Source organism: Streptomyces sp. NPDC048349 (assembly GCF_040651925.1).
GTDB lineage: Bacteria > Actinomycetota > Actinomycetes > Streptomycetales > Streptomycetaceae > Streptomyces.
In genome coordinates, this window is sequence record NZ_JBEZLA010000021.1 from 57268 (window position 1) to 104166 (window position 46899).

Consider the following 46899-nt stretch of genomic DNA (forward strand, 5'->3'; position numbering starts at 1 on the left):
GGCACCGCCCCGGCCGTCTTCAACGCGGCCAACGAGGAGTGCGTGGAGGCGTTCCTGGCAGGTCGGCTGCCGTTCACGGCAATCATGGATACCGTCTCTGCCGTGGTCGACGAGCACGGGACGCCCGGATCGGGAACTTCCCTGACGGTCGGGGACGTCCTGGAAGCAGAAGCCTGGGCCAGGGCCCGGGCGCGGGAGATGGCGGCGCGGGCCGCCGTGGAGGCGGGCGCATGACACTGCTGATGACGGTGGTCGGGGTCGTGATCTTCGCGGTGGGCCTGCTGGTCTCCATCGCCTGGCACGAGCTCGGACACCTCTCCACGGCCAAGCTGTTCGGCATCCGGGTGCCGCAGTACATGGTGGGCTTCGGCCCGACGATCTGGTCGCGGAGGAAGGGCGAGACCGAGTACGGGATCAAGGCCATTCCGATGGGCGGCTACATCCGCATGATCGGGATGTTCCCGCCCGGCGAGGACGGCAAGGTCACCGCCCGGTCGACGTCACCGTTCCGGTCGATGATCGAGGACGCGCGCTCGGCGGCGTACGAGGAGCTCCAGCCCGGCGACGAGAGCCGGCTCTTCTACACGCGCAAGCCGTGGAAGCGCGTCATCGTGATGTTCGCCGGCCCCTTCATGAACCTCGTCCTGGCCGTGGCGATCTTCCTCACCACCCTGATGACCTTCGGGCTGAACACCCAGACCACGACCGTCGCCACCGTCTCGGACTGCGTCATCCAGCAGAGCGAGAAGCGCGACAAGTGCGCCCCGGGGGACCCGGCCGCCCCCGCCAAGGCGGCGGGCCTCAAGGCGGGCGACAAGATCATCGCCTTCAACGGCCGCCCGGTCCACGACTGGTCGGCCCTGCAGAAGGACATCCGCGCCACCGTCGGCCCCGCCACGATCACCGTCGAGCGGGCCGGCGAGAAGGTCGGCCTCACGGCGAACCTGATCGAGAACAAGGTCGCCAAGACCGACGGCGACGGCACGTACGTCAAGGACCAGTACGTGACGGCCGGCTTCCTCGGCTTCGCCCCCGCCTCGGGCTACGTCCCGCAGTCCTTCGGCCAGTCCGTCGACCGCATGGGCGAGATGATGGCGGCCGGCGTGCAGTCGCTGATCGACCTGCCGTCCAAGGTCCCGGACCTGTGGAACGCGGCCTTCAACGGCGCCGAGCGCGCCCAGGACAGCCCCATGGGCGTGGTCGGGGCGGCACGGGTCAGCGGGGAGATCTTCACCCTCGACATCCCCGCCCAGCACCAGCTGGTGTTCTTCCTCAACCTGCTGGCCGGCTTCAACCTCTCGCTGTTCCTGTTCAACATGCTGCCGCTGCTCCCGCTCGACGGCGGGCACATCGCGGGCGCCCTGTGGGAGTCGGTCCGGCGCACCGTGGCCCGCGTCTTCCGGCGCCCCGACCCCGGCCCCTTCGACGTGGCCAAGCTGATGCCGGTCGCCTACGTGGTGGCCGGGCTCTTCATCTGCTTCACCCTGCTGGTCATGGTCGCGGACGTGGTGAACCCCATCAAGATCACCTGAGCCGTGCGGGCCCCGCCCGGGGCCTACACGACGCACCGGGGAGCCGGGCACGCATCGTGCCCGGCTCCCTACGTTCGGGTGGCGCGCCCCCTCGGATGCGAGGGCCGCACCGTGATTGGCGTAATCTCGAAGCCTGGAGCCCGCCGATCTCGGGACCTTGATCCACACCTTGGGGTTGCACAGCAGATGACTGCCATCTCTCTCGGAATGCCGTCCGTGCCGACGAAGCTTGCCGACCGCCGGGTCAGCCGCAAGATCCAGGTCGGTTCCGTGGCCGTCGGCGGCGACGCGCCCATCTCGGTGCAGTCCATGACCACGACGCGCACCTCCGACATCGGCGCCACGCTCCAGCAGATCGCCGAACTGACGGCCTCCGGCTGCCAGATCGTCCGCGTGGCCTGCCCCACGCAGGACGACGCGGACGCCCTCGCCGTCATCGCGAAGAAGTCGCAGATCCCGGTCATCGCCGACATCCACTTCCAGCCCAAGTACGTGTTCGCCGCCATCGACGCCGGCTGCGCCGCCGTCCGCGTCAACCCGGGCAACATCAAGCAGTTCGACGACAAGGTCAAGGAGATCGCCTACGCCGCCAAGGACGCGGGCACTCCGATCCGGATCGGCGTCAACGCGGGCTCCCTCGACGCCCGGCTGCTGAAGAAGTACGGCAAGGCCACCCCCGAGGCGCTGGTCGAGTCCGCGCTGTGGGAGGCCTCCCTCTTCGAGGAGCACGGCTTCGGCGACATCAAGATCTCGGTCAAGCACAACGACCCGGTCGTCATGGTCAACGCCTACCGCCAGCTCGCCGCCCAGTGCGACTACCCGCTGCACCTCGGCGTCACCGAGGCCGGCCCCGCCTTCCAGGGCACCATCAAGTCCGCCGTCGCCTTCGGTGCGCTGCTCTCCGAGGGCATCGGCGACACCATCCGCGTCTCCCTCTCCGCGCCGCCGGTCGAGGAGGTCAAGGTCGGCAACCAGATCCTGGAGTCGCTGAACCTCAAGCCGCGCCGCCTGGAGATCGTCTCCTGCCCGTCCTGCGGTCGTGCGCAGGTCGACGTCTACAAGCTGGCCGAGGAGGTCACGGCGGGCCTGGAGGGCATGGAGGTCCCGCTGCGCGTCGCGGTCATGGGCTGCGTCGTCAACGGCCCCGGCGAGGCCCGCGAGGCCGACCTCGGCGTGGCCTCCGGCAACGGCAAGGGCCAGATCTTCGTGAAGGGCGAGGTCATCAAGACCGTTCCCGAGTCGAAGATCGTCGAGACGCTCATCGAAGAGGCGATGAAGATCGCCGAGCAGATGGAGAAGGACGGCGTGACCTCGGGCGAGCCGACGGTGGCCATCGGCGTCTGATCCTCACCGGACCTGCCCCGGCCCCGTTCCCGCAGCTCGCGGGCGGGGCCGGGGCTCTTTCGTGACCTGGGAGACCGGGCATCCTCCCGTCGCGGCGGGTACAGTGCGGAGATCAGCAGACTTGTACGGTGAGGCCCCACGTGTTGACGCAGACCACCACCCGGGTCCTTGAGCCCGGTGATCTCGACGCGGCGCTCGACGTCCTCGGACGCGAGCCGGTCGAGAACGCGTTCGTCACCTCCCGGGTCCAGGTCGCCGGGCTCGACCCGTGGCGCCTGGGCGGCGAGATGTGGGGCTGGTACGCCGACGGCGAGCTCCGCTCGCTGTGCTACGCCGGCGCCAACCTGGTCCCCGTCTGCGCGGAACCCGACGCCGTGCGCGCCTTCGCCGACCGCGCCCGCCGCACCGGCCGCCGCTGCTCCTCCATCGTGGGCCCCGCCGAGCCCACCCGGCGGCTGTGGCAGCTCCTGGAGCCCAGCTGGGGCCCCGCCCGCGACGTGCGCTCCCACCAGCCGCTCATGGTCATCGAGAGCCCGTCCACCACCGTCCAGGCCGACCCGCTGGTCCGCCGCGTCCGCAAGGACGAGATGGACCTGATCATGCCCGCCTGCGTGGCCATGTTCACCGAGGAGGTCGGCATCTCGCCGATGGCCGGTGACGGCGGGCTGCTCTACCAGGCCCGGGTCGCCGAACTCGTCGGCAGCGGCCGCTCCTTCGCCCGCATCGAGGACGGAAGGGTCGTCTTCAAGGCGGAGATCGGCGCCGCCACCGCCGGCGCCTGCCAGATCCAGGGCGTGTGGGTGGACCCGGAGTTCCGCGGCCGCGGCTACTCGGAAACCGGGATGGCCGCCGTCGTCGCCTTCGCCCTGCGCGACGTGGCACCCGTGGTCAGCCTCTACGTGAACGACTTCAACACCGCCGCCCGGGCCGCCTACAAGCGCGTGGGCTTCCGCGAGGTCGGCGCGTTCATGAGCGTCCTGTTCTGAACCGGCCGAACCCGTACCGGCCGGTCCTACCGCGAAGTAAGGTCGCCGCATGCTGCCTACCGGACTCCGCATCGGCCCCCTCGACCTCGCCGCACGGGTGGACGAGGCCCTGCGCGTGCAGGCCGTCGCCTTCGGCCTCAGCGAGGAGGAGGTCGGCATCCGGCGCTACATCGTGCAGCGCCACATGACCTGCCGCGGCGCCCGCGCGCTGGGCGCCTTCGCCGAGGACGGCGCGCTCACCGGCTTCGTCTACGGGATGCCCAACGACCGCACGCACTGGTGGTCCACCATCGTCGAGCCCCATCTGCGGGCGGGCGGCCACGAGGACTGGCTCGACGGCTCCTTCGTGATCACCGAACTGCACGTGCACCCCGGATTCCAGGGCCACGGCGTCGGCCGCGCACTGATCACCGCCCTCACCGACGGCGCCGCAGAACCGCGCTCGATCCTCTCCGCCATCGACACCGAGAGCCCCGCGCGGGGCCTCTACCGCGCCCTCGGCTACGTCGACCTCGCCCGCCAGGTGCACTTCCCGAGCGCGAGCCTCCCGTACGCCGTCATGGGCGCGCCCCTGCCGCTGCCCCGGCCCTGAGCCGGGGCCCCGCGAAACGCGTTACCCCCGCCCGCACGGCCGCCGGTAATCTCCCGGCATGTCCACTCACCACGTGCAGCGCATGTCCCGACTCATGGCCAAGACCCTCCGCGAGGATCCCGCCGACGCCGAAACCCTCAGCCACCGGCTGCTGGTCCGCGCCGGCTACGTCCGGCGCACCTCGGCGGGCGTGTGGACGTGGCTGCCACTGGGCAAGCGGGTCCTGGACAACGTCTCGCGCATCGTCCGCGAGGAGATGGACGCGATCGGGGCCCAGGAGGTACTGCTCCCCGCGCTGCTGCCCAAGGAGCCGTACGAGGTCAGCGGACGCTGGTCGGAGTACGGGGACCTGCTGTTCCGGCTCAGGGACCGCAAGGGCGCGGACTACCTGCTCGGTCCCACCCACGAGGAGATCTTCACCCTGGTGGTGAAGGACCAGTGCACCTCGTACAAGGACCTGCCGGTCATGCTGTACCAGATCCAGACCAAGTACCGCGACGAGGCGCGGCCCCGGTCGGGAGTGCTGCGCGGGCGCGAGTTCCAGATGAAGGACTCGTATTCCTTCGACGTGTCCGACGAGGGGCTGGCGGAGTCCTACGCGCTCCACCGCGCCGCCTACCAGCGCATCTTCACCCGGCTCGGCCTGGACCACCGGATCGTGTCGGCGGTGTCGGGGGCGATGGGCGGCTCGGCGTCCGAGGAGTTCCTGGCACCCGCCGAGGCGGGCGAGGACACCTTCGCGGACTGTCCCGCCTGCGACTACGCGGCGAACACCGAGGCGGTGACCTTCGCGCTGACCCCGGTCGCCGGCGACCACGGCCCCGTGGAGGAGCTGGACACCCCCGACACCCCGACGATCGAGTCCCTGGCGGCGCTGCTCGGCGTCCCGGCCTCGGCGACCCTGAAGAACCTCCTGGTCAAGGTGGACGGGGAGATCGTGGCCGTCGGCGTGCCGGGGGACCGCGAGGTGGACCTCGGCAAGCTGGGCGAGCACCTGGCCCCGGCGGTCGTCGAGCTCGTCACCGCCGAGGACTTCGAGGGCCGGCCCGACCTCGTACGGGGCTACGTGGGCCCCCAGGGCCTGGACAAGGTCCGCTACCTGGCCGATCCCCGGGTGGCGCCGGGCACCGCGTGGGTGACGGGGGCCAACAAGGCCGACACCCACGCCCGCAACGTGGTCTGCGGCCGGGACTTCGAGGTGGACCACTACCTGGACGTGGTGGTCGTGGAGCCGGGCGACCCCTGCCCGTCCTGCGGCGCGGGCCTGCGGCTGGACCGCGCGATCGAGATCGGGCACATCTTCCAGCTGGGCCGCAAGTACGCGGACGCCTTCGGCCTGGACGTGCTCGGCAAGGAGGGCAAGCCGGTCCGGGTCACGATGGGCTCGTACGGCATCGGCGTCTCGCGGGCGGTGGCGGCGCTGGCCGAGCAGACGGCGGACGAGCGGGGCCTGTCCTGGCCGGCCGCCGTGGCCCCGGCCGACGTGCACGTGGTGGCGGCGGGCAAGGCCGTGCCGCTGGCCCTGGCCGAGCAGGCGGCGTCCGCCCTCGCGGAGGCGGGGCGCCGGGTCCTGCTCGACGACCGCCCCGGCCTGTCGCCCGGCGTGAAGCTCACCGACGCGGAGCTGATCGGCGTCCCGTGGATCCTGGTCGCGGGCCGACGGTCGGCCGACGGCATCGTCGAACTCCAGCACCGCGCCTCGGGCACCCGCGAGGAACTCCCGCTGGCCGAGGCCCTGTCCCGCCTGACCTGAGACGACACTCCCCAGCTAGAAGCGGGGGTCCTGAGGCTCCGTGGGCGGCGGCGGCGCGCCGTCCAGGAGCAGGCCGTCGTCCGGCGGCGGGGCGGGGGCCTCGCCCGTGGGCGGGGGCGGCGGGCGGTCCAGGAGCAGGTCGTCGTCCGCCGGCAGGGCCGCCGCGCGTCCGCCCGACGGGGCCGGAGCTTCGCCCAGAGCCCGGGCTTCCGGCGGGGGCGGGGCCTCGGCCCGGACTTCGGCCTCCGCTTCGGGAGCGCCCGGGGAACCCACGGGGGTGGGGGCCGCGCGTTCCAGGAAGCGCAGGAGCTCCACCGGGAACGGCAGGACCAGCGTGGAGTTCTTCTCCGCGGCCACGGCGACCACGGTCTGCAGCAGCCGCAGCTGCAGCGCGGCCGGCTGCTCCGACATGACGCCCGCCGCTTCGGCCAGCTTGTGCGAGGCCTGCAGCTCCGCATCCGCGTTGATGACCCGCGCCCGCCGCTCGCGGTCCGCCTCCGCCTGGCGCGCCATCGACCGCTTCATCGTCTCCGGCAGGGACACGTCCTTGATCTCGACCCGGTCGATCTGCACCCCCCATCCCACGGCCGGCGAGTCGATCATCAGCTCCAGGCCCTGGTTGAGCATCTCGCGGTTGGACAGCAGATCGTCCAGGTCCGACTTTCCGATGATCGACCTGAGCGAGGTCTGCGCCATCTGCGAGACGGCGAAGCGGTAGTCCTCCACGGCCACGATGGCGTTCGCCGGGTCGACGACCTTGAAGTACACGACCGCGTCCACGCGCACCGTGACGTTGTCCCGGGTGATGCCCTCCTGGGCCGGCACCGGCAGCGTCACGATCTGCATGTTGACCTTCCGCAGCCGGTCGATCCCGGGGATGATCACAGTGAAACCGGGCGGCCGGATCTCGTCCCGCAGCCGACCGAAGCGGAACACCAGGCCCCGCTCGTACTGCTTCACCACGCGCGCGGCGGCGCCCAGGTACACCGCGAGACCGGTCGCGGCGGCGATCCCCGCTGTCAGCAGTTCTTCGACCATGACGGCCCCCTGCCGGACGGATCCGGACCTACCTATATATCCACGTACCTACGGTATGCCCTACAGCCAGGCGGCGAACTCCAGCAGCAGCTCCGCGTCCCGCCGCCGCCCGGCGGCCAGCGCCCTGGAGCCGGACTCCACCGCCCGGAACACCGTCCAGCCGCGCAGCCGGTCCCGGTCCACCTCGAGGGCGTCGGCCAGCCGGTTCACCCGGCGCCGGGCCCCCGCGGCCCCCGCCGAGGTGGCCACCTGGTCCTCCAGCCGGTCCCGGACCAGCCGGGCCAGGTCGTACGCCCGCTCGCCCACCACCGGCTCCGGGCCCACCGTCAGCCACGGCGCGCGCTCGCCCGCGAGGACCTTGCCCTGCCGGAAGTTCCCGTGCAGCAGCAGCTCCTCCGGCACGGCCGCGACCAGCTCGTCGCGCATCGCCACAGCGGCGTCGGCCAGCGCCCGGACCTCCGCCGGGGCCGCCCGCAGCGCCGCCGACCGCCGCGCCGTCCGCTCCGCCACCGTCTCCCAGACGTGCCCGGCGGGCGGCGCCACCCACAGCCGTCGCAGCGTGCCGGCGGCCTCCAGCAGCGCCTTGGCGTCCGGCAGCGACCGCAGCGAGACCTCCGGGTGCAGCCGCTCCAGCAGCAGCGCCCCGTCCTCCTCGTGGTACCGCGAGTCGAGGACCCGTACGGCCCCGAAACCGCCCCAGTGCGCCAGCGCGGCCAGCTCCCGGTCGGGCCGGGCGTGCGGGGGCGCCAGTTTCAGCGCGGCCGGGGTCCCGTCGGCGTACTGGGCCAGGACGACCAGGCTGCTGCGGCCGCCCGGGGCCTGCACCCGCTGGGCCCGTACCCCGCGCCGGGACAGCGCGGCCTCCGCGAGCTTGGGCAACTGCTCCAGCCACTGCGCGTCCTGCGCCGATTCCGGCAGCTCGCCGAGCGCCCGTACAAGCCGCTGCGGCGGTTCGAAAGCCATGCGTGCGTGGTCCCTTTCCGCTGTGCCGGGCCCGTTTCGCCACTTCAGCGCTTTTCGGCGAGCCCAGGGAAGGCTACGCCGACCCCGCGCCAGCGTGCCGCGCGCACGGCCGCGGCGCTCAGCGCGTCGGCCGCCTCGCGGCGCAGCGGACCCTCCGCCGCCCGCACCAGATCGGAGTACGCGCCCGCCACGCGGTCCTCGATCTCGGCGGCCAGCCGCTCCGCGTCGGCGGGGGTGCGCACCTCGAACGGCAGGGCGTACGCCGCCTCCGCGGGCCGGGGCGCGCCGCCCAGCTCCCGCACGGTCCGGGCCAGGGAGTCCCGCCGCGCCAGGTGGCCGCCGTACGCCTCCCGGGCCTGCGTCGCGCGGGCCCCGGCGGTCCGGGCGCCGATCACCCCGTAGCCGTACGCGGCCGCGTGCTCGGCGGCGAGTGCGGCCTGGGCGGCCTGCAGGGCCCGGCCGGCGGGGGAGGGTTCGGGCTTCACGGCGTGGCTCCGGGGGTCGAGGTCAGCAGGTAGGTGTGGACGGCGCCGCAGGCGGCCACCGAGGCCAGCACCCGGGCCAGCTCACCGGGCGCCCCGGCCAGGTCGATGGTCCGGGCCTGCGACAGGCTGCGCTCGGCGTCCGCGAGGGCGGTCAGGGCGTCGGCGGGCTTCGGCGGCACCGGTTCCGCGCTCGGAGCGGGAGCGGCCGCCGCCCCCGTACCGCCGGACGGGGTGGCGGAACCGGACGGGGACGGAGCGTCCGAAGGGGTGAGGGCCAGGGCAGCGGCGTGGGCGGCGACGGCCGCGCGCAGCGGTGCGAGCCGCGCCGCGAGCGCCGGATGGGCGGCGGCGGTGGCGTCGTAACGTTCCAGCAGTCGCGCACTGTCACGAACGGCCGCTTCCCGCATCCGCCGTTCGAGTGGAATCCCGGCATCCACGGCGGTCGGGCCGGTCTCGGAGCACCCCGTGAGCAGCGCGGCTCCGGCCGCTCCGGCGGCGCCGGCGAGCAGGCTCCTGCGCGAGGGCCTCGATGGCAGAGTCCAGGGCACGGCGACGTCCTCGGGGGTGATGGCGGGGCAGGGTGTGATCACGGTAACCCGGGGCCCCGTCCCCGGGGCGGACGGCAACACCCTCCGCGACCGGATACCCTTTGACCTGACGCACGACGGAAACCACAACAGCACACGCGGCCGAGGAGTCACCCGGATGAGCACCACCCAGAGCGACAGGCTGCGCGGGCTGCTGGAGCCGCTCGTCGCCGCCAAGGGCCTGGACCTCGAGGAGATCGAGCTGTCCAAGGCGGGCAAGCGCCGGATGCTGCGGATCATCGTGGACTCCGATGAGGGCGTGGAGCTGGACGCGTGTGCCGAGCTGAGCCGTGAGGTCTCCGACAAGCTCGACGAATCCGACGTGATGGGCGAGGACGAGTACGTCCTCGAAGTCAGCTCCCCCGGTGCGGACCGCCCGCTCAGCGAGCACCGTCACTACGTACGGGCGACCGGCCGCCTCGTGAAGTTCCAGCTGGCGGAGGGCGGGGAACTCATCGCCCGCATCCTCGACGTCGACGACGAGGGCATGGACCTCGAAGTTCCGGGCGTGAAGGGCCGCAAGGCGACCGCCCGCCGCATTGCTTTCACCGACATCGCCAAGGCGCGTGTCGAGATCGAGTTCAGCCGCAAGGACAAGAAGGAAGAGGAGGCGTAGCCGTGGACATCGACATGAGTGCCCTGCGGGGTCTGGTCCGGGAGAAGGAGATCTCCTTCGACCTGCTCGTCGAGGCGATCGAGTCGGCCCTCCTCATCGCGTACCACCGGACCGAGGGGAGCTTCCGCCGCGCCCGCGTGGTCCTGGACCGCACCAACGGTCACGTGGTCGTGTGGGCGACGGAGGACCCGAGGGACCTCGAGGAGGGCCAGGAGCCCAAGGAGTTCGACGACACCCCGTCGGACTTCGGCCGGATCGCCGCGACGACCGCCAAGCAGGTGATCCTGCAGCGTCTGCGCGACGCCGAGGACGACCTGACCTTCGGCGAGTTCGCCGGCCGCGAGGGCGACGTCATCACCGGCGTCGTCCAGCAGGGCAAGGACCCCAAGAACGTTCTCGTCGACATCGGCAAGCTGGAGGCCATCCTGCCGGTGCAGGAGCAGGTGCCCGGCGAGGAGTACACGCACGGGCTGCGCCTGAAGGCGTACGTCGTGCGGGTGGCGAAGGGTGTCCGCGGTCCGTCCGTGACCCTCTCGCGCACCCACCCCAACCTGGTGAAGAAGCTCTTCGCGCTGGAGGTCCCGGAGATCGCCGACGGCAGCGTCGAGATCTCGGCGATCGCCCGTGAGGCGGGCCACCGCACCAAGATCGCCGTCCGGTCCACCCGCTCGGGCCTCAACCCGAAGGGCGCCTGCATCGGCCCGATGGGCAGCCGTGTGCGCAATGTCATGGCGGAGCTGCACGGCGAGAAGATCGACATCGTCGACTGGTCGGACGACCCGGCGGAGATGGTCGCGAACGCGCTGTCACCCGCCCGGGTGAGCAAGGTCGAGGTCGTCGACTGGGACACCCGCTCCGCGCGGGTGACCGTGCCCGACTACCAGCTGTCGCTGGCCATCGGCAAGGAGGGCCAGAACGCCCGCCTCGCCGCCCGGCTCACCGGCTGGCGCATCGACATCCGTCCCGACACGGAGGCGTCCCCGGGCGCCGACGGCGACGGAGACGGGGAATAAAACCGGTACCGCCCGGGGTTGCCGGGCGGTAGACAGGGACCACGCGACGGCCGTACCACCGGCCGGTGGATCACCACAACACAACAGCCGTTCGATTTTCGCCCGGAACTTGTCGGGGGAGGGTCGGTGCGGGGAGGTAGACTTAGGCGTGTCTGGCCGGACGCAAGCCCGCGCATGCCCCGAACGCACCTGTGTGGGGTGTCGGGAGCGAGCGGCCAAGAGCGATCTGCTGCGCATCGTGGCGATCGAGGACGAGTGCGTCCCCGATCCACGCGGTACGCTGCCCGGCCGGGGTGCGTACGTGCACCCTGCCGTGATCTGCCTCGACCAGGCGGTCCGCCGCCGGGCGTTCCCCCGGGCCCTTCGGTCCGCCGGAGCACTCGACACGACGGAACTGCGCAACGCCCTGGCCGCCGCGGCCGAGGCGACACCGTAAGAAGAAGTAGTACGGCACGGATACCCCGTGCGGTCAGGTACCTCGCGAGTTGGAAGTAGGTCGAGATTGCGATGAGCACTCGATGAGTACGCGATGAGTACGCCCATGAAGTAGCGACGGTCCGGCGTAACCCGGACCTAAAAGGAGCGAAGTGGCTAAGGTCCGGGTATACGAACTCGCCAAGGAGTTCGGGGTGGAGAGCAAGGTCGTCATGGCCAAGCTCCAAGAACTCGGTGAATTCGTCCGTTCGGCGTCCTCGACGATCGAGGCGCCGGTTGTACGCAAGTTGACTGACGCACTGCAGGGGCCCGGCGGCAACGCCGGCAAGACCGCTGCAAAGCCCGGCGCGCCCCGCAAGGCCGCGCCCGCCAAGCCCGCAGCGCCCTCCCCGGCCGCTGCGGCACGTCCTGCCGCCCCGAAGCCCGGCGCACCGGCCCCCAAGCCGGCCGCCGCAGAGGCTCCGGCCGGCGCCCCGGTGACCCCGGCCGCATCCGGCCCGCGTCCCGGCCCGAAGGCTCCGGCCGCCCCGAAGCCCGCTCCGGCGGCTCCCGTGGCGACCGAGTTCTCCGCGCCTGCGGCGGCTCCCGCCGCCCCGGCGCGCACCGAGCGCCCCGCCGCGGCCCCCGGTCCCCGTCCGGCGCAGCAGCGTCCGGCGGCCCAGGGCGGTCAGCCCGGCGCCCGTCCCGGCGCCCCGCGTCCGGCCGGCGCCACTCCCGGTGCCCAGGCCCCGCGTCCCGGCGGCCAGGCCCCGCGTCCGCAGGGCGCCCGTCCGGCGGGTCCCCGTCCGGGCAACAACCCCTTCACCTCCGGTGGCTCGACCGGCATGGCGCGCCCGCAGGCGCCCCGTCCGGCCGGCGCCCCGCGTCCCGGCGCCCCCGGCGCCGGCGGCGGCCAGGGTGCTCCCCGCCCGCAGGGCGGTCCCGGCGGCGCTCCGCGTCCCCAGGGTCCCGGCGGCGCCCGTCCCACCCCGGGCGGCATGCCCCGTCCGCAGGGCGGCGCCCCGCGTCCCGGCGGTGCTCCCGGTGGCAACCGTCCCAACCCGGGCATGATGCCGCAGCGTCCCGCTGCCGGTGGTCCCGGTCCCCGTCCCGGTGGCGGCCCCGGTGGCCGTGGTCCCGGTGCGGGCGGTCCGCGTCCCGGTGGCGCAGGTCGTCCCGCGGGCGGCGGCTTCGCCGGCCGTCCGGCCGGTCCGGGCTCGCGTCCCGGCGGCGGTGGCGGCTTCGGCGGCCCGCGTCCCGGTGGCGGCGGCTTCGGCGGCGGTCCGGCCGGTGCCGGTGGCGGCGGTCGTCCCGGCTTCGGCGGGCGTCCCGGCGGTCCCGGTGCCCGTGGTGGCACGCAGGGTGCCTTCGGCCGTCCCGGCGGTCCGGCCCGTCGCGGCCGCAAGTCGAAGCGTCAGAGGCGCCAGGAGTACGAGGCCATGCAGGCCCCGTCCGTGGGCGGCGTGATGCTGCCCCGCGGCAACGGCGAGACCGTTCGCCTGTCGCGCGGTGCGTCCCTCACCGACTTCGCGGAGAAGATCAACGCCAACCCGGCGTCGCTGGTCGCGGTCATGATGAACCTCGGCGAGATGGTCACTGCCACGCAGTCCGTCTCCGACGAGACCCTCCAGCTCCTCGCCGACGAGATGAACTACACCGTTCAGATCGTCAGCCCGGAGGAGGAGGACCGCGAGCTCCTCGAGACCTTCGACATCGAGTTCGGCGAGGACGAGGGCGGCGAGGAATACCTCATGCCGCGTCCCCCGGTCGTCACCGTCATGGGTCACGTCGACCACGGTAAGACCCGCCTGCTCGACGCCATCCGCAAGACGAACGTCGTCGCGGGCGAGGCCGGTGGCATCACCCAGCACATCGGTGCCTACCAGGTCTCCACCGAGGTGAACGACGAAGAGCGTCGCATCACCTTCATCGACACCCCCGGTCACGAGGCGTTCACCGCCATGCGTGCCCGTGGTGCCAAGTCGACCGACATCGCGATCCTCGTGGTCGCGGCCAACGACGGCGTCATGCCGCAGACGATCGAGGCGCTCAACCACGCCAAGGCCGCCGGCGTCCCGATCGTCGTCGCGGTCAACAAGATCGACGTCGAGGGTGCCGACCCGACCAAGGTGCGCGGTCAGCTCACCGAGTTCGGTCTGGTCGCCGAGGAGTACGGCGGCGACACGATGTTCGTCGACATCTCCGCCAAGCAGGGTCTGAACATCGACTCCCTGCTCGAGGCCGTCGTCCTCACCGCCGACGCCTCGCTCGACCTGCGCGCCAACCCCGAGCAGGACGCTCAGGGTATTGCGATCGAGTCCCACCTCGACCGCGGCCGCGGTGCCGTCGCCACCGTCCTCGTCCAGCGCGGTACCCTCCGCGTCGGCGACACGATGGTCGTGGGCGACGCCTACGGCCGTGTGCGCGCCATGCTCGACGACAAGGGCAACAACGTCGAGGAAGCGGGTCCGTCGACCCCCGTCCTGGTCCTGGGTCTCACCAACGTCCCCGGCGCCGGCGACAACTTCCTCGTCGTCGACGAGGACCGCACGGCCCGCCAGATCGCCGAGAAGCGTGCTGCGCGTGAGCGCAACGCCAACTTCGCCAAGCGTGTCCGCCGGGTGTCCCTGGAAGACCTCGACTCGGTCCTCAAGGCCGGTCTGGTCCAGGAACTCAACCTCATCATCAAGGGCGACGCGTCCGGTGCGGTCGAGGCCCTCGAGTCCTCGCTGCTCCAGCTCGACGTCGGCGAAGAGGTGGACATCCGCGTCCTGCACCGCGGTGTGGGTGCGGTCACCGAGTCCGACATCGACCTGGCGATGGGCTCCGACGCCATCGTCATCGGCTACAACGTCCGTGCGGCCGGCCGTGCCGCGCAGATGGCGGAGCGCGAGGGCGTCGACGTCCGCTACTACTCGGTGATCTACCAGGCCATCGAGGAGATCGAGGCGGCCCTGAAGGGTCTCCTCAAGCCGGAGTACGAAGAGGTCGAGCTCGGTACGGCGGAGGTCCGCGAGATCTTCCGCTCGTCCAAGCTGGGCAACATCGCCGGTGTCCTCATCCGGTCCGGCGAGGTCAAGCGCAACACCAAGGCGCGGCTCCTGCGCGATGGCAAGGTCATCGCCGAGAACCTCACCATCTCCGGTCTGCGCCGCTTCAAGGACGACGTCACCGAGATCCGCGAAGGCTTCGAGGGCGGTATCAACCTCGGAAACTTCAACGACATCAAGATCGACGACGTCATCGCGACGTACGAGATGCGCGAGAAGCCCCGCGCGTAAGCGCGAGGCGGTTCGCAGCGTGTCGTAGGCAGCTGCACACCGGGGCCGGTCGGCGGAATATCCGTCGATCGGCCCCGGCCGTTGCGTGTACGGTTCTGATGACCCGGCCGCGCGACGGACGGGTGATCCTGCCGGGTGACGGCCCGGCAGGCCATCGAACCCGCACCGGCGGGACATCCGGAACTGCATGTACGTGGGGACTCTGTCCTTCGATCTGCTCCTCGGCGACGTCCACTCGCTGAAGGAGAAACGCTCCGTCGTCCGGCCCATCGTCGCCGAGCTCCAACGCAAGTTCTCCGTGAGCGCGGCCGAAGTGGGCGACCAGGACCTGCACCGCAGGGCCCGCATAGGGGTCGCTCTGGTGAGTGGGGACGCGGGGTTCCTCTCGGACGTACTGGACCGCTGCGAGCGGCTGGTCGCGGCGCGTCCGGAAGTGGAGCTGCTGTCGGTACGACGGCGCCTCCACGGTGATGAAGACTGATTGCTTGTAGCAAGAAAAGAAGGAGACGGACCAGTGGCCGACAATGCGCGGGCGAAGAAGCTGGCGGACCTCATCCGGGAGGTGGTGGCGGAGAAGCTGCAGCGCGGTGTCAAGGACCCCCGCCTCGGTACGCACGTGACCATCACGGACACCCGGGTCACCGGCGACCTGCGGGAGGCCACGGTCTTCTACACGGTCTACGGCGACGACGAGGACCGGGCCAGCGCGGCAGCGGGCCTGGAGAGCGCCAAGGGCGTCCTGCGCTCCGCGGTCGGCCGGGCGGCGGGCACCAAGTTCACGCCCACCCTGACCTTCGTCGCGGACGCCCTCCCGGAGAACGCCAAGACCATCGAGGACCTCCTCGACAAGGCGCGCGCCTCCGACGCCCAGGTACGCGAGGTCTCCTCCGGCGCGCAGTACGCCGGGGACGCCGACCCGTACAAGAAGCCGGGCGACGAGGACGACGAGGACGCAGCCGCGGAATGAGCACCGACGCAGGCAAGACTCCCCCGGCTACCGCTGGGAGGGGCCCCCAGGACGGCCTTGTCATCGTCGACAAGCCGTCCGGCTTCACGTCGCACGACGTGGTCGCCAAGATGCGCGGGATCGCCAGGACCCGCCGCGTCGGCCACGCCGGCACGCTCGACCCCATGGCGACGGGCGTGCTGGTCCTGGGCGTCGAGAAGGCCACCAAGCTCCTCGGTCACCTCGCGCTCACGGAGAAGGAGTACCTCGGCACGATCCGCCTGGGCCAGAACACCCTGACGGACGACGCCGAAGGCGAGATCACCTCGTCCACGGACGCCACCGGGGTCACCCGGCAGGCCGTGGACGCGGGCATCGCCCGGCTGACCGGCGAGATCATGCAGGTCCCGTCCAAGGTCAGCGCCATCAAGATCAAGGGCGTGCGCTCCTACAAGCGCGCCCGCGACGGCGAGGACTTCGAGATCCCGGCCCGGCCGGTGACCGTCTCCTCGTTCCAGGTGTACGACATGCGCGAGGCGGAGGCCGAGGACGGCACCAAGGTCGTCGACCTCGTCGTCTCCGTCGTCTGCTCCAGCGGTACGTACATCCGGGCGCTGGCCCGTGACCTGGGCGCCGACCTGGGCGTGGGCGGGCACCTGACCGCGCTGCGGCGCACCCGGGTGGGCCCGTACAAGATCGACCGGGCGCGGACCCTGGACCAGCTCCAGGAGGAGCTGACCGTCATGCCGATCGGCGAGGCGGCGGCCGCGGCCTTCCCCCGCTGGGACCTGGACGCCCGGCGCGCCTCGCTGCTCGCCAACGGGGTGCGGATCGAGATGCCGGACGCCTACGCGCCCGGCCTGACCGTGGCGGTCTTCGGACCGCAGGGAACGCTGCTCGGGCTGGTGGAGAACAAGGGCGGCAAGGCCAAGTCCCTCGCGGTCTTCGCCTGACCCCACGCGGTCTTCGCCCGGCCCCACCGCCGCTCCGTTCGTCGCAGTCGAGTGGGCGGCGCGGCCGTGCGGTCGTCGACGTGGAGCGGTTCTTGACGTGGAGCGGTCGTTGACGTGGAGCGGTGAGCGCTCAAGCACTGGCGCTCACCGCTCCACGACCCCCCTCGGGTAGGTCTCTATCCATCTGGAGCCCCATATTCACCCGTCCGAGCAGGCGCTCGGAGTGAATGGAGGGAGCGAAAGGGGGCGCGTTCGCCTCACGTGCTTTTCGCGCTGATCTTCACCTGCCTACCGTCGTGACCTCGGGGCGTTGCGGGGGAGTGGTGCGGCCATGGCGGAGCTCGTCACGATCTGCGATCTCGCGGGTCGGGCACGCGGCAGCGGATTCGTCGCCGACGACCGCGGGACGGTGGTCACCAGCCACGAGGCGGTCGACGGACTGAGCCGGGTGGTGCTGCACGCCCCCGGCCCGGCCGGGCGCACCTGGCTGGCCGGGGCGGACGACGTGACCGCCCTGCCGGGGCTCGCGCTGGCGCTCGTACGGACCGACGGTCTCGGCGTGCGGCCGCTGCCCGTGGCGGCGCGCGAGACCATCGCCCCGGGCACGTACGTACGGCTGCCCGCGCGGGGATGGCGGCAGGCGAGGGTGCTCGGCGGCGCCGAGGTCACCTACCCGGCGGTGGACGGGCCGCGGACCGTGCCCGCGTGCGCCGCGATCGAGCTGGCGATCGGAACGGACGGGCGCGACGCGCTGAGCCAGGGCGGGGAGGCCTGCGGCGGCCCGGTCCTCGACGCCGAGACCGGAGCCGCGCTCGCCGTCCTGGGCACCGCTCTGCGCACGGAACACCGCTGCGGGGGCTTCGCGGTGGCCCTGCGCGCAGCGGCCGTCGCCGACCCGGCCGGTCCGCTGGCCGCGCTGCTGGAACGCAACGCGGCGACCGTGCCCGCGTACGGGCCCGACCTGAACCTCGCCGGTGTCCTGGAACTGACCGGCACCACCGTGGGAGCGGCCCTCCCGCCGTCCGGCGCCGAGCCCGGCGCCGAGCCCGTGGAGCGGCCGGCGGCGGCCGCCGAACTGGAGGCCTTCACGGCGGGCGACCGCCTCGTCCTCGGCCTGGTCGGCGAACCGGGCAGCGGCCGCACCACCGCGCTCGCGGCCCTGGCCGTACGCCGGGCCGGCGGGGCCCGGCCGGCCCCGACGCTGTGGCTGCGCGGCGCCGACCTGACCGGGCAGGACGCCTCGCTGGCCGACGCGGTGACGCGGGCACTGGCCGGCGCGGCCCGCATCGTCACCGCCGATGGGGCGGCCGCCCCGGCGGCGGTGGCACCGGCGGGGACGGCGACCGCGGCCGCGGATCCGTACCCGTACGCGGACGCCGCCTCCGCGACGGCCGTCGCGGCCCCCGCCCCCGCCGCACCTGTACCCGCATCCGCCGACGCCGACCACGTGGCGCGGGTCGCCGCAGCGGCCGGGCGGGCCCTGCTCGTGGTGCTCGACGCCCCCGAGGAGATGCCGCCGGAGCTCGCGCACCGGCTGGGCGACTGGAGCGAAGCCACCGTCGGCTGGCTGCGCGGGACCGGGGCCCGGCTGGCCGTCGCCGCCCGCCCCGAGCACTGGGAGCGGGCCGGCGCCCTCTGGCCGCCCGAAGTGCTCCACACCCCCGCCCGCCCGGCCCGGCGGATGCCGCCCGCCCTCCGGCTCGGCGACCTCACCGCAGCCGAGGCCGAGACCGCCCGGGCCCGCCTCGGCATCCCCGAGGGCGCCGTCCGCCACGCCGACGCCCGGCATCCCCTGACCCTGCGCCTGCTCGCCGGGATCCGCGCCGCCGAGGTCACGGCCGGCCGCCCCGGCCGCGACGAGGTCTTCGCCGCCCACCTGGACCTGCTGTGCCTGCGCGCCGCGGTCCGCATCGCCGCCGACCAGGCCGGGAGCGCCCGGGTGCACGGCCCCGGAGTGCGGCGGCTCGCCGCGCGCGTGGCCGGCCGGATCCACGAGGCCGCCCGGCGCTGCCTGGGACCGGGGCAGGGAGCCCTGGCCCGGGCCGACTTCGAGGAGCTGTTCCCCTGGCGCACCGGCTGGGCCTGCGCCGTGCTCACCGAGGGGCTGCTGGTGCCCGCCGGACCCGGGTACCGCTTCGCCCACGAGGAACTGGCCGACTGGATCCAGGCCTTCCACCTGGACGTCCCGGCCGCCCTGGCCTCCCTCGTCCACCGGCCCGCCGGGCCCGGCCTCCCCGTGCCGCGGCACCGCATCGGACCCGTCCTGGAAGCCCTGCGCAGACTGCCCGCCGAGCGCCTGCGCGACGAGCTCGAGCGCCTGGTCCACAGGCTCGAGGCGTTCGCCGCGGACGGGACCGGCACGACCCAGCCCGACCGGGCCTGGTGGGCCGCCCGGCTGCTGCGCGACACCCTGCTGCGGGCGCCCGATGCCCACCCCCACCTCCCCGTTCTGCACGCCCTCGCCGAGCACGTGGCCCGCGCGGGCCCCGGGGAGTTCGGGGGCTGGTTCTGGAACCGGCTCCGGCTGCCCGAATCCGACCGCCTCGACCTCCTGCGCCGCCTGCTGCCCGCCGACCCCGCCGAGGCGGCCCGCGGCGACCGCTACCTCGACGCCGCCGCCCGCCGGCTCGCCCGCGACCCCCGCCTCGCGCAGCCCCTGCTCTGCGCCTGGTTCGGCGACGAGCGGCGGCTGAGCGGCCGGCCCGGCGCCACCGTCGCCACCGCGGCCCAGGCGCTCCTGCACACCCACCGCCGCCTCGCCGTGGACGACCTCACCGAGGCGCTGGTGAGCGCGGCGCACCCCCGCGCCGACGAGCTGCTCGCCGTGCTCGCCGAGGAGGAGCCCTCCGCCCTGTGCAGGGCCGTGGACCGCTGGGCCCACGACGAACGGCCCGGGCGGCGGGTCGCGGCCGCCGCGTACGGCCTCGCCACCGCCCCGCACGTGCGCACCCCCGCCGACCGCGAGTTGCTGCGCTGCGCCGCCCAGGCCCTGCTGGCCCGGCCCGCCGACGCCGCTCTGCACGGCAGCGCCCTGGCCACGCTGCTCCGCGACCCCCAGGTGCGCGGACGCTACCTGCCCGACGCGCTCGCCTGCTTCCGGGCTCCCGAGCACGGCCCCCGGCTGCCCGCGGCGGCGCTGGTCGCGGCCCTGCCCGTACTGCCCGACCCCGATGAGGTGTTCGACGCGCTGCGGGACCGGGCCGACGGAGAGGTGGTGCGCGCCCTGGCCGAGCTGACGACGCCCGGGCTGGCGCGGCGCGCGGGGGACCTCGTACGGGAGCACCTGGCGCGCCGTCCCGAGGACGCGCCGCACGCCGCCGCCTTCGTCGACCGGCGCCTGGAGCAGGGACCGGCCGCGGGCCCCGTGCTGCGCCCGCTGGTCCTGGACCTGCTGCGGTCCGCACCGGCCGGGGTACGGGCCGAGCTGGCCGTCGTACTGGCCGCGCCGGGCCCGGAGGCCTCGTACGCGCTCAGGGGCGAGCTGGCCGACGTACTGCTGCGCAAGGAGACCGACCCGCGGGTTCTCGAGGCGTTCCTGGGGGCCGTCGCCGCCGGGGCCGGCGCGCGCCCGCAGGACCGGACGCGGGAGCTGCTGCGGGGCACCGGGCGCCAGTTGCTCGGGACCCCCGGCGGGCCCGCGGTGTTCGAGCGGCGGACGGTGGAGCTGGCGCGGTCCGAGCCGGCGTTCGGGGCGCTCGTGGCGGGCTGGCTGGCTCAGGCGGGGACGGAGGCGGCGGCCCTGCTGGGCCCGAGCGCGCGGCGGACCGTGCAGGCCCTGAGCAGGGCCGCTCCGGACGCGACGTGACGGGGCCCGTGGCGGCGGGGCCGGCCGTCCCCTCCGGCAGCCCCACCCGGACGCCGATGCGGGGCCCCGGGCAGCGGCATGGCAGTCTTAGACCTGTAATCGGCAATCGGTACAAGGCCTACACGGGTTCGGGCGAGGAGCGGTCACAGTGCAGCGCTGGCGTGGCTTGGAGGACATCCCCCAGGACTGGGGACGCAGCGTCGTCACCATCGGCTCCTACGACGGTGTGCACCGCGGTCATCAGCTGATCATCGGACGGGCCGTGGCCACGGCCCGCGAGCTCGGCGTCCCGTCCGTCGTCGTCACCTTCAGCCCGCACCCCAGCGAGGTCGTCCGCCCCGGCAGCCACCCGCCGATCCTGGCCCCCTATGACCGGCGTGCCGAACTGATGGCCGGGCTCGGCGTGGACGCGCTGCTGATCCTGCCGTTCACGGCGGAGTTCTCGAAGCTGTCCCCGGCCGACTTCATCGTGAAGGTGCTCGTCGACAAGCTGCACGCGCGGGCCGTCATCGAGGGGCCCAACTTCCGTTTCGGCCACCGGGCCGCCGGGAACGTGGACTTCCTGCGCGAGCTGGGCGGCACCTACGACTACGAGGTCGAGGTCGTGGACCTGGTGGAGCGCGGCGAGGCGGGCGGCGGCGTGCCGTTCTCCTCGACGCTGGCCCGCAGGCTGGTGGCCGAGGGAGACATGGACGGCGCGGCCGAGATCCTGGGGCGTCCGCACCGGGTCGAGGGCGTGGTGGTGCGCGGTGCGCAGCGCGGGCGCGAGCTCGGCTATCCGACGGCGAACATCGAGACGGCTCCGCACACCGCGATCCCGGCGGACGGGGTCTACGCGGGCTGGCTGACGGCCGACGGCGAGCGGATGCCCGCGGCCATCTCGGTGGGGACGAACGTGCAGTTCGACGCGACCGAGCGGACCGTGGAGGCGTACGCGATCGACCGGATCGGGCTGGACCTGTACGGGAAGCACGCCGCCGTCGATTTCCTCGCGTACGTGCGGGGGATGGCGAAGTTCGAGTCGCTGGACGGGCTGCTCGAGGCGATCGCGGACGACGTGAAGCGGGCGCGGGTGCTCACGGACGCGTACGACGCGGCGCGCTGACGGCGGTAGCGCGCCGGCGACGACGGCGCGACGGGCGAGGGCCCGTACCACCCCGGTTCCGGGGGCGGTACGGGCCCTTCCTGCTCTCGCCTGCTCGTCGGCCGGCCTCAGCCGAGGCGCGGGTCCCTCGGCGGCTGCTGCTGGGGCGGCTGGGGCGGCTGGGGCTGCTGCGGCGGGGCCGGGGGCTGCTGCCAGGGCTGGCCGGGCTGCGGGTAGGGCTGGGCGTACGGCTGCTGCTGGTACGGGGGCTGGCCCTGGGGCTGGCCGTACGGCGGCTGCTGCGGCTGCGGCTGCTGGTGCGGGGCTCCCCAGTGGGCCTGCGGAGCCTGCTGCTGGGCCCGCAGGAAGTCCTCCGCCACCAGGGCGGAGAGGTTGAAGTAGGCCTCGCGGGTCTTGGGCCGCATCATGTCGAGGTCGACCTCGGCGCCGGCGGCGAGGTGCTCGTCGAACGGCACGACGACGACGCCGCGGCAGCGGGTCTCGAAGTGCTGCACGATGTCCTCGATCTTGATCATCTTGGCGGTCTCGCGGACCCCCGAGATGACGGTGAGGGAGCGGGAGACGAGATCGGCGTACCCGTGGGCGGAGAGCCAGTCGAGGGTGGTGCTGGCGCTGCTGGCGCCGTCCACGGACGGAGTCGAGATGATGATGAGCTGATCGGCCAGGTCCAGCACTCCGCGCATGGCGGAGTAGAGCAGCCCGGTGCCCGAGTCGGTGAGGATGATCGGGTACTGGCGGCCCAGCGTCTCGATGACGCGCCGGTAGTCCTCGTCGTTGAAGGTCGTCGAGACGGCCGGGTCCACGTCGTTGGCGATGATCTCCAGGCCGGAGGGCGCCTGGGAGGTGAACCGGCGGATGTCCATGTACGAGTTCAGGTACGGGATCGCCTGGACCAGGTCCCGGATCGTGGCCCCGGTCTCGCGGCGCACGCGGCGGCCGAGGGTGCCGGCATCGGGGTTCGCGTCGATGGCCAGGATCTTGTCCTGGCGCTCGGTGGCGAGGGTCGCGCCGAGGGCGGTGGTGGTCGTGGTCTTGCCGACGCCGCCCTTGAGGCTGATGACGGCGATGCGGTAGCAGGACATGACCGGCGTGCGGATCAGGTCCAGCTTGCGCTGGCGCTCCGCCTCCGCCGCCTTGCCGCCGAAGCGGAACCGGCTGCCCCCGCCGTTGTTGTTGCTCTTCGGCTTCTGCTTGTTGCGCAGCAGGCGGTCGGAGGACAGCTCGACGGCGGCCGTGTAGCCGAGCGGGGCCCCGCCGGCGGCCTGGCCCGAGTACCGGGGGTCGTGCGGCTGCGGGGGCTGCGGCTGGTGGGGGTGGGGCTGCGGCTGGTGCTGCTGCGGTCCCGCGGGCCACTGGGCGCCGGATCGGGGGTCGTGCTGCGGGACCGGGGCCGGGGCCGGCGGGACCGGGGCCGGGGGCGACGGAACCGGGGCCGGGGGTGGGAACGCGTAGTCGTCCGGGGCCGCGAACGCGGGCGGCGGCGACGGCAGTTGGCCGCCGGTTCCCCCGAACGGGTTCTCGCCGCCGACGTGCGGTACGTCCGCAGGGCTGACCGGAGCCGCCTGCTCCACGGCGGGCACGGCGTCGGCCACGTCCGGCGCGGGCGCCTCGGCTCCGGCCGGGGCCGCCGCCTCGACGGGCGCCGGCGCGGGAGCCCCGGCCTGAGGGGGCGTCGGAGCCGGGTACGAGGGTGCCTCGGCCGGGGGCAGGGCCGGAGCCGGGTTGGCCGGAGCCGGGTACGCGGGTGCCTCGATCCGGGCCGGGACCTCTGCCGGTGCCGGCGCCGGGGGAGTGACCGGCGCGGGAGCCTCGGCCTCGGACGGCGCAAGCGCCGGTGCCCGGAACGCCGGGACCTCGACCGGAGTCATGGCCGGCGCCTGGAACGGCGAGGCCGCGTCGACCGGGGCCGCGTCGGCGGGGGCCGCGTCGGCGGGGGCCGCGTCGGCCGGCGGCAGAGCCGGGGCCGGGCCCTGGGCCGGTGCAGGTGCAGGGGCCGGTGCCGGGGGAGCGACCGGGGCCGGGTCGGCCGGCGGCAGAGCCGGGTCCGGGGTCGGGTCCGGGGTCCGGTCCTGGAACGGGAGGGGCGTGGGCAGGCCCGCGCCGTCGGAAGGGGTCCGCGGGGCAGGCGGAGCCATCCGCATCGTCGGGGGCGAGGCCACGTCCGACGGGCGGTGCGGTTCGAAGCCGCTGCCCTCGGGCAGCCCCGGTACCTGCGCGGCCGGAGCCGCACCCTGCGTGTACCAGGCCGGCGGGGTGTAGTCGATGGTGAACTCGCCCGTCAGCTCGGGCTCCGCGTCGGACTGATCGTCCGTCGGGACGTCCCACGTCCCGCCGCGCCTCTCGTTCCGATCGCCGTTCACTGGTCCTCCTGGTCTGTCGAACACTGGTCCGGCGCCCACCTCTGCGCCGCGCCCACGCTCAGCCTAATCGCGGCCCGGTACCGGTGTCCGCCCCCGTCCGTCCCGCCCGCACTCAGTCGATCCGCCGGGCCGCGCCCAACAGGCCCGTCTCCGCTTCCGTCCCCTGGGTCATCACGAACTGCCGGTCCCGCGGCGTGCACCACAGCGTGACCCCGTCGCCCAGCGTCGGCAGCGACTCCACCGCGGGCCGCGGCAGGTTCATCAGCCGGCCGATCTGCGCCGCCTCGTCCGGCGACACCCGCTGCACGCCCACCAGCGACGACTGCTGGAGCAACCGGGGTGCCGTCGGGCTCAGGTACGGCAGCAGCGTCAGCACCGACTGCCAGGGTCCGGCCACCACGCGCCCGCGCGGCGGCCGCATCCCGCAGTCCCGGACCACCAGCACCGGGCTGCCCGCCGAGGCGCCCTGCGGGGGCACCCGGCCCACCTCGTGCAGGGTCACGCACTGCTGCCCGCCGCCCGCCGACCGGGCCAGCCCGGCCCACACCTGTGCGCGCCCGGTCTCCACGGCCACCCGGGCGCCCGTCGCCGCCGTCCGCAGCGCCAGCACCTGTGCCGTCCACAGACCGCCGATCAGCGTCACCTCGTACGGGGTCGGCCGGTTGACGCCGAGCACGGCCGGGCGCCCCTCGGCGTCCACGCCGATGACGACCCCGTCGTCCCCGACCGGCAGGGCGAGGAGGTCGAGGTCGACGGCGGGCACCACGTGCCGCTCCCGGCGCGGGCCGACCAGCCCGAAACCGCCCCTCATCGCGCACCTCCCAGCGGCAGCGAAGCAAGCAGCCCCGGTACCTGTTCCCGGTCGAGCCGGACCAGGCCGGTCTTCACGCCCCGCGCCGTGCGCTCCAACTCACGCCGTGCGGCGACCAGTTCCTCGTCGCTGCGGCCCGTGACCCGGACGTGTCCGGTCAGCGTCACGCCCTGGCGCTCCGCCGGGGCCATCGTCAGGCTGAAGTTCGTCGCGAGGGCCGGCAGCGAGGTCAGCAGCGCCACGAACTGCGGCAGGGGCGCGGCGCCCGCGCCGCCCAGCTGCGGCCAGCGGCCTATCCAGTACGTGGTGTGCCGCCGGTCGTCGCACCGCCAGGTCCGCGGGGTCTCCTCCGTGCGCCGTCCCGTGCTGGCCGACCGCCCGGCCTGGGTGATGGCCATCGGGTTCGCGCACGAGGAGGTCGCCAGGGCCGCCGTGAGCTCCTGCTCGGTCAGCACGGTCGCCGTGAACCCGGCCCCGGCCAGCCGGCTCGCCAGCTGGTCGGCCGCCCGCACCACACACCGCTGGGCGCCCGCCAGGCCGCCGCCGCGGGCGGTGACCGCCTCGGGACACAGCTCCGGGTCGAGCTTGAGGGCGATCCAGGTGAGCCGTACCGCCGGGGTGCCCGTGCGGGCCTGCAGCGGTGCGTAGTTGCGCGTGGCCATCGACTGGGCGGGCAGGTGCGGGGCCGGGGCGGGCTGGGTGTGCTGCACCAGCTGGGCGGACTCCAGCCGGATGCCGTCCACTTCGAGGACGTCCCGTACGACGCCCAGCGGCAGCGGCCGCGCGCCCCGGTCGGGCCGCAGCGCGGTGGCGTCCGTGTCCACCTGGACGACCGCGGTCAGGAAGGTCCCGTCGCCGATCATGCCGACGGGCCGCCGGTCGCGGTCGCTGAACGTGAGGGTGCGCAGCGCCGGATCGGCCTCGACGAGCGGGGCCAGCCCGGGCTCCGTGCCCGCGGGCACGGTCAGGGACGCGGCCCGGCGCCGCCGCGCGCGCAGGGCGAGCGCGCCGCCGATCCACTCGGGCAGGGACCGCTGGTGCCGGCGTACGACCGCGAGCGTCACCAGGACCAGGGCGAGGGCGCCGGCGGGAACCAGCAGCACCGGTTCGACCACCCACGCCACCAGCAGGACGGCCGAGGCCACTTGGAGCAGTACGAGCTGTTGCAATCGGAACGGACCGAAGCGGCCGGGGCTGGACTTCGGATGGGGCGTCACCCCGCCGCGTGCGGGTGCGGCCGCGCCGGTCTGCGGCTGCGTTGCCGTGGCCATCACTCGCGCACTTCCCCTTTCTCGCCCGGCTGCCGCCGGGAGGTACCCGCGGGGCCGGACCCGCGAGTTCTGCGGGCGCGGCGCAACGGCAGCCGCACGGCCCGGAATCTCCCCGATCCACCCCTACGAGCCCTGATGCCCCGATGGCCCGTGAATACTGCGGTGTGGAAGGCGCGGAGCGGCCACCTCACCCTACCCGGCCCCTGCATACCGTCTGCCAAGAGGCATAGTAGGTGCCCGGTCCGACAAACGAGGCTCGGGGACCGTACTCACCGACCGGGCCGTGCGGGGAGAATCAGGCGGTCATGGCATCACGACGTGATGAGCTCAACGCGTACACCTTTGCGAAGCGGCGCACGGTGGCCGCGTTCCTCCAGCCGTCCGCGACGGGCACCGAGGAGGGCGCTCCGCGCCCGCTGCGCGCGGTCGTCCCGGGCGTGGTCGTCGCCGCGGTCGTGCTCGCCGCCTTCGGCGCCTGGGGCATGTTCAAGCCCACCGCCCCCAAGGGCTGGGCGGACCCCGGCACGCAGGTGATCGTCGGCAAGCAGTCGACGACCCGCTACGTCGTCCTGACGACGAAGGTGAACGGCAAGGACCAGACCCGCCTGCACCCGGTGCTGAACCTCGCCTCCGCCCGACTCCTGCTCGATCCCTCGAAGTTCAAGGTGATCCAGGTCGACGACAAGGTCCTGGACGCGGGCAAGCCCCCGCGCGGCCCCATCATCGGCATCCCGTACGCCCCCGACCGGCTCCCCGCCAAGGAGGACGCGGCCAAGGCCAAGCGCTGGGCCGTCTGCCAGCAGCCCGGCGGCAACGGCCGGGGGGTGCAGACCGCCACCTTCGTGCTCGCCGACCGTGAGACGCACCTGACGGACGACGAGCGCAGGCTGACCGACACCCAGACGCTGTACGTGCAGAGCACCGGCGCGGGCAAGGAGCGCTACCTGGTCGACGCGACCGGCACCAAGTACAAGTTCCCCGAGGGCACACCGGCAGCGGGCACGATGACCAACGCCCTGGTCGGTACGGGCGCCACCCCGCAGCCGGTCACCGAGCAGTGGCTGGCCACCCTCAACTCCGGTGACGACCTGTCCTTCCCGCAGCTGCCCGGCAAGGCCGGCGCCAACGCCGACGTCAAGGGCTTGGTCACCGCGGACAACAAGGTCGGCATGGTGCTCCGGGCGCAGACGGGCTCGGGCACCCAGCACTACGTGGTCCTGCCCGGGAAGGTCGCGCCGGTCTCCGAGTTCGTCGCGTGGCTGCTGATCTCCGCGCCCGCGACCGACGGCCTCAACATGCACGGCAAGGCCCGTGAGGTCGACCTCCAGGCCCTCAGCCCGGACCCCGCCCCGTTCGGCGGCGACCTCAAGTGGCCCCGGCGCAAGGCGGAGGTGGTCAACCAGAGCGCACCGGCAGCCGCGCCCCAGGCCGGTGGCCCCGCCGGCCGCGACACCGTCTGCAACGTCCTGCGCGCGGTCGACGGCCAGGGCAACCAGACGCTGAGCACCTGGGCCGGCACCGGCTTCCCCATCGACATCACCGCCAGCGGCACCAGCGCGTACGTCACCCCGGGCTCGGGGCTGCTCTACACGCAGATCCAGGGCAAGCAGACGACGGCCGGCGGCTCCCTCTTCCTGGTCACCGACACGGGCCTGCGCTACGCCGTCCAGGCCAACGGCGACAGCGACGCCGAGCAGTCGAAGATCGGCGCCCCCGACCAGCAGGCGAAGGGCGGCGCGGGAGGAGCACCCGGCGCCCCCGAACCCAGTCAGGCGCAGGTCCGCCTCGGCTACGCGGGCGTGACCCCGGCCATGGTGCCCATCGCCTGGTCGGAGTTCCTCTCCAAGGGGCCGCGGCTGGACACCAACTCCGCACGCCAGCCGCAGGGTTCCTGAGGTAGCCGACGATGAACCAGCTCCCCGGGCGGCGGCGCGCTCCGCTCGCCGCCGCCCTCGCCCTCCTCGGGGTCTGCGCCGCCGCGCCCGCCGCCGGCGCAGCCGCCCCCGCGCCCGAGCCCCCGTACGCCGCGCGCCTCGACGGCGCCGGCGAGTGCACCTTCCCCATGAAAAAGCAGATCGCGGACCGCCCCTGGGCCCTCCAAAGGCTCCTCCTCGACGAGCTGTGGGCGCACACCAAGGGCAAGGACAAGAACGGCAACAGCGTCCGCGTCGCGGTCATCGACACCGGTGTGGACCGGGCCAATCCCCAGCTGAGCGGCGCCCTCGACGTCGGCGCCGGCAAGGACCTGATCGACCCGAAGGGCGGCGACGGCACGAACGACACCGTCGGCCACGGCACCAAGGTCGCCGGACTGATCGCGGCCCGCCCCCAGGAGGGCACCGGGTTCGTCGGCCTGGCCCCGGACGCCACCATCATCCCGATCCGGCAGAACGACGGGCAGGGCAAGGGCAACGCCCTCTCGCTCAGCCAGGCGATCGACCACGCGGTGGCCAAGGGCGCCCAGGTCATCAACATCTCCCAGGACACCGACGTACCGCTGACCGCGGACTCCGAGCTCGGCAAGTCCGTCCAGAAGGCCCTCGACGCCAAGGTCGTCGTGATCGCCTCGGCGGGCAACGACGGCATCAGCGGCGAGAAGCGCAAGACCTACCCGGCGGCCTTCCCCGGCGTCCTCGCGGTGGGCGCCTCGGACCGCAACAACGAGCGTGCCGCGTTCTCCCAGCCCGGCGACTTCATCGGGGTGGCCGCGCCCGGCGTCGACATGGTCTCCACGGTCCCGGGCTTCGGCCAGTGCATCGACAACGGCACCAGCTTCTCGGCCCCGTACGTCGCCGGCGTCGCAGCCCTGCTCCGCGCCAAACACGGGGACTGGTCGGCGCAGCAGATCGTCTGGCAGATCCAGAACACCGCGGAGCGCTCGGTCAAGGGCCGCGACGACTACGTCGGCTGGGGCGTCGTCGACCCGGTGCGCGCGCTCAGCCAGGACCGGGAGGTCCCGAAGGCGCCGGTCCCCGACCCCGGCCCGCCCCCGGCCGCCGCTCCGGAGGCGGCCGCGCTGCAGCTCACCGAGACGGCCCGGGAGCGCGAGGAGCGGTTGGGCACGTACGCTCTCGGCATCGGCGCCGTCGTCATCGCCGTCATCGCGGGCACGGCGACCGTCGTCCGGGATGCCCGCGGCCGCCGACGCCGTTTGCAGTGAACGGGGACGGTCCATCTGGGGAAGCAACCCACTGGTGTTGGGCCGTGAGGCTGAACTGACTAGAGTGACGGCAGGCTTCACGAATGTGATCGGGGGATCGCGTGGAGCGGAGGGGGATGTCCGGGGCGCGCGGTTCAACACCGCGCCGGGACCGTCCGCTCCGCCGCGCAATCCGCCGGTTCTGCCGGCGAATTGAGAAGTGAGGAGCTTCGGATGAGCACGAACACCTTCGGGCTGGCGGACGATCCGGTCGTCAAGGCGGCCAACAGGATCTCCGAGACGGCCAACGCCGTCACCACCCAGGCCCGCGAGCTGGCCGACATCATCGCCACCGTCAGCGCCGGCTGGACCGGTGTCGGCGCCGCCGGATTCGCCAAGGCCCAGTCGGACCTCAACGTCGAGCACGACGAGATCCGCCGCCTGCTCGGCGTGCTGCACAACGCCGTCTCCCAGACCAAGAACCTGAGCAACGCCCAGGACGAGGACGTGCGCGCGGCGTTCCGCGCCGTGGCCCCCGCCGGCGGCGGCACGGGCGGCGCCCGGTCCGGCCTCGAGAACATCTGACCGGCGTCGTTCCCAGTCACCACCAGAGCGAAGGAGAAGATCATGTCGGGAAATGACGGCAACACCCGGGTACGGTACGAGACCGTTCAGCAGATGGCGGACCGCATCCGCGTCGTGTCGAACAACATCATCAAGGACCTGGCCGAGATGGAGCAGGCCGTGAAGGTGGTCACCGACACCTGGGACGGTGAGGCGCACCGCGAGTACGTGGTCCTCCAGAAGAAGTACCGGCGCATCGCCGACGAGATGCAGAAGAAGCTGGAGACGGTCGCCAAGCTCATCGAGCAGGGCAAGGGCGACTACCGCGCCACCGACGTGAAGGCCTCGCGCCTGTTCACCGAGGCCTACTGAGCCCGGGCCCGCAGCCCGTACGCGCCGAGGGGGCGCGCCCGCACCCGGGCGCGCCCCCTCGGCGCGTACTGCCGTCCGTCCCGGTCCGCCTCAGGGCCGGTGGCGGTCGAGGTCGAACTCCCCGTCCCGGGCCCCGAGCACGAAGGCCTCCCACTCGGCCGCGGTGTACCGCAGCACCGTGTCCCGGTCCAGCGAGGACCGCATGGCCACCGCACCCTCGGGCAGCCGGGCGATCTCGACCCGCTCCTCCTCGGGGGTGGTCCCGGGCGGTCCCTCCCACTCCACGCCGCTGATGTCGAGCGCGTACAGCTCGTCCTTCTCCTGCTGGGTGCCCATGTGCGGCCTTTCCCCTCGGTGGCGCGGTCTTCACCGCCGATTATCGGCCCTGTGCGGCCCGGGAGGACGGGTTTGCTCACATCTCCGGCATCCGCCCGAGCTGCACCAGCGAGGTGCCCCGCCGGCGCGAGACGAAGTACCCCCGGCCCGGCGGCATCGGACGCGGCCGCACGTTGCCGACCAGGTCGCCCTCGGAGGGGTCACCGGACAGGACGATGCCCTGCGCGCCCAGCTCCTTGATCCGCTGCATGAACGGCTCGTACATCGACCGCGAGGCACCCGCCGAGTTCCGCGCGATGATGAAGCGCACGCCCGTGTCCCGGGCGAAGGGCAGGAAGTCCACCAGCGGCGCCAGCGGATTGCCCTGGCTCGTGGCCACCAGGTCGAAGTCGTCGATGACGATGAACACGTCCGGCCCGGTCCACCAGCTGCGGTCGCGCAACTGCTGCGGAGTGACGTCGTCCGGCGGCTGCCGCCGGGCGAACACCCCGCCCAGCGCCTCCATGTGCATCTGCAGCGAGCTCGCCATCGGCGCGTACTCCAGCAGGTGCGCCTCCGGCAGCGCCCCCAGCAGGCTCCGCCGGTAGTCGCCCACCACCAGGCGCGCCTGCTCCGGCGCGTAACGCTCCGAGATCTGCCGGGCGATGAGCCGCAGCAGGTTCGTCTTGCCCGACTCGCTCTCGCCGAAGACGAGGAGGAAGGGGTCGGAGTCGAAGTCGACGAACACCGGCTCCAGGTCCGTCTCGTCGATGCCGATCGCGATCCCGCGCCCGGGCCGGTCCCCGCCCCGGGGCAGCTGGTCGGCGTGGAGCAGCCGCGGAAGCAGCCGCACCCCGGGGGCCGCGGGCCCCGCCCAGTGCCGCTTGACCGCGTCCACGAAGGCGGCCGTGGCCTCCGACAGGTCCGCCGGGTCGTGCGAGCCGTCGATCCGCGGGAGCGCCCCCAGGAAGTGCAGCTTCTCGGGCACCTGGCCGCGGCCCGGCATCCCGGTGGGGACGTTCGCCGCGACCTTCCGGTCGAACTCCGAGTCCATGACGTCGCCGAGCCGCAGCTCGAGGCGGCTCAGCATCTGGTCCTTGAGCGCCGCGCGCACCTCCATGTAGCGCGCCGCGGTGATCACCACGTGGATGCCGTAGCCCAGACCGCGGGCCGCGATGTCCGTGACCACCTGTTCCAGGCCCTCGTACTCGCCGCGGAAACCGCCCCAGCCGTCGACGACCAGGAACACGTCGCCCCACGGCTCCCCGGGCAGCTCGCCCGCCGCCCGCCGGCGCCGGTAGGTACCGATCGAGTCGATGTTGTTCGAGCGGAAGAACTCCTCGCGCCGGTTGAGGATGCCCCCCACCTCCGCGACGGTACGGCGCACCCGCTCCGGGTCCAGCCGCGAGGCGATCCCGCCCACGTGCGGCAGTTCGGCGACCGACGACAGGCTGCCACCGCCGAAGTCCAGCCCGTAGAACTGCACTTCGCGCGGGGTGTGCGTAAGGGCGAACGAGGAGATCAGCGTCCGCATCAGCGTGGACTTGCCCGACTGCGGACCGCCGACCACCATCATGTGACCCGCCGCACCCGAGAAGTCCCGGTACAGCACCTCGCGCCGCTGCTCGAAGGGCTTGTCGATGAGGCCGAGCGGTACGACGAGCCCGCCGGGGCGCGTGTACCCCTCCGCGTGCAGCCCCCGCTCGGCGCTCGGAGCCAGCGCCGGCAGCAACTGGTCCAGCGGCGGAGCCTGGTCCAGCGGCGGCAGCCACACCTGGTGCGCCGGCACCCCCTGCCCCTCCAGCCGGCTCACGATCACGTCCAGCACCGTGTCGGCGAGCGCGTCGTCCTCCCGCGCCGACTGCGCCGCCAGGTAGGCGGGGTCGGGAGCCGCGTACACCACCGGCACCGGAGCCGCCGTGAACAGCGCGGGCCGCCGCTCCACCGGGAACAGGCCCACCGACAGGTCGGGCCCGCCCGCGCGGTAGGTGCCCGAGACGTACGCCGCCTTGAAGCGGGTCATCTCGTCCGTACCGAACTTCAGATAGCCCGAACCGGGCACCGACGGCAGGTGGTAGGCGTCCGGCACACCGATCGCCGTCCGCGACTCCGCCGCCGAGAAGGTCCGCAGGCCGATCCGGTACGAGAGGTACGTGTCCAGCCCGCGCAGCTTGCCCTCCTCCAGCCGCTGCGAGGCCAGCAGCAGGTGCACGCCCAGCGACCGGCCGATCCGGCCGATCTGGATGAACATGTCGATGAAGTCGGGCTTCGCCGTCAGCAGCTCGCTGAACTCGTCGATGACCAGCACCAGGGAGGCCAGCGGCTCCAGCGGGGCGCCGGCCGCGCGGGCCTTCTCGTAGTCGTGGATGTTCGCGTAGTTGCCCGCCGCGCGCAGCAGCTCCTGACGGCGCTGCAGCTCGCCGCGGATCGAGTCGCCCATCCGGTCCACGAGCGTGAGGTCGTCCGCCAGGTTGGTGATGACGGCCGCGACGTGCGGCATCTGCCCCATGCCCGTGAAGGTCGCGCCGCCCTTGAAGTCGGCGAGTACGAAGTTCAGCGTCTCCGAGGTGTGCGTGACGGCGAGGCCGAGCACCAGGGTGCGCAGCAGCTCCGACTTGCCGGAACCGGTCGCGCCCACGCACAGGCCGTGCGGCCCCATGCCCTCCTGCGCGGCCTCCTTGAGGTCCAGCATCACCGGGGCGCCGTCCTCGCCGACCCCGATCGGCACGCGCAGCCGCTCACCGGCCGACCGCGGCCGCCAGGTCCGCGCCACGTCCACCGCGGCCGCGTCCCCCAGGTTCAGCAGGTCCGTGAAGTCCAGGTTCGCCAGCAGCGGTTCGTCTTCGTCCCCGCCGCCCGTGCGCAGCGGGGCCAGCTGGCGGGCCAGCGCCTCCGCCGCGGGCAGCGACAGCGTGTCCGGCGTGCCCTCGTAGGCGACGCCCGCGCCCGACTCCAGGCGCAGCCTGCCCGGCCGCACCACGACCGACAGTCCGCCGCGCGGCTCGTCCAGCTCGCCCGCGACCACCTCGACGATGGTGACGCCCTGCAAACCCTCGGCCGCCGCGAACACCGAGTCCGGCGGCACCACACCACCGCGAGGTGAGTTGGCGTCCAGCACGACCACCAGGTGCGGCTGGTCGAGCACCGGGGACACCTCGCGGCTGAACCGCGGCCGCCCCTCCAGCCGGGGCGCCATCAGCGCCTCCAGCTCAGCCAGGTCGTCGCCGAACAGCCGCTTCGTACCGGCCCCGTCCACCTGCCCGGGCACCTGCGTGTGCGGCAGCCACTTCGTCCAGTCCCACGACGGGACCGCACCCGGCGCGGCCACCACGGCCACCACCAGGTCCTCGGGGGAGTGCAGCGTCGTCAGCTGCGCCACCAGCGCCCGCGCCGTACCGCGCGCCGACTCCGGCTCGCCCGACACGGTCACGTGGTAGAACGCCCGGATCGACACCGCCATCGGCAGCCCGTCCAGCGAGGAGTGCACCTTCAGGAAGCGCTGCATCGCGCCCGCCGTCAACGGCTCCAGCTCGTCCACCGGCGCCGTGTCCGGCGCCACCAGCGGAGTCGACAGGCGCTGCGCGCCCAGCCCGAGCCGCGCCTGGCCGAAGTCCGGGTCGCCCACCCGCCGTTCCCACAGCCGCGACCCCTCGGCCACCACCGACCACAACTGGTCCGGCGCCGGGTGCAGGTACAGCTGCGCGTCGCGCTGCGCCCGCGCGGTCCGGCGCACCTGACGACGCGTCTGCGCAAGGTATTTGAGGTAGTCCCGGCGCACATCGGCCATTTGCCCCTGCGTACCCCGGCGGTGCCGCACGAGCTGCGCCACGACCATCGCCACCGTCGACGACAGCATCAGCACGCCCATGATGCGCATGAACGGCGCCGCACCCGGCATGAAGAAGAACACCGCGGAGGAGCCCATGCCGAGCATCGGCAGGAGCTGCATCAGCATGCCCTCCTGCTGCCCCCGAGGAAGTTCCGGCGGCGCCTCCAGCCGCAGCTCGTCCGAAGGCACTTCGGGCGGCAGGGACCGCGGCGGTCGTTTGACGACGATCTGGCTCACCGGAGCATCAATCCCTCGAAAACGGACGGGACACCGCATCCGGCGCCCCCAAGTCCCGGGCACGGAGGGGGTCTCCTCCACGCGTCGGTGATCCTACTTGCCGACAGTCGGGCAAGCGCCCGGTAGGGTGACGCGCGCAGTATGCGCATCCGCGAATCGTCCGCCGCCGCGGGCAGCGACAAGGGGGGTCACACAGGTGAGTACGGCCGGGACGACGGGTTTTTGCAGGGTCACCGTCGTGGCCCCGGACAGCCGGATCGACGTAGCCCTCCCCGAGGACATCGCCGTCGCCGACGTCTACCCCGAGCTGCTGCGACTCACCGGCCAGACCCAGCCCGTCGGCGCCCCGACCGGCTTCCACCTCGTACGGCGCTCCGGCACCGTCCTCGACGGCGCCCGCACCCTCGCCGCCCAGCAGGTCCTCGACGGCGAGGTGCTCAGCCTGCGCCCCTTCGCCGAGTCCCTGCCGCCCGCCGTCTTCGACGACGTCTCCGACGCCGTCGCCTCGGCCGTCGTCCGCGACCGGCACCGCTGGAGCGACGACATGCTGCGCGGCGCCGGCCTGGCCGGAGCCGCACTCCTCCTCGTCATGCTCGGCTTCGTCCTCTGGTACGCGGACCCGCTGCGCCACGACATGCACGGCCTGCCCGGGATCATCGCGGCCGCCGTCGGCGTCCTGCTGACCGCCGTCGCCGGCGTCCGCGCCCGCGTCTACCGCGACCGCGGCTCCGCCGTCGCCCTCGGCCTCAGCGCCCTGCCCCACCTGCTGATCGCCGGATCCGGGATCATCGCCCCCGCCGCCGGCCAGGGCCCCGGCCGGCTCCAGTTCCTGCTGGGCTGCGTCTGCGTCCTCGTCGCCTCCGTGGCCCTGGTCGCGCTCACCCCCAGCGGCGACGCCCCCTTCGTCGCGGCCACCTTCGTCGCCGCCACCGGCACCCTGGCCACCTTCACGGCCATCGCCACCGAGGCCTCCGCGACCGCCACCGCCGCCGCCTGCGCCCCCGTCGCCATCGGCCTGGTCGCCTTCCTCCCCGGCCTCTCCGCCCGCTTCGCCCGCCTGCCGATCGGCTACGCCGCCCCGCAGAGCGCCACCGAGGAGTACGTCGACCACGCAGGGAACCCGGACCGCTACGAGACCGACCCGTACGGCGACCCGTCCGGCTCCGACCAGCACGACCAGGGCGCCCCCCTGGACGCCGAGCAGATCGCCGCCCAGGCCCGCCGCGGCCACGAGATGCTGCTCGGCCTGGTCGGCGGATGCGCCGCGGTCGCCGTGGGGGCCGCCGCCGTCCTCGGCTTCTCCGACAACACCTGGGGCCGGCTGCTGGCCCTCGCCACCGGCCTCGCGATGCTGCTGCGCGCCCGGCTCTTCCGCTACACCTCCCAGGTGGTGTGCGCCCTGGCCGCCGGGCTCGTCGCCGTCGCCCTGCTGATCCTGGGCCTGGCCCTGCACCCGCCGGCCGACCTGGTCGAAGCCCTGGTCCTGAAGCAGGACCACAGCGGCCTGGACCTCCGCACGATCTGGCTGACCGCCGCCGTCGCCGCCGGCGCGGCCCTCCTCGCCGGTATTGCGCTTGTCATCCCGCGCAAGGGTCTGTCACCCTTCTGGGGAAGGCTGCTCGACCTCACCGAGGCGGCGGTCCTGCTCAGCCTGGTCCCCCTGGCCCTGGCCGTGCTGGACGTCTACTCCCGGGCCCGCGCTCTCACCAGCTGAGACGCCGTGACCCGGCAGCCTGGTACGCTGTGTGACGGCCGTTTGTGTACGCGCCCCCGGAACCCTCTGGAGGCTGCGCTCAGCGGACCCCGCCTCCCGAGTTACGGAAGATCCCCAGAGAATTCGACCTGGGGCACTCGGTGGCAACGAAGACCTAACGAGGAGTACGCGTGCCGCTCGACGCCGCTACGAAGAAGCAGATCATCGCAGAGTTTGGTGCCAAGGAGGGCGACACCGGCTCCCCCGAGGTCCAGGTCGCGATGCTGTCCCGCCGCATCTCGGACCTGACCGAGCACCTGAAGACGCACAAGCACGACCACCACTCCCGTCGTGGTCTGCTGATCCTGGTCGGCCAGCGTCGCCGCCTGCTGCAGTACCTGGCCAAGAAGGACATCCAGCGCTTCCGTACGCTGGTCGAGCGCCTCGGCATCCGCCGCGGTGCGGCCGGCGCCAAGTAAAGCGCTGTGGAGGGAGCGGTTCCCACATCCGGGGGCCGCTCCCTTTGCTGTACGTGCGGACCGGACCGGACCCTTTGTAATCTGGAAAGGACGCACGTGCGTGTCTGAGGAAGACGCGCACAACTGAAGAGGAGGAGCGCCCTCCCTACGCCGCCGGTCCTCGGTAGTGGCACCCGGAATGCCCCACGGGCACCGAACCGGGTGCTTCGATCGAAGACCGGCCCCCAGGCCAGGAGCGCTTCTCCGCAACCGTCCACCGCCACACGGGCGGCGGACGGAGACGACGAAAATGGAGAAAACGCTAGTGGAGAACGAGACCCACTACGCCGAGGCCGTCATTGACAACGGTTCCTTCGGCACCCGCACCATCCGCTTCGAGACGGGCCGTCTGGCCCGCCAGGCCGCCGGCTCCGCCGTTGCCTACCTGGACGACGACACGATGGTGCTTTCCGCCACCACCGCGTCGAAGAAGCCCAAGGACCAGCTCGACTTCTTCCCCCTGACGGTGGACGTCGAGGAGCGGCAGTACGCGGCCGGCAAGATCCCCGGCTCCTTCTTCCGCCGCGAGGGCCGGCCCTCCGAGGACGCGATCCTCACCTGCCGCCTGATCGACCGCCCGCTGCGCCCGTCCTTCAAGAAGGGCCTGCGCAACGAGATCCAGGTCGTCGCCACCGTCATGGCGCTCAACCCGGACCACCTGTACGACGTCATCGCGATCAACGCCGCGTCCGCGTCCACCCAGCTGGCCGGCCTGCCCTTCTCCGGTCCGATCGGCGGCGTCCGCGTCGCGCTGATCAAGGGCCAGTGGGTCGCGTTCCCGACGCACACCGAGCTCGAGGACGCCGTCTTCGACATGGTCGTCGCGGGCCGCGTCCTGGAGGACGGCGACGTCGCGATCATGATGGTCGAGGCCGAGGCCACGGAGAAGACCATCGCGCTGGTCAAGGGCGGCGCCGAGGCGCCGACCGAGGAGATCGTCGCCGCGGGCCTCGACGCCGCGAAGCCGTTCATCAAGGTCCTGTGCAAGGCCCAGTCGGACCTCGCCGCCAAGGCCGCCAAGCCCGAGGGCGAGTTCCCGGTCTTCCTGGACTACCAGGACGACGTGTACGAGGCCCTCGCGGCCGCCGTCAAGGGCGACCTTTCCCAGGCGCTGACCATCGCGGGCAAGCAGGACCGCGAGGCCGAGCTGGACCGCGTCAAGGAGATCGCCGCCGAGAAGCTCCTCCCGGCCTTCGAGGGCCGCGAGAAGGAGATCTCCGCCGCCTACCGCAGCCTGACCAAGGCCCTGGTGCGCGAGCGCGTCATCAAGGACAAGGTCCGCATCGACGGCCGCGGGATCACGGACATCCGTACCCTCGCCGCCGAGGTCGAGGCCATCCCGCGCGTGCACGGCTCGGCGCTGTTCGAGCGTGGCGAGACCCAGATCCTGGGCGTCACCACCCTCAACATGCTGCGCATGGAGCAGCAGCTGGACACCCTCTCCCCGGTGACCCGCAAGCGCTACATGCACAACTACAACTTCCCGCCGTACTCCGTCGGTGAGACCGGCCGCGTGGGCTCGCCCAAGCGCCGCGAGATCGGCCACGGCGCGCTCGCCGAGCGCGCCATCGTGCCGGTCCTGCCGACCCGCGAGGAGTTCCCGTACGCGATCCGCCAGGTGTCCGAGGCCCTCGGCTCCAACGGTTCGACGTCCATGGGCTCGGTCTGCGCCTCGACCATGTCGCTGCTGAACGCCGGTGTGCCGCTGAAGGCCCCCGTCGCCGGTATCGCCATGGGCCTGATCTCCCAGGAGATCGACGGCAAGACCCACTACGTCGCCCTCACCGACATCCTCGGTGCGGAGGACGCCTTCGGCGACATGGACTTCAAGGTCGCCGGCACCAAGGAGTTCGTCACCGCGCTCCAGCTGGACACCAAGCTCGACGGCATCCCGGCCTCCGTCCTGGCCGCGGCCCTCAAGCAGGCCCGCGACGCCCGCCTCCACATCCTCGACGTGATGATGGAAGCGATCGACACGCCGGACGAGATGTCCCCCAACGCCCCGCGGATCATCACCGTCAAGATCCCCGTGGACAAGATCGGCGAGGTCATCGGCCCCAAGGGCAAGATGATCAACCAGATCCAGGAGGACACCGGCGCCGAGATCACGATCGAGGACGACGGCACCATCTACATCGGTGCCGCCGACGGCCCGGCCGCCGAGGCCGCCCGCGCCACGATCAACGGCATCGCCAACCCGACCATGCCGGAGGTCGGCGAGCGCTACCTGGGTACGGTCGTCAAGACCACCACCTTCGGTGCCTTCGTCTCCCTGCTCCCGGGCAAGGACGGCCTCCTGCACATCTCGCAGATCCGCAAGCTCGCCGGTGGCAAGCGCGTGGAGAACGTCGAGGACGTGCTCGCGGTCGGCACCAAGGTCCAGGTGGAGATCGCCGAGATCGACCAGCGCGGCAAGCTCTCCCTGATCCCCGTGATCGACGGCGAGGCTGCCGGCGACGAGGCTGACAAGGACGACTCCGACAAGTGATGTCGCGTAGTTCCCGTGTGACGGCCCGCCCCTCTTCGGAGGGGCGGGCCGTCGCCCGTACCCAAACCCTTCTCAAGGGGCAGAACGGCATCGGCACCGTCCGCCGCACCGTCCTGCCCGGCGGACTGCGCATCGTCACCGAGACGCTGCCCTCCGTCCGCTCCGCCACCTTCGGCATCTGGGCGCACGTCGGCTCCCGTGACGAGACGCCCGCGCTGAACGGGGCCACGCACTACCTGGAGCACCTCCTCTTCAAGGGCACCGAGAAGCGCAGTGCCCTCGACATCTCCGCCGCGATCGACGCGGTCGGCGGCGAGATGAACGCCTTCACGGCGAAGGAGTACACCTGCTATTACGCCCGGGTGCTCGACACCGACCTCCCGCTGGCCATCGACGTGGTCTGCGACATGCTCACCGGTTCGCTGATCCGCGAGGAGGACGTCGACGCCGAGCGCGGAGTCATCCTCGAAGAGATCGCGATGACCGAGGACGACCCGGGCGACATGGTCCACGACCTGTTCGCCCAGACCATGTACGGGGACACCCCCCTGGGCCGGCCCGTCCTCGGCACCGTCGAGACGATCAACGCCCTGGGCGCCGACCGGATCCGCCGCTTCTACAAGAAGCACTACGACCCGACCCACCTCGTGGTGGCCGCCGCCGGCAACGTCGACCACAACAAGGTCGTGCGCCAGGTCCGCGCCGCCTTCGAGAAGGCCGGCGCGCTGACCCGCACCGACGCCGAGCCGATCGGCCCGCGCAGCGGCGCCCGGCGCATCCGCACCTCCGGCCGCGTCGAGCTGGTGAACCGCAAGACCGAGCAGGCCCACGTGGTCCTCGGCATGCCCGGCCTGGCCCGCACGGATGACCGCCGCTGGGCGCTGGGCGTGCTCAACACCGCTCTCGGCGGCGGCATGTCCTCGCGCCTGTTCCAGGAGGTCCGGGAGAAGCGCGGCCTGGCCTACAGCGTGTACTCGTACACCTCGGCCTTCGCCGACACCGGCCTCTTCGGCGTCTACGCGGGCTGCCGCCCCAACCAGGTCCCCGACGTGCTGCGGATCTGCCGGGACGAGCTCGACAAGGTCGCCTCCGACGGACTCACCGACGAGGAGATCAAGCGGGCCATCGGCCAGCTCTCCGGGTCGACCGTCCTCGGCCTGGAGGACACCGGCGCGATCATGAACCGCATCGGCAAGAGCGAGCTGTGCTGGGGCGACCAGATGTCCGTCGACGACATGCTGGCCAAGATCGCTTCGGTGACCCCGGACGACGTCCGCTCGGTCGCACAGGATGTACTGGCCCAGCGGCCCTCGCTCGCGGCGATCGGCCCGCTGAAGGAGAAGCAGGCAGCCCGTCTCCACGAAGCGGTTGCCTAGTCCCGTACGCACGTAGAAGGAAGCAGGCAACATGAGCAAGCTGCGCGTGGCAGTCCTCGGCGCACAGGGCCGCATCGGCTCCGAAGCGGTCAGGGCGGTCGAGGCCGCCGAAGACATGGAGCTGGTGGCGGCCCTCGGCCGCGGCGACAAGCTGGAGACGCTGGCCGAGGCCGGCGCCCAGGTCGCGGTCGAGCTGACCACCCCCGCCTCGGTGATGGAGAACCTCGACTTCCTCATCCGCCACGGCATCCACGCAGTGGTCGGCACCACCGGATGGAACGAGGACCGCCTCGCCCAGCTGAACACCTGGCTCGACGCTTCCCCGCAGACGGGTGTGCTCATCGCGCCGAACTTCTCCATCGGCGCCGTCCTCACCATGAAGTTCGCCGCCCAGGCCGCGCGCTACTTCGAGTCCGTCGAGGTCGTCGAGCTGCACCACCCGAACAAGGTCGACGCCCCCTCGGGCACCGCGACCCGTACGGCGCAGCTCATCGCGGCCGCCCGCGCCGAGGCCGGCCTCGGCACCCAGCCCGACGCCACCGCCACCGCGCTCGACGGCGCCCGCGGCGCGGACGTCGACGGCGTCCCGGTGCACGCCGTCCGCCTGCGCGGCCTGCTGGCCCACCAGGAGGTGCTGCTCGGCGGCGAGGGCGAGACCCTGACCATCCGTCACGACTCCCTGCACCACAGCAGCTTCATGCCGGGCATCCTGCTCGGCGCCCGCCGCGTGACGCAGACCCCGGGCCTCACCTTCGGCCTGGAACACTTCCTCGACCTCGGCTGATCCGGTAGTACTCCCATGCGCGCGAAGATCACGTACTTCCTCACGGCCGCCGTCCTGGTCGTCTACTTCGTCCTGGTCGGCAGCCGGGGCCTGATGCTGATCCGGCAGGGTACCTGGCTCACCGTCACCTTCGGGGCGGCCGTGCTGATCCTGCCGGTCATCGGCGTGTGGTTCCTCTGGAAGAACACGCAGTTCGTCACCAGGGCCAACCAGCTCGCGGCCGAGCTGGAGGCCGAGGGCGCCCTGCCCGTGGACGAGCTGGAGCGGGACCAGTACGGCCGGATCCTGCGGGACTCCGCGGACGAGGTCTTCGCGCGCCGCAAGGCCGAGACCGAGGACGCGCCGGGGGACTGGCGCAGCTGGTTCCGGCTCGCCGTCGCCTACCACGACGCCCGCGACACCCCGCGGGCGCGCAAGGCCATGCAGCGGGCGATCGCCCTGCATGACGGGAAGCCCGTACGGGCCTGATTTCCGTACGGGCTCCCGGTGCGCGGGTGGCGCCGGTCAGGCGGGCACGGGCCGGTATTCGTCGGCCCAGGCCCCGACCGTGTCGGCGGCCCGGTCGAAGGCCTCGGCCCGCGACAGGAAGTCGGCGTTGTGGTCGGTCAGCAGCGCCGGCAGCTCCGCGCCGTCACGCGTGGCCACGGTCAGCGCCTGCCCCTGTACGGTCCGCGGCAGCCCGAGCCAGCGCACCGGCTGCTGCACCGTGCGGAGCTCGGTGACCTCGCCCCAGGCGATCGAGCGGGTCCCGAAGAACCCCACCCGGCGCAGTCCCGTACGGCTCACCCAGACTCCCGCGCGCAGCAGCCGCAGCGCCGAGCCGATGACGGCGAGGGCGGCGACGAGGCAGACCGCGGCCCCGCCCCAGGCACCGGCGAAGGCGACGATCATCGTCGACAGCAGCATGAACGCCGACAGCAGGAGCAGCAGCGCCGCGATGCCCACCCGCCAGGGACCCGGCCGGTAGGGGCGCCGCCAGCGGTCGTGGTCGGCATGGGCCGGCACCTCGTCGCCGTCGTCGTCCGCGGGGGACACACCGTCGGCCGTCAGGAAGGGCAGGGGCACGGCTGGACCTCACTCACATGCACGTTCGGTTGGGCTGTGACCGTGAGGCTACCGCCCCTGGGAGGCCTCCGACTGCTGCGACTTCTCCGGTGCCTTGCTCGGCTGCAGTGCGGGCATGCCGAAGACCAGGGAGCCGGCCAGTCCGGCAACCACGGTCAGCCCGACCAGACTACGGGCGGCGAGCTGGGTCTTGCTCAGGCGCTCGCGCGGCGGCGGAGTGACGTTGCTGCGGAAGCGGTCGGCCTCCGCGACGAAGGCGAACGGGACGGGTTCGCGCCGGCTGAACATGGGAGCGGCTCTCCTCACGGTCGGGGCCCTGCGGCCCTGGGGTGGTGGTGTCAGGTGGGCTTGGGTTCTACCGGGTAGGACGTCCGAGCCGCTCGATCGGTGCCCGTTTTCGCCAGGTTCACCAAGTTTTTTGGCGCCGCGTCAGCTCGGTGGACCGGCCGCGGTCCCGAGCGGCCCTGCGCGGGGGGCCGCAGGGGGCGACGTAGAGTGGGCGCGCCCCAGGACGCACGTTTGGAAGGACCCCCGGTGAGCGAGACCGCCGCTTCAGATCTGAAACCCAGCTTCCGCAGTGATGTGACGGTGGAGCTGGTGAAGCACTCCGCCGCCGACTCCGACGTCCTGTGGGCGGCCCGCGTCTCCACGGCCGGCGAGCAGTCCCTCGAAGAGCTGCAGAAGGACCCGGAGCGCTCCAAGGGCCTGATCAACTACCTGATGCGGGACCGCCACGGCAGCCCCTTCGAGCACAACTCGATGACCTTCTTCATCAGCGCCCCGATCTTCGTGTTCCGGGAGTTCATGCGGCACCGCGTGGGCTGGTCCTACAACGAGGAATCGGGCCGCTACAGGGAGCTCGAGCCGGTCTTCTACGTCCCGGACGCCGAGCGGAAGCTCGTCCAGGAGGGCCGCCCGGGCAAGTACGTCTTCGTCGAGGGCACCGAGGCGCAGCAGGAGCTGACCGGCCGGGTCATGGAGGACTCGTACCGGCAGGCCTACGAGGCCTACCAGGAGATGCTCGCCGCGGGCGTGGCCCGCGAGGTCGCCCGCTCGGTCCTGCCGGTGGGCCTCTTCTCCTCGATGTACGCCACCTGCAACGCCCGCTCGCTCATGCACTTCCTCGGCCTGCGGACGCAGCACGAGCTGGCGAAGGTCCCGTCCTTCCCCCAGCGGGAGATCGAGATGGTCGGCGAGAAGATGGAGCAGCACTGGGCGACGCTCATGCCGCTCACGTACGCGGCCTTCAACGCCAACGGGCGCGTTGCCCCGTAAGGCCCCGTTACATGTGTCACGCACACACGTACGACCCAAGTCCTAAGTGTCCGTATTGCGGCGTTTCGTAAAGTTCATCTAGGCTGATCAAACGGACCCGGCACTGCTTGAACCCCCGAGCAGGCAGTGCCGGTGTCCAACACTCGGACCCGCGTCCCCCGAGGGGACACTGCGAGCATGGCAGCGAGTAGCGTGTTACCCATGGCTCCGATCTCGACTCCGCAGACCCCCTTCGGGCGGGTCCTCACCGCCATGATCACGCCGTTTACGGCGGATGGCGCACTCGACCTCGACGGCGCGCAGCAGCTCGCCGTCCACTTGGTGGACGCAGGCAACGACGGCCTGATCATCAACGGCACCACCGGTGAGTCGCCGACCACCACCGACGCGGAGAAAAACGACCTCGTACGAGCCGTCCTCGATGCCGTCGGAGACCGCGCCCACGTGGTCGCCGGCATCGGCACGAACGACACCCGCCACACCCTCGAGCTCGCCCGCCAGGCCGAGCGCACGGGCGCCCACGGCCTGCTCGCCGTGACCCCGTACTACAGCAAGCCGCCGCAGGAGGGCCTCTACCGGCACTTCACGGCGATCGCCGACGCCACCGAGCTGCCGGTCATGCTCTACGACATCCCCGGCCGCAGCGGTGTCCCGATCGAGACGGAAACTCTCGTCCGGCTGGCCGAGCACCCCCGTATCGTTGCCAACAAGGACGCCAAGGGCGACCTCGGCCGCGCCAGCTGGGCCATCGCGCAGAGCGGCCTGGCCTGGTACTCCGGCGACGACATGCTGAACCTGCCGCTCCTGTCGGTCGGCGCGGTCGGCTTCGTCTCCGTGGTAGGCCACGTGGTCACCCCCGAGCTGCGCGCCATGCTGGAGGCCCACCTGGGCGGAGACGTCCAGAAGGCCGCCGAGATCCACCAGAAGCTGCTCCCCGTCTTCACCGGCATGTTCCGCACCCAGGGCGTCATGACCACCAAGGGCGCGCTGAACCTGCAGGGCCTGCCCGCGGGCCCGCTGCGGCTCCCGCTGGTCGAGCTGACCGCCGAAGAGACGGACCAGCTCAAGCGCGATCTCGCCGCCGGCGGGGTACAGCTCTGACAACAGACTTCACAACTGAACAAGCACGACCGAAACAGACAACAGCAAGTGCACGAATGTCATGCGCGCCACGTGCCTTCCGGGGCACGTGGCGCGTGTGGTGAGGAGAGACTTTTGAGCCATCCGCATCCGGAACTCGGTCCGCCGCCGAAGCTGCCCAAGGGCGGCCTGCGGGTCACCCCCCTGGGTGGCCTCGGTGAGATCGGCCGCAACATGACCGTCTTCGAGTTCGACGGCCGCCTGCTGATCGTCGACTGCGGCGTCCTCTTCCCCGAGGAGGAGCAGCCGGGCATCGACCTGATCCTGCCGGACTTCTCGTCCATCCGGGACCGCCTCGACGACATCGACGGCATCGTGCTCACGCACGGCCACGAGGACCACATCGGCGCCGTCCCCTACCTCCTGCGGGAGAAGCCGGACATCCCGCTGATCGGCTCCAAGCTGACGCTGGCCCTCATCGAGGCGAAGCTCCAGGAGCACCGCATCCGCCCCTACACCCTCGAGGTGAAGGAAGGCGAGCGCGAGAACCTCGGCCCCTTCGACTGCGAGTTCATCGCCGTCAACCACTCCATCCCCGACGCCCTGGCCGTCGCGATCCGGACCCCCGCGGGCCTGGTCGTGGCCACCGGCGACTTCAAGATGGACCAGCTTCCGCTGGACAACCGCCTGACCGACCTGCACGCCTTCGCGCGTCTGAGCGAAGAGGGCATCGACCTCCTCCTCTCGGACTCGACGAACGCCGAGGTCCCGGGCTTCGTCCCGCCCGAGCGCGACATCTCGAACGCCATCCGCGGCGTCTTCGCGAGCGCCCAGAAGCGGATCATCGTGGCCTCGTTCGCGAGCCACGTGCACCGCATCCAGCAGATCCTCGACGCCGCCCACGAGTACGGCCGCCGCGTCGCGTTCGTCGGCCGCTCGATGGTCCGCAACATGGGCATCGCCCGCGACCTGGGCTACCTCCGGGTCCCGGCCGGCCTCGTCGTCGACGTGAAGACCCTCGACGACCTTCCGGACGACGAGGTCGTGCTGGTCTGCACCGGTTCCCAGGGCGAGCCGATGGCCGCCCTGTCCCGCATGGCCAACCGCGACCACCAGATCCGGATCGTCCCCGGCGACACCGTGATCCTGGCGTCGTCCCTGATCCCGGGCAACGAGAACGCGGTCTACCGCGTGATCAACGGCCTGACCCGCTGGGGCGCCAACGTCGTGCACAAGGGCAACGCCAAGGTGCACGTCTCCGGCCACGCCTCCGCGGGCGAGCTGCTGTACTTCTACAACATCTGCAAGCCGCGGAACCTGATGCCGGTCCACGGCGAATGGCGCCACCTGCGCGCCAACGCCGAGCTCGGTGCCATGACGGGCGTCCCGAAGGACCGCATCGTCATCGCCGAGGACGGCGTCGTCGTCGACCTGATCGACGGCAAGGCCCGGATCTCCGGCAAGGTCCAGGCCGGCTACGTGTACGTGGACGGCCTCTCGGTCGGTGACGTGACCGAGGCCTCCCTCAAGGACCGCCGCATCCTCGGCGACGAGGGCATCGTCTCGGTCTACGTGGTGGTCGACAGCACCACGGGCAAGGTCGTCAGCGGCCCGAACATCCAGGCCCGCGGCTCCGGGATCGAGGACTCCGCCTTCGGGCCGGTGGCCGCGAAGATCGAGGAAGCCATCGCCAGGGCCGCCGCCGACGGCGTGGCCGAGCCGCACCAGATCCAGCAGCTCATCCGCCGCACGATGGGCAAGTGGGTGTCGGACAGCTACCGCCGCCGCCCGATGATCCTCCCCGTCGTCGTCGAGGTCTGACCCTCGCCGTAGCGACGTCACCGGAGCGGGGCAACCGGATTTGCATCCGGGGGCCCCGCTCCAGTACGTTTACGTCTCCACCCCAGCACGACAACCGGGCACACATGTGTGCCCGTTCGAGTCATGCGGGCGGGTGGGAATCCAGACCCAGGGAGACCTGATAAAGTCTGATCCACCCGAAAGGGAAAGGCCCCCCGAAGGCCATCGGAATTCGAATCCAAACCGGAAACGGCGCGGAATGAATCTGATAGAGTCGGAACCGCCGAAAGGGAAAGCGCGAAAGCGCAGAACCTGGAAAGCGCCGAGGAAATCGGGCCCGAAAGAGTCTGATAGAGTCGGAAACGCAAGAACACAGAACGAAAGCCCGGAGGAAAGCCTGAGAGGGTGAGTACGAAGGAAGCGTCCGTTCCTTGAGAACTCAACAGCGTGCCAAAAATCAACGCCAGAAGTTGATACCCCGTCCACTTCGGTGGATGAGGTTCCTTTGA

Annotated in this window: 39 protein-coding genes (1 of these 39 only partly in view); 28 read left to right on the forward strand and 11 right to left on the reverse strand. The window is 72.5% G+C overall.

The window, feature by feature from the left end; genetic code table 11:
• From dxr to AB0D44_RS14415, 6 genes are all read left to right on the forward strand, one after another.
• Positions 1-234, forward strand: the end of a protein-coding gene (gene dxr / locus AB0D44_RS14390) for a 1-deoxy-D-xylulose-5-phosphate reductoisomerase (protein ID WP_362589539.1). 1020 nt of this gene lie to the left of the window's left edge; 234 of the gene's 1254 nt are visible here — the last part of the coding sequence; its start codon lies off the left edge, out of view; it ends in the stop codon at positions 232-234.
• Complete coding sequence (locus AB0D44_RS14395) at positions 231-1532, forward strand: site-2 protease family protein (protein ID WP_362589542.1); 1302 nt, start codon at positions 231-233, stop codon at positions 1530-1532. Before dxr ends, AB0D44_RS14395 begins: the two co-directional genes overlap by 4 nt.
• Before the next feature lie 186 nt (positions 1533-1718).
• The gene (ispG, locus tag AB0D44_RS14400) at positions 1719-2876 is read left to right on the forward strand and encodes a flavodoxin-dependent (E)-4-hydroxy-3-methylbut-2-enyl-diphosphate synthase (RefSeq protein ID WP_362589545.1); all 1158 of its coding nucleotides are present in this window, start codon (positions 1719-1721) and stop codon (positions 2874-2876) included.
• A 140-nt stretch (positions 2877-3016) separates the two neighbouring features.
• Positions 3017-3862 (forward strand): GNAT family N-acetyltransferase, encoded by an 846-nt coding sequence (locus AB0D44_RS14405; protein ID WP_362589641.1) that lies wholly within the window; start codon positions 3017-3019, stop codon positions 3860-3862.
• Between the two features lie 49 nt (positions 3863-3911).
• A complete protein-coding gene (locus AB0D44_RS14410; protein ID WP_362589547.1) occupies positions 3912-4454 on the forward strand; it encodes a GNAT family N-acetyltransferase in 543 nt (180 codons plus the stop codon).
• Between the two features lie 58 nt (positions 4455-4512).
• The gene (locus AB0D44_RS14415) at positions 4513-6207 is read left to right on the forward strand and encodes a proline--tRNA ligase (protein ID WP_362589550.1); all 1695 of its coding nucleotides are present in this window, start codon (positions 4513-4515) and stop codon (positions 6205-6207) included.
• A 15-nt stretch (positions 6208-6222) separates the two neighbouring features.
• On the opposite strand, the gene AB0D44_RS14420 is transcribed toward AB0D44_RS14415, so the two are convergent.
• Genes AB0D44_RS14420 through AB0D44_RS14435 form a run of 4 tightly spaced genes read right to left on the reverse strand, consistent with a single transcriptional unit; the run spans position 6223 to position 9241 of the window.
• Positions 6223-7245, reverse strand: coding sequence for a slipin family protein (locus AB0D44_RS14420; protein ID WP_362589553.1), 1023 nt, complete (start codon positions 7243-7245; stop codon positions 6223-6225).
• Between the two features lie 60 nt (positions 7246-7305).
• Positions 7306-8208 carry an aminoglycoside phosphotransferase family protein gene (locus tag AB0D44_RS14425; protein WP_362589556.1) on the reverse strand — a complete coding sequence of 301 codons (903 nt, stop codon included), beginning with the start codon at positions 8206-8208 and terminating at the stop codon, positions 7306-7308.
• A 44-nt stretch (positions 8209-8252) separates the two neighbouring features.
• Entirely contained in the window at positions 8253-8693 is a 441-nt protein-coding gene (locus AB0D44_RS14430) for a ferritin-like domain-containing protein (protein ID WP_362589559.1), read from the reverse strand.
• The gene (locus tag AB0D44_RS14435; protein ID WP_362589562.1) at positions 8690-9241 is read right to left on the reverse strand and encodes a hypothetical protein; all 552 of its coding nucleotides are present in this window, start codon (positions 9239-9241) and stop codon (positions 8690-8692) included. The genes AB0D44_RS14430 and AB0D44_RS14435 overlap by 4 nt, the downstream gene beginning before the upstream one ends.
• 157 nt (positions 9242-9398) lie before the next feature.
• On the opposite strand from AB0D44_RS14435, the gene rimP reads away from it, so the two are divergent.
• From rimP to AB0D44_RS14480, 9 genes are all read left to right on the forward strand, one after another.
• Positions 9399-9896: a ribosome maturation factor RimP gene (gene rimP / locus AB0D44_RS14440; protein WP_362589565.1), complete on the forward strand. Its 498-nt coding sequence runs from the start codon at positions 9399-9401 to the stop codon at positions 9894-9896.
• Between the two features lie 2 nt (positions 9897-9898).
• A complete protein-coding gene (gene nusA / locus AB0D44_RS14445; RefSeq protein ID WP_362589568.1) occupies positions 9899-10909 on the forward strand; it encodes a transcription termination factor NusA in 1011 nt (336 codons plus the stop codon).
• Positions 10910-11057: 148 nt separating this feature from the next.
• Positions 11058-11345, forward strand: coding sequence for a YlxR family protein (locus tag AB0D44_RS14450; RefSeq protein WP_362589571.1), 288 nt, complete (start codon positions 11058-11060; stop codon positions 11343-11345).
• 151 nt (positions 11346-11496) lie between these two features.
• Entirely contained in the window at positions 11497-14604 is a 3108-nt protein-coding gene (infB, locus tag AB0D44_RS14455; protein WP_362589574.1) for a translation initiation factor IF-2, read from the forward strand.
• A gap of 187 nt (positions 14605-14791) precedes the next feature.
• Positions 14792-15085: a DUF503 domain-containing protein gene (locus AB0D44_RS14460; RefSeq protein ID WP_030651158.1), complete on the forward strand. Its 294-nt coding sequence runs from the start codon at positions 14792-14794 to the stop codon at positions 15083-15085.
• A gap of 33 nt (positions 15086-15118) precedes the next feature.
• Entirely contained in the window at positions 15119-15571 is a 453-nt protein-coding gene (gene rbfA, locus AB0D44_RS14465) for a 30S ribosome-binding factor RbfA (protein WP_030227571.1), read from the forward strand.
• A complete protein-coding gene (gene truB, locus AB0D44_RS14470) occupies positions 15568-16503 on the forward strand; it encodes a tRNA pseudouridine(55) synthase TruB (protein ID WP_362589577.1) in 936 nt (311 codons plus the stop codon). Before rbfA ends, truB begins: the two co-directional genes overlap by 4 nt.
• A gap of 331 nt (positions 16504-16834) precedes the next feature.
• A complete protein-coding gene (locus tag AB0D44_RS14475; protein WP_362589580.1) occupies positions 16835-20308 on the forward strand; it encodes a serine protease in 3474 nt (1157 codons plus the stop codon).
• Positions 20309-20456: 148 nt separating this feature from the next.
• Entirely contained in the window at positions 20457-21413 is a 957-nt protein-coding gene (locus AB0D44_RS14480) for a bifunctional riboflavin kinase/FAD synthetase (protein WP_362589582.1), read from the forward strand.
• A 107-nt stretch (positions 21414-21520) separates the two neighbouring features.
• Here the strand turns inward: AB0D44_RS14480 and AB0D44_RS14485 are convergent, their stop codons facing one another.
• The 3 genes from AB0D44_RS14485 to eccE all read right to left on the reverse strand — a co-directional run bounded on the left by AB0D44_RS14485 (position 21521) and on the right by eccE (position 25855).
• Complete coding sequence (locus AB0D44_RS14485) at positions 21521-23773, reverse strand: SCO5717 family growth-regulating ATPase (protein WP_362589585.1); 2253 nt, start codon at positions 23771-23773, stop codon at positions 21521-21523.
• Positions 23774-23885: 112 nt separating this feature from the next.
• Positions 23886-24584: a hypothetical protein gene (locus AB0D44_RS14490; RefSeq protein ID WP_362589587.1), complete on the reverse strand. Its 699-nt coding sequence runs from the start codon at positions 24582-24584 to the stop codon at positions 23886-23888.
• Entirely contained in the window at positions 24581-25855 is a 1275-nt protein-coding gene (eccE, locus tag AB0D44_RS14495; RefSeq protein WP_362589590.1) for a type VII secretion protein EccE, read from the reverse strand. The genes AB0D44_RS14490 and eccE overlap by 4 nt, the downstream gene beginning before the upstream one ends.
• Before the next feature lie 305 nt (positions 25856-26160).
• Between eccE and eccB the strand changes: the two genes are divergently transcribed.
• The 4 genes from eccB to AB0D44_RS14515 all read left to right on the forward strand — a co-directional run bounded on the left by eccB (position 26161) and on the right by AB0D44_RS14515 (position 29930).
• Entirely contained in the window at positions 26161-27750 is a 1590-nt protein-coding gene (eccB, locus tag AB0D44_RS14500) for a type VII secretion protein EccB (protein WP_362589593.1), read from the forward strand.
• A gap of 11 nt (positions 27751-27761) precedes the next feature.
• Positions 27762-29015, forward strand: coding sequence for a type VII secretion-associated serine protease mycosin (gene mycP, locus AB0D44_RS14505; protein ID WP_362589596.1), 1254 nt, complete (start codon positions 27762-27764; stop codon positions 29013-29015).
• Between the two features lie 213 nt (positions 29016-29228).
• Entirely contained in the window at positions 29229-29579 is a 351-nt protein-coding gene (locus tag AB0D44_RS14510) for a WXG100 family type VII secretion target (protein WP_362589599.1), read from the forward strand.
• 42 nt (positions 29580-29621) lie between these two features.
• A complete protein-coding gene (locus AB0D44_RS14515; RefSeq protein ID WP_362589602.1) occupies positions 29622-29930 on the forward strand; it encodes a WXG100 family type VII secretion target in 309 nt (102 codons plus the stop codon).
• Between the two features lie 90 nt (positions 29931-30020).
• Here AB0D44_RS14515 and AB0D44_RS14520 read toward each other — a convergent pair whose 3' ends face one another.
• Together AB0D44_RS14520 and eccCa are read right to left on the reverse strand one after the other, a co-directional pair.
• Positions 30021-30266, reverse strand: coding sequence for a DUF397 domain-containing protein (locus AB0D44_RS14520; protein ID WP_362589605.1), 246 nt, complete (start codon positions 30264-30266; stop codon positions 30021-30023).
• A gap of 76 nt (positions 30267-30342) precedes the next feature.
• Entirely contained in the window at positions 30343-34311 is a 3969-nt protein-coding gene (gene eccCa / locus AB0D44_RS14525) for a type VII secretion protein EccCa (protein WP_362589608.1), read from the reverse strand.
• A gap of 196 nt (positions 34312-34507) precedes the next feature.
• Between eccCa and eccD the strand changes: the two genes are divergently transcribed.
• From eccD to AB0D44_RS14555, 6 genes are all read left to right on the forward strand, one after another.
• Positions 34508-36025, forward strand: a complete 1518-nt coding sequence (gene eccD / locus AB0D44_RS14530) for a type VII secretion integral membrane protein EccD (RefSeq protein WP_362589611.1) — start codon at positions 34508-34510, stop codon at positions 36023-36025.
• Positions 36026-36195: 170 nt separating this feature from the next.
• On the forward strand, positions 36196-36483 hold the full coding sequence (rpsO, locus tag AB0D44_RS14535) for a 30S ribosomal protein S15 (RefSeq protein ID WP_007266917.1): 288 nt from the start codon (positions 36196-36198) through the stop codon (positions 36481-36483).
• 304 nt (positions 36484-36787) lie between these two features.
• Positions 36788-39010 (forward strand): polyribonucleotide nucleotidyltransferase, encoded by a 2223-nt coding sequence (locus AB0D44_RS14540; protein ID WP_362589644.1) that lies wholly within the window; start codon positions 36788-36790, stop codon positions 39008-39010.
• Entirely contained in the window at positions 39007-40386 is a 1380-nt protein-coding gene (locus AB0D44_RS14545; protein ID WP_362589614.1) for a pitrilysin family protein, read from the forward strand. The genes AB0D44_RS14540 and AB0D44_RS14545 overlap by 4 nt, the downstream gene beginning before the upstream one ends.
• A 31-nt stretch (positions 40387-40417) precedes the next feature.
• Positions 40418-41170, forward strand: a complete 753-nt coding sequence (gene dapB / locus AB0D44_RS14550) for a 4-hydroxy-tetrahydrodipicolinate reductase (RefSeq protein ID WP_362589617.1) — start codon at positions 40418-40420, stop codon at positions 41168-41170.
• 15 nt (positions 41171-41185) lie between these two features.
• The gene (locus AB0D44_RS14555; protein ID WP_362589620.1) at positions 41186-41638 is read left to right on the forward strand and encodes a hypothetical protein; all 453 of its coding nucleotides are present in this window, start codon (positions 41186-41188) and stop codon (positions 41636-41638) included.
• A gap of 36 nt (positions 41639-41674) precedes the next feature.
• Here the strand turns inward: AB0D44_RS14555 and AB0D44_RS14560 are convergent, their stop codons facing one another.
• Both AB0D44_RS14560 and AB0D44_RS14565 read right to left on the reverse strand, forming a co-directional pair.
• Positions 41675-42235 (reverse strand): PH domain-containing protein, encoded by a 561-nt coding sequence (locus tag AB0D44_RS14560; RefSeq protein ID WP_362589623.1) that lies wholly within the window; start codon positions 42233-42235, stop codon positions 41675-41677.
• A 48-nt stretch (positions 42236-42283) separates the two neighbouring features.
• Positions 42284-42523: a hypothetical protein gene (locus AB0D44_RS14565; protein ID WP_215148807.1), complete on the reverse strand. Its 240-nt coding sequence runs from the start codon at positions 42521-42523 to the stop codon at positions 42284-42286.
• 246 nt (positions 42524-42769) lie between these two features.
• Between AB0D44_RS14565 and thyX the strand changes: the two genes are divergently transcribed.
• The 3 genes from thyX to AB0D44_RS14580 all read left to right on the forward strand — a co-directional run bounded on the left by thyX (position 42770) and on the right by AB0D44_RS14580 (position 46411).
• On the forward strand, positions 42770-43510 hold the full coding sequence (gene thyX, locus AB0D44_RS14570; RefSeq protein WP_362589626.1) for an FAD-dependent thymidylate synthase: 741 nt from the start codon (positions 42770-42772) through the stop codon (positions 43508-43510).
• A 201-nt stretch (positions 43511-43711) separates the two neighbouring features.
• Positions 43712-44611 (forward strand): 4-hydroxy-tetrahydrodipicolinate synthase, encoded by a 900-nt coding sequence (dapA, locus tag AB0D44_RS14575; RefSeq protein WP_362589629.1) that lies wholly within the window; start codon positions 43712-43714, stop codon positions 44609-44611.
• Positions 44612-44725: 114 nt separating this feature from the next.
• On the forward strand, positions 44726-46411 hold the full coding sequence (locus AB0D44_RS14580; protein WP_362589632.1) for a ribonuclease J: 1686 nt from the start codon (positions 44726-44728) through the stop codon (positions 46409-46411).
• The last annotated feature ends 488 nt before the right edge of the window (positions 46412-46899 follow it).

What these genes read in the sequence shown, in the direction of transcription:
- AB0D44_RS14395 (WP_362589542.1), top strand. Translation starts at nt 231, where the DNA reads ATGACACTGCTGATGACGGTGGTCGGGGTCGTGATCTTCGCGGTGGGC.
- ispG (WP_362589545.1), top strand. Translation starts at nt 1,719, where the DNA reads ATGACTGCCATCTCTCTCGGAATGCCGTCCGTGCCGACGAAGCTTGCC.
- AB0D44_RS14410 (WP_362589547.1), top strand. Translation starts at nt 3,912, where the DNA reads ATGCTGCCTACCGGACTCCGCATCGGCCCCCTCGACCTCGCCGCACGG.
- AB0D44_RS14415 (WP_362589550.1), top strand. Translation starts at nt 4,513, where the DNA reads ATGTCCACTCACCACGTGCAGCGCATGTCCCGACTCATGGCCAAGACC.
- AB0D44_RS14420 (WP_362589553.1), bottom strand. Translation starts at nt 7,245, where the DNA reads ATGGTCGAAGAACTGCTGACAGCGGGGATCGCCGCCGCGACCGGTCTC.
- AB0D44_RS14425 (WP_362589556.1), bottom strand. Translation starts at nt 8,208, where the DNA reads ATGGCTTTCGAACCGCCGCAGCGGCTTGTACGGGCGCTCGGCGAGCTG.
- rimP (WP_362589565.1), top strand. Translation starts at nt 9,399, where the DNA reads ATGAGCACCACCCAGAGCGACAGGCTGCGCGGGCTGCTGGAGCCGCTC.
- AB0D44_RS14460 (WP_030651158.1), top strand. Translation starts at nt 14,792, where the DNA reads ATGTACGTGGGGACTCTGTCCTTCGATCTGCTCCTCGGCGACGTCCAC.
- truB (WP_362589577.1), top strand. Translation starts at nt 15,568, where the DNA reads ATGAGCACCGACGCAGGCAAGACTCCCCCGGCTACCGCTGGGAGGGGC.
- AB0D44_RS14475 (WP_362589580.1), top strand. Translation starts at nt 16,835, where the DNA reads ATGGCGGAGCTCGTCACGATCTGCGATCTCGCGGGTCGGGCACGCGGC.
- AB0D44_RS14490 (WP_362589587.1), bottom strand. Translation starts at nt 24,584, where the DNA reads ATGAGGGGCGGTTTCGGGCTGGTCGGCCCGCGCCGGGAGCGGCACGTG.
- eccE (WP_362589590.1), bottom strand. Translation starts at nt 25,855, where the DNA reads ATGGCCACGGCAACGCAGCCGCAGACCGGCGCGGCCGCACCCGCACGC.
- eccB (WP_362589593.1), top strand. Translation starts at nt 26,161, where the DNA reads ATGGCATCACGACGTGATGAGCTCAACGCGTACACCTTTGCGAAGCGG.
- mycP (WP_362589596.1), top strand. Translation starts at nt 27,762, where the DNA reads ATGAACCAGCTCCCCGGGCGGCGGCGCGCTCCGCTCGCCGCCGCCCTC.
- AB0D44_RS14510 (WP_362589599.1), top strand. Translation starts at nt 29,229, where the DNA reads ATGAGCACGAACACCTTCGGGCTGGCGGACGATCCGGTCGTCAAGGCG.
- AB0D44_RS14515 (WP_362589602.1), top strand. Translation starts at nt 29,622, where the DNA reads ATGTCGGGAAATGACGGCAACACCCGGGTACGGTACGAGACCGTTCAG.
- AB0D44_RS14520 (WP_362589605.1), bottom strand. Translation starts at nt 30,266, where the DNA reads ATGGGCACCCAGCAGGAGAAGGACGAGCTGTACGCGCTCGACATCAGC.
- dapB (WP_362589617.1), top strand. Translation starts at nt 40,418, where the DNA reads ATGAGCAAGCTGCGCGTGGCAGTCCTCGGCGCACAGGGCCGCATCGGC.
- AB0D44_RS14555 (WP_362589620.1), top strand. Translation starts at nt 41,186, where the DNA reads ATGCGCGCGAAGATCACGTACTTCCTCACGGCCGCCGTCCTGGTCGTC.
- AB0D44_RS14565 (WP_215148807.1), bottom strand. Translation starts at nt 42,523, where the DNA reads ATGTTCAGCCGGCGCGAACCCGTCCCGTTCGCCTTCGTCGCGGAGGCC.
- dapA (WP_362589629.1), top strand. Translation starts at nt 43,712, where the DNA reads ATGGCTCCGATCTCGACTCCGCAGACCCCCTTCGGGCGGGTCCTCACC.